Source organism: Pseudomonas sp. FW300-N1A1, assembly GCF_058789115.1.
This window is the reverse complement of sequence record NZ_JBYTBK010000005.1, coordinates 1-56662: the sequence shown is the minus strand read 5'-3', so window position 1 is coordinate 56662 and position 56662 is coordinate 1. Positions and strand designations below refer to the sequence as shown.

Annotated in this window: 50 protein-coding genes and 4 pseudogenes (1 of these 54 cut by a window edge); 24 read left to right on the top strand and 30 right to left on the bottom strand. The window is 61.0% G+C overall.

Features of this window, described 5'->3' with window-relative positions:
* The 7 genes from AC3WQN_RS06020 to AC3WQN_RS05990 form a co-directional block, all read left to right on the top strand.
* Window positions 1–490, top strand: the end of a protein-coding gene (locus AC3WQN_RS06020; protein ID WP_178081900.1) for a DMT family transporter. The gene continues 545 nt to the left of window position 1, outside the view; 490 of the gene's 1035 nt are visible here — the last part of the coding sequence; its start codon lies off the left edge, out of view; it ends in the stop codon at window positions 488–490.
* A gap of 256 nt (window positions 491–746) precedes the next feature.
* Window positions 747–3665: a monovalent cation/H+ antiporter subunit A gene (locus AC3WQN_RS06015; protein WP_103400145.1), complete on the top strand. Its 2919-nt coding sequence runs from the start codon at window positions 747–749 to the stop codon at window positions 3663–3665.
* The gene (locus AC3WQN_RS06010) at window positions 3665–4009 is read left to right on the top strand and encodes a Na+/H+ antiporter subunit C (protein ID WP_005789164.1); all 345 of its coding nucleotides are present in this window, start codon (window positions 3665–3667) and stop codon (window positions 4007–4009) included. Before AC3WQN_RS06015 ends, AC3WQN_RS06010 begins: the two co-directional genes overlap by 1 nt.
* Window positions 4006–5691, top strand: coding sequence for a monovalent cation/H+ antiporter subunit D (locus AC3WQN_RS06005; RefSeq protein ID WP_103400146.1), 1686 nt, complete (start codon window positions 4006–4008; stop codon window positions 5689–5691). The genes AC3WQN_RS06010 and AC3WQN_RS06005 overlap by 4 nt, the downstream gene beginning before the upstream one ends.
* A complete protein-coding gene (locus AC3WQN_RS06000) occupies window positions 5688–6176 on the top strand; it encodes a Na+/H+ antiporter subunit E (RefSeq protein WP_103400147.1) in 489 nt (162 codons plus the stop codon). The genes AC3WQN_RS06005 and AC3WQN_RS06000 overlap by 4 nt, the downstream gene beginning before the upstream one ends.
* Window positions 6173–6451 carry a K+/H+ antiporter subunit F gene (locus AC3WQN_RS05995; RefSeq protein ID WP_095083219.1) on the top strand — a complete coding sequence of 93 codons (279 nt, stop codon included), beginning with the start codon at window positions 6173–6175 and terminating at the stop codon, window positions 6449–6451. Before AC3WQN_RS06000 ends, AC3WQN_RS05995 begins: the two co-directional genes overlap by 4 nt.
* Window positions 6448–6816 (top strand): Na+/H+ antiporter subunit G, encoded by a 369-nt coding sequence (locus AC3WQN_RS05990; RefSeq protein WP_095143372.1) that lies wholly within the window; start codon window positions 6448–6450, stop codon window positions 6814–6816. The genes AC3WQN_RS05995 and AC3WQN_RS05990 overlap by 4 nt, the downstream gene beginning before the upstream one ends.
* Before the next feature lie 45 nt (window positions 6817–6861).
* On the opposite strand, the gene AC3WQN_RS05985 is transcribed toward AC3WQN_RS05990, so the two are convergent.
* From AC3WQN_RS05985 to AC3WQN_RS05970, 4 genes are all read right to left on the bottom strand, one after another.
* Entirely contained in the window at window positions 6862–7293 is a 432-nt protein-coding gene (locus AC3WQN_RS05985) for a DUF3995 domain-containing protein (protein ID WP_103400148.1), read from the bottom strand.
* A gap of 160 nt (window positions 7294–7453) precedes the next feature.
* Complete coding sequence (locus AC3WQN_RS05980; protein WP_103400149.1) at window positions 7454–8467, bottom strand: ABC transporter substrate-binding protein; 1014 nt, start codon at window positions 8465–8467, stop codon at window positions 7454–7456.
* Between the two features lie 123 nt (window positions 8468–8590).
* Window positions 8591–8794, bottom strand: a complete 204-nt coding sequence (locus AC3WQN_RS05975) for a hypothetical protein (protein WP_103400150.1) — start codon at window positions 8792–8794, stop codon at window positions 8591–8593.
* A complete protein-coding gene (locus tag AC3WQN_RS05970) occupies window positions 8794–9264 on the bottom strand; it encodes a hypothetical protein (protein ID WP_371918503.1) in 471 nt (156 codons plus the stop codon). The genes AC3WQN_RS05975 and AC3WQN_RS05970 overlap by 1 nt, the downstream gene beginning before the upstream one ends.
* A 408-nt stretch (window positions 9265–9672) precedes the next feature.
* Here AC3WQN_RS05970 and AC3WQN_RS05965 point away from each other — a divergent pair, with 408 nt between their 5' ends.
* Together AC3WQN_RS05965 and AC3WQN_RS05960 are read left to right on the top strand one after the other, a co-directional pair.
* A complete protein-coding gene (locus tag AC3WQN_RS05965; RefSeq protein ID WP_146038372.1) occupies window positions 9673–9921 on the top strand; it encodes a hypothetical protein in 249 nt (82 codons plus the stop codon).
* A gap of 159 nt (window positions 9922–10080) precedes the next feature.
* The gene (locus AC3WQN_RS05960; protein ID WP_095083229.1) at window positions 10081–10311 is read left to right on the top strand and encodes a hypothetical protein; all 231 of its coding nucleotides are present in this window, start codon (window positions 10081–10083) and stop codon (window positions 10309–10311) included.
* Window positions 10312–10350: 39 nt separating this feature from the next.
* Here the strand turns inward: AC3WQN_RS05960 and AC3WQN_RS05955 are convergent, their stop codons facing one another.
* Together AC3WQN_RS05955 and AC3WQN_RS05950 are read right to left on the bottom strand one after the other, a co-directional pair.
* Entirely contained in the window at window positions 10351–10554 is a 204-nt protein-coding gene (locus AC3WQN_RS05955) for a hypothetical protein (RefSeq protein ID WP_095083231.1), read from the bottom strand.
* 259 nt (window positions 10555–10813) lie between these two features.
* Window positions 10814–11218, bottom strand: coding sequence for a TraR/DksA family transcriptional regulator (locus AC3WQN_RS05950; RefSeq protein WP_095083233.1), 405 nt, complete (start codon window positions 11216–11218; stop codon window positions 10814–10816).
* A gap of 403 nt (window positions 11219–11621) precedes the next feature.
* Between AC3WQN_RS05950 and AC3WQN_RS05945 the strand changes: the two are divergent.
* A pseudogene (locus AC3WQN_RS05945) lies at window positions 11622–11741 on the top strand (glutathione S-transferase N-terminal domain-containing protein); the annotation flags it as partial.
* Window positions 11735–11917: pseudogene (locus tag AC3WQN_RS05940) on the top strand (AMP-binding enzyme); the annotation flags it as partial. The pseudogenes AC3WQN_RS05945 and AC3WQN_RS05940, both read left to right, overlap by 7 nt.
* Before the next feature lie 13 nt (window positions 11918–11930).
* On the opposite strand, the gene AC3WQN_RS05935 reads toward AC3WQN_RS05940, so the two are convergent.
* The gene (locus tag AC3WQN_RS05935) at window positions 11931–13004 is read right to left on the bottom strand and encodes a diguanylate cyclase (RefSeq protein ID WP_103400153.1); all 1074 of its coding nucleotides are present in this window, start codon (window positions 13002–13004) and stop codon (window positions 11931–11933) included.
* 222 nt (window positions 13005–13226) lie between these two features.
* Here AC3WQN_RS05935 and AC3WQN_RS05930 point away from each other — a divergent pair, with 222 nt between their 5' ends.
* The 3 genes from AC3WQN_RS05930 (at window position 13227) to hglS (ending at window position 17285) form a co-directional block, all read left to right on the top strand.
* Window positions 13227–14681: a flavin-containing monooxygenase gene (locus tag AC3WQN_RS05930; protein ID WP_103400154.1), complete on the top strand. Its 1455-nt coding sequence runs from the start codon at window positions 13227–13229 to the stop codon at window positions 14679–14681.
* Between the two features lie 20 nt (window positions 14682–14701).
* On the top strand, window positions 14702–15628 hold the full coding sequence (locus AC3WQN_RS05925) for an alpha/beta fold hydrolase (protein WP_103400155.1): 927 nt from the start codon (window positions 14702–14704) through the stop codon (window positions 15626–15628).
* A gap of 256 nt (window positions 15629–15884) precedes the next feature.
* Window positions 15885–17285 carry a 2-oxoadipate dioxygenase/decarboxylase HglS gene (gene hglS, locus AC3WQN_RS05920; RefSeq protein ID WP_103400156.1) on the top strand — a complete coding sequence of 467 codons (1401 nt, stop codon included), beginning with the start codon at window positions 15885–15887 and terminating at the stop codon, window positions 17283–17285.
* Between the two features lie 317 nt (window positions 17286–17602).
* Here hglS and AC3WQN_RS05915 read toward each other — a convergent pair whose 3' ends face one another.
* From AC3WQN_RS05915 to AC3WQN_RS05900, 4 genes are all read right to left on the bottom strand, one after another.
* Window positions 17603–18181: a hypothetical protein gene (locus AC3WQN_RS05915; RefSeq protein WP_095083243.1), complete on the bottom strand. Its 579-nt coding sequence runs from the start codon at window positions 18179–18181 to the stop codon at window positions 17603–17605.
* Window positions 18182–18325: 144 nt separating this feature from the next.
* Window positions 18326–19399 carry a lipocalin-like domain-containing protein gene (locus AC3WQN_RS05910; protein ID WP_103400157.1) on the bottom strand — a complete coding sequence of 358 codons (1074 nt, stop codon included), beginning with the start codon at window positions 19397–19399 and terminating at the stop codon, window positions 18326–18328.
* On the bottom strand, window positions 19389–21866 hold the full coding sequence (locus tag AC3WQN_RS05905; RefSeq protein WP_103400158.1) for an ABC transporter permease: 2478 nt from the start codon (window positions 21864–21866) through the stop codon (window positions 19389–19391). Before AC3WQN_RS05905 ends, AC3WQN_RS05910 begins: the two co-directional genes overlap by 11 nt.
* Window positions 21863–22534 carry an ABC transporter ATP-binding protein gene (locus tag AC3WQN_RS05900; RefSeq protein ID WP_103400159.1) on the bottom strand — a complete coding sequence of 224 codons (672 nt, stop codon included), beginning with the start codon at window positions 22532–22534 and terminating at the stop codon, window positions 21863–21865. The genes AC3WQN_RS05905 and AC3WQN_RS05900 overlap by 4 nt, the downstream gene beginning before the upstream one ends.
* Window positions 22535–22686: 152 nt before the next feature.
* On the opposite strand from AC3WQN_RS05900, the gene AC3WQN_RS05895 reads away from it, so the two are divergent.
* The gene (locus AC3WQN_RS05895) at window positions 22687–24660 is read left to right on the top strand and encodes an alkyl/aryl-sulfatase (RefSeq protein ID WP_103400160.1); all 1974 of its coding nucleotides are present in this window, start codon (window positions 22687–22689) and stop codon (window positions 24658–24660) included.
* A 58-nt stretch (window positions 24661–24718) separates the two neighbouring features.
* On the opposite strand, the gene AC3WQN_RS05890 is transcribed toward AC3WQN_RS05895, so the two are convergent.
* From AC3WQN_RS05890 to AC3WQN_RS05860, 7 genes are all read right to left on the bottom strand, one after another.
* A complete protein-coding gene (locus tag AC3WQN_RS05890) occupies window positions 24719–25390 on the bottom strand; it encodes a S41 family peptidase (RefSeq protein WP_256587269.1) in 672 nt (223 codons plus the stop codon).
* Entirely contained in the window at window positions 25279–26196 is a 918-nt protein-coding gene (locus AC3WQN_RS05885) for a hypothetical protein (protein ID WP_256587270.1), read from the bottom strand. The genes AC3WQN_RS05890 and AC3WQN_RS05885 overlap by 112 nt, the downstream gene beginning before the upstream one ends.
* Window positions 26197–26406: 210 nt before the next feature.
* Window positions 26407–27807: a DUF1254 domain-containing protein gene (locus AC3WQN_RS05880; protein ID WP_103400161.1), complete on the bottom strand. Its 1401-nt coding sequence runs from the start codon at window positions 27805–27807 to the stop codon at window positions 26407–26409.
* Between the two features lie 3 nt (window positions 27808–27810).
* Window positions 27811–29166 (bottom strand): DUF1254 domain-containing protein, encoded by a 1356-nt coding sequence (locus AC3WQN_RS05875; protein ID WP_103400162.1) that lies wholly within the window; start codon window positions 29164–29166, stop codon window positions 27811–27813.
* Between the two features lie 180 nt (window positions 29167–29346).
* Window positions 29347–30684 (bottom strand): DUF1329 domain-containing protein, encoded by a 1338-nt coding sequence (locus AC3WQN_RS05870; RefSeq protein ID WP_095143351.1) that lies wholly within the window; start codon window positions 30682–30684, stop codon window positions 29347–29349.
* A 12-nt stretch (window positions 30685–30696) separates the two neighbouring features.
* Window positions 30697–32523: a DUF1302 domain-containing protein gene (locus AC3WQN_RS05865; RefSeq protein ID WP_103400163.1), complete on the bottom strand. Its 1827-nt coding sequence runs from the start codon at window positions 32521–32523 to the stop codon at window positions 30697–30699.
* Window positions 32524–32620: 97 nt separating this feature from the next.
* On the bottom strand, window positions 32621–33484 hold the full coding sequence (locus AC3WQN_RS05860) for an AraC family transcriptional regulator (protein ID WP_103400164.1): 864 nt from the start codon (window positions 33482–33484) through the stop codon (window positions 32621–32623).
* A gap of 98 nt (window positions 33485–33582) precedes the next feature.
* Between AC3WQN_RS05860 and AC3WQN_RS05855 the strand changes: the two genes are divergently transcribed.
* Both AC3WQN_RS05855 and AC3WQN_RS05850 read left to right on the top strand, forming a co-directional pair.
* The gene (locus AC3WQN_RS05855; RefSeq protein ID WP_103400165.1) at window positions 33583–34545 is read left to right on the top strand and encodes a LysR family transcriptional regulator; all 963 of its coding nucleotides are present in this window, start codon (window positions 33583–33585) and stop codon (window positions 34543–34545) included.
* A gap of 37 nt (window positions 34546–34582) precedes the next feature.
* Window positions 34583–34801 (top strand): DUF2970 domain-containing protein, encoded by a 219-nt coding sequence (locus AC3WQN_RS05850; RefSeq protein ID WP_095083263.1) that lies wholly within the window; start codon window positions 34583–34585, stop codon window positions 34799–34801.
* 8 nt (window positions 34802–34809) lie between these two features.
* Here the strand turns inward: AC3WQN_RS05850 and AC3WQN_RS05845 are convergent, their stop codons facing one another.
* Window positions 34810–35895, bottom strand: a complete 1086-nt coding sequence (locus tag AC3WQN_RS05845) for an ABC transporter substrate-binding protein (protein ID WP_103400166.1) — start codon at window positions 35893–35895, stop codon at window positions 34810–34812.
* 522 nt (window positions 35896–36417) lie between these two features.
* Between AC3WQN_RS05845 and AC3WQN_RS05840 the strand changes: the two genes are divergently transcribed.
* Both AC3WQN_RS05840 and AC3WQN_RS05835 read left to right on the top strand, forming a co-directional pair.
* On the top strand, window positions 36418–38076 hold the full coding sequence (locus AC3WQN_RS05840; RefSeq protein WP_103400167.1) for a nitrite/sulfite reductase: 1659 nt from the start codon (window positions 36418–36420) through the stop codon (window positions 38074–38076).
* Entirely contained in the window at window positions 38060–38554 is a 495-nt protein-coding gene (locus AC3WQN_RS05835; protein ID WP_095083269.1) for a DUF934 domain-containing protein, read from the top strand. The genes AC3WQN_RS05840 and AC3WQN_RS05835 overlap by 17 nt, the downstream gene beginning before the upstream one ends.
* A 49-nt stretch (window positions 38555–38603) precedes the next feature.
* Here AC3WQN_RS05835 and AC3WQN_RS05830 read toward each other — a convergent pair whose 3' ends face one another.
* The 3 genes from AC3WQN_RS05830 to sohB all read right to left on the bottom strand — a co-directional run bounded on the left by AC3WQN_RS05830 (window position 38604) and on the right by sohB (window position 44356).
* Complete coding sequence (locus AC3WQN_RS05830; protein WP_103400168.1) at window positions 38604–42551, bottom strand: dermonecrotic toxin domain-containing protein; 3948 nt, start codon at window positions 42549–42551, stop codon at window positions 38604–38606.
* A gap of 209 nt (window positions 42552–42760) precedes the next feature.
* Complete coding sequence (locus tag AC3WQN_RS05825) at window positions 42761–43078, bottom strand: hypothetical protein (protein ID WP_103400169.1); 318 nt, start codon at window positions 43076–43078, stop codon at window positions 42761–42763.
* A 255-nt stretch (window positions 43079–43333) separates the two neighbouring features.
* Complete coding sequence (gene sohB, locus AC3WQN_RS05820; RefSeq protein WP_095143344.1) at window positions 43334–44356, bottom strand: protease SohB; 1023 nt, start codon at window positions 44354–44356, stop codon at window positions 43334–43336.
* A gap of 205 nt (window positions 44357–44561) precedes the next feature.
* Here sohB and AC3WQN_RS05815 point away from each other — a divergent pair, with 205 nt between their 5' ends.
* The 3 genes from AC3WQN_RS05815 to AC3WQN_RS05805 all read left to right on the top strand — a co-directional run bounded on the left by AC3WQN_RS05815 (window position 44562) and on the right by AC3WQN_RS05805 (window position 46644).
* Entirely contained in the window at window positions 44562–45272 is a 711-nt protein-coding gene (locus AC3WQN_RS05815; protein WP_103400170.1) for a histidine phosphatase family protein, read from the top strand.
* Window positions 45273–45321: 49 nt separating this feature from the next.
* Window positions 45322–45636: an SCP2 sterol-binding domain-containing protein gene (locus AC3WQN_RS05810; RefSeq protein ID WP_095083277.1), complete on the top strand. Its 315-nt coding sequence runs from the start codon at window positions 45322–45324 to the stop codon at window positions 45634–45636.
* A gap of 144 nt (window positions 45637–45780) precedes the next feature.
* Window positions 45781–46644 (top strand): LysR family transcriptional regulator, encoded by an 864-nt coding sequence (locus AC3WQN_RS05805; RefSeq protein WP_103400171.1) that lies wholly within the window; start codon window positions 45781–45783, stop codon window positions 46642–46644.
* A 17-nt stretch (window positions 46645–46661) separates the two neighbouring features.
* On the opposite strand, the gene AC3WQN_RS05800 is transcribed toward AC3WQN_RS05805, so the two are convergent.
* Window positions 46662–47066: a DUF488 domain-containing protein gene (locus AC3WQN_RS05800; protein WP_103400172.1), complete on the bottom strand. Its 405-nt coding sequence runs from the start codon at window positions 47064–47066 to the stop codon at window positions 46662–46664.
* A gap of 155 nt (window positions 47067–47221) precedes the next feature.
* On the opposite strand from AC3WQN_RS05800, the gene AC3WQN_RS05795 reads away from it, so the two are divergent.
* Together AC3WQN_RS05795 and AC3WQN_RS05790 are read left to right on the top strand one after the other, a co-directional pair.
* Window positions 47222–48376, top strand: a complete 1155-nt coding sequence (locus AC3WQN_RS05795) for a sterol desaturase/SRPBCC family protein (protein WP_103400181.1) — start codon at window positions 47222–47224, stop codon at window positions 48374–48376.
* The gene (locus AC3WQN_RS05790; RefSeq protein WP_103400173.1) at window positions 48376–49482 is read left to right on the top strand and encodes an SMP-30/gluconolactonase/LRE family protein; all 1107 of its coding nucleotides are present in this window, start codon (window positions 48376–48378) and stop codon (window positions 49480–49482) included. Before AC3WQN_RS05795 ends, AC3WQN_RS05790 begins: the two co-directional genes overlap by 1 nt.
* Before the next feature lie 285 nt (window positions 49483–49767).
* Here the strand turns inward: AC3WQN_RS05790 and AC3WQN_RS05785 are convergent, their stop codons facing one another.
* The 7 genes and pseudogenes from AC3WQN_RS05785 to AC3WQN_RS05755 form a co-directional block, all read right to left on the bottom strand.
* Entirely contained in the window at window positions 49768–50007 is a 240-nt protein-coding gene (locus tag AC3WQN_RS05785; protein WP_103400174.1) for an HP1242/YdcH family protein, read from the bottom strand.
* A gap of 158 nt (window positions 50008–50165) precedes the next feature.
* A complete protein-coding gene (locus AC3WQN_RS05780; protein WP_103400175.1) occupies window positions 50166–52277 on the bottom strand; it encodes a hybrid sensor histidine kinase/response regulator in 2112 nt (703 codons plus the stop codon).
* Between the two features lie 320 nt (window positions 52278–52597).
* Window positions 52598–52887, bottom strand: a pseudogene (locus tag AC3WQN_RS05775) (hypothetical protein); the annotation flags it as partial.
* 107 nt (window positions 52888–52994) lie between these two features.
* Window positions 52995–53438, bottom strand: a complete 444-nt coding sequence (locus AC3WQN_RS05770) for a DUF6386 family protein (RefSeq protein ID WP_103400177.1) — start codon at window positions 53436–53438, stop codon at window positions 52995–52997.
* Between the two features lie 421 nt (window positions 53439–53859).
* A pseudogene (locus tag AC3WQN_RS05765) lies at window positions 53860–54678 on the bottom strand (RHS repeat domain-containing protein); the annotation flags it as partial.
* Window positions 54679–54724: 46 nt separating this feature from the next.
* Window positions 54725–55270: a hypothetical protein gene (locus tag AC3WQN_RS05760; protein ID WP_103400178.1), complete on the bottom strand. Its 546-nt coding sequence runs from the start codon at window positions 55268–55270 to the stop codon at window positions 54725–54727.
* Window positions 55255–56662 (bottom strand): RHS repeat domain-containing protein (locus tag AC3WQN_RS05755; RefSeq protein ID WP_178081899.1); only part of this gene is annotated, 1408 nt, incomplete at its 5' end. The genes AC3WQN_RS05755 and AC3WQN_RS05760, both read right to left, overlap by 16 nt.

Genomic DNA, 56662 nt, shown 5'->3' with positions numbered 1-56662 from the left:
CGGTGAGATCGCCACCCTGATCAGTGCGGTAGCGATTGCCGCGGAGATCATCCTGATCAGCAGCTACGCCGGCAGGGTCGATGTACGACGGGTCACGGTGGTGCAACTGGCCGTCACCTCGGTGCTGGCGTTCCTGATGATTGCACCGACCCGGGAAGCGCTTCCGTCGTTTTCCTGGCTCCTGCTGGCCAGCGCCCTGGGCCTGGGTGCCGCCAGTGCCGCGATTCAGGTGGCGATGAACTGGGCACAGAAAAGCGTGTCCCCCACCCGCGCGACGCTGATCTATGCCGGCGAGCCGGTCTGGGCCGGGATTGCCGGGCGCCTGGCGGGTGAACGGTTGCCGGGGCTGGCGCTGTTCGGCGCGGCATTGATTGTCGCGGCGGTGATCGTCAGCGAGCTGAAAACCAAAGGTAAGGCTGTCGTGCCTGAAGCAGAACCTGAACAGGAAACACAAGGTCAAGACGTGAACGCTGCGGCGCCTGAACAATAGCCATCGCGAGCAAGCTCGCTCCCACAGGGTCCGGATGCAGGCCCGCGATCACGACACAACAGATGCCCAGTGTGGGAAAGAACCGGGCGGCGCTACGCTTGCTCGCGATAGCGCCCGGCCGGTCGATCAAGCACTTCATAACAATGTGAATCAGGCTTTTTCTGCCTACCTTGTAGGATCCTGCCACAGCTTGGCAGTTGGTGATCCGGGGCGCGGCACGTATGATCCTTCACAAACTTCCGCAGATTAGAAGCCTATGTCCCTGATAGTTCTACTGCTTCTGCCATTTATTGGCAGCTGTCTGGCGGCATTGCTGCCACACAACGCACGTAATGCTGAATCGATTCTCTCCGGATTGATCGCCTTGGTCGGCACCCTCCAGGTGGCCTTGTTGTACCCGCAGATCGCCGACGGCGGTGTGATACGCGAAGAGTACTTCTGGCTGCCCAGCCTGGGCTTGAACTTCGTCCTGCGCCTGGACGGTTTCGCCTGGCTGTTCTCCCTGCTGGTGTTGGGCATCGGTACCCTGGTATCGCTCTATGCGCGTTACTACATGTCGCCGGAAGACCCGGTGCCGCGCTTTTTTGCCTTCTTCCTGGCATTCATGGGCGCCATGCTCGGATTAGTGATCTCCGGCAACCTGATTCAAATGGTGTTTTTCTGGGAGCTGACCAGCCTCTTTTCGTTCCTGCTGATCGGCTACTGGCACCACCGCGCCGATGCCCGTCGGGGCGCCTACATGGCCCTGATGGTGACCGGTGCCGGCGGTTTGTGCCTGCTGGCGGGGGTCATGCTCCTCGGCCATGTCGTCGGCAGCTATGACCTGGACAAGGTCCTGGCCGCCGGCGATCTGATTCGTGCCCATGCGCTGTACCCCATCCTGCTTCCCTTGATCCTGATCGGCGCCTTGAGCAAAAGCGCCCAGTTCCCCTTCCACTTCTGGCTCCCCCACGCCATGGCCGCACCGACACCGGTCTCGGCCTATCTGCACTCGGCCACCATGGTCAAGGCCGGGGTGTTTCTCCTGGCCCGCCTGTGGCCGTCCCTGTCGGGCAGCGAAGAGTGGTTCTACATCGTCAGCGGGGCCGGCGCCTGTACGTTGCTGCTGGGCGCCTACTGCGCGATGTTCCAGAACGACCTCAAGGGCCTGCTGGCCTATTCGACCATCAGCCACCTGGGCCTGATCACCCTGCTGCTGGGCCTGAACAGCCCCCTGGCAGCGGTCGCGGCGGTGTTCCACATCCTCAACCACGCGACCTTCAAGGCGTCGTTGTTCATGGCCGCCGGGATCATCGACCACGAAAGTGGCACCCGCGACATCCGCAAGCTCAATGGCCTGATCCGCCTGATCCCGTTCACCGCCACCCTGGCGATGGTGGCCAGTGCCTCGATGGCCGGCGTGCCGCTGCTCAACGGCTTCCTGTCCAAGGAGATGTTCTTCGCCGAAACCGTGTTCATCAATGCGACCGCCTGGATCGAGACCAGCCTGCCGATCATCGCCACCATCGCTGGCACCTTCAGCGTCGCCTACTCCCTGCGCTTTACCGTGGACGTGTTCTTCGGCCCGACGGCCACCGACCTGCCCCACACGCCTCACGAGCCGCCGCGCTGGATGCGTGCGCCGGTCGAGTTGCTGGTCTTTACCTGCCTGGTGGTGGGGATCTTCCCGGCCCAAGTGGTCGGCCCGCTGCTCGCCGCCGCCGCCCTGCCGGTGGTCGGCGGGACGCTGCCCGAGTACAGCCTGGCGATCTGGCACGGCTTGAACGCGCCAATGATCATGAGCCTGATCGCCATGTCCTGCGGCATCGTGTTGTACTTGCTGCTGCGCAATCAATTCAAGCACGGGCGCTTCAAGTACCCGCCGCTGATTGGCCGGCTCAATGGCAAGCGCCTGTTCGAACGCAGCCTGGTGATCATGATGCGCCTAGCGCGCCGACTGGAGCGGCAGATCAGCACCAAGCGCCTGCAGACCCAGCTGTTCCTGCTGGTACTGGCAGCCGTGCTGGCCGGCCTGATTCCCATGCTGTACAGCGGCATCAGCTGGGGCGATCGGCCGAAAATCCCGGGCTCGATCGTCTTCGTCACCCTGTGGCTACTGGCAATCGCCTGCGCCCTGGGTGCCGCCTGGCAAGCCAAGTATCACCGACTCGCCGCCCTGACCATGGTCAGCGTTTGCGGCCTGATGACCTGCGTCACCTTCGTCTGGTTCTCGGCGCCGGACCTGGCCTTGACCCAACTGGTGGTCGAGGTGGTGACCACGGTACTTATCCTGTTGGGTCTGCGCTGGTTGCCGCGACGGATCGAAGACGTCTCGCCGCTGCCCGGTAGCGTGTCGAAGGCCCGGGTTCGTCGCCTGCGCGACCTGCTGCTGTCGATTGCGGTGGGCGTGGGCATGGCCCTGCTCTCCTATGCCATGCTGACCCGCCAGACGCCCAACGACATCTCCTCGTTCTACCTCAGCCGCGCCCTGCCCGAAGGCGGTGGCAGCAACGTGGTGAACGTGATGCTGGTGGACTTCAGGGGCTTTGACACCCTCGGCGAAATCACTGTACTGGCGGCGGTGGCACTGGCGGTCTTTGCCCTGCTGCGACGCTTCCGCCCGCCCAAGGAAAGTATGCAACTGCCGGCGCAACAGCGCCTGCTGGCACCGGACGTGGTCACCGACCTGGTCAACCCGCGCCATGCCAGCGACACCGCCCTGGGCTTCATGATGGTGCCGGCGGTGCTGGTACGCCTGTTGCTGCCGATTGCCCTGGTGGTGTCGTTCTACCTGTTCATGCGCGGGCACAACCTGCCCGGTGGCGGCTTCGTCGCGGGGCTGGTGATGTCGGTGGCGTTCATCCTGCAATACATGGTGGCCGGCACCCAGTGGGTCGAGGCGCAGATGAGCCTGCGACCGGTGCGCTGGATGGGCACCGGGCTGCTGTTTGCCACCGTCACCGGCCTGGGGGCAATGGCGGCGGGCTATCCGTTCCTGACCACCCACACCTGGCATTTCTCGCTGCCGCTGCTGGGCGACATTCACATCGCCAGCGCGCTGTTCTTCGACATCGGCGTGTACGCCGTCGTCGTCGGTTCGACCTTGCTGATCCTGACCGCCCTGGCGCACCAGTCGGTGCGGGGACACAAGCCCGGCGCCCAAGCCAAACCCATTGCCAAGCCAGGAGCGGCCTGATGGAAGAAGTCATCGCAATTGCCATCGGCGTACTGGCGGCCTCCGGCGTCTGGCTGGTCCTGCGCCCTCGAACCTTCCAGGTGGTGATGGGCCTGTGCCTGCTGTCCTACGGGGTCAACCTGTTCATCTTCAGCATGGGCAGCCTGTTCATCGGCAAGGAGCCGATCATCAAGGACGGCGTGCCCCAGGATTTGTTGAACTACACCGACCCGCTGCCCCAGGCGCTGGTGCTCACGGCGATCGTCATCAGCTTCGCCATGACCGCGCTGTTCCTGGTGGTGTTGCTGGCGTCACGGGGCCTGACAGGCACCGACCATGTCGATGGCCGGGAGCCTAAAGAATGAACTGGATGCAACATCTGATCGCCGCGCCCATCCTGCTGCCGCTGCTGACCGCCGCGCTGATGCTGCTGCTGGGCGAAAAACATCGCCCGCTCAAGGCTCGGCTCAACCTGTTCTCCAGCCTGATCGGCCTGGGCATTTCGGTGATGTTGTTGCTGTGGACCCAGCAACAGGGCGAACCCGGCTCCATCGGCGTGTACCTGCCGGCCAACTGGCAAGTGCCGTTCGGCATCGTGCTGGTGGTCGATCGCCTGTCTGCATTGATGCTGGTCCTGACCGGGATCATCGGCGTCAGCGCCCTGCTGTTCGCCATGGCCCGCTGGGACGGTGCCGGCGCCAGCTTCCACGCCCTGTTCCAGATCCAACTGATGGGCCTCTACGGGGCCTTCCTGACGGCCGACCTGTTCAACCTGTTCGTGTTCTTCGAAGTGCTGCTGGCCGCCTCCTATGGCTTGATGCTCCACGGTTCCGGCCGGGCGCGGGTGTCATCGGGGCTGCACTACATCTCGATCAACCTGCTGGCCTCGTCGCTGTTCCTGATTGGTGCGGCATTGATCTACGGCGTCACCGGCACCCTGAACATGGCCGACCTGGCACAGAAGATCCCGCTGATCCCGGAAGCCGACCGAGGCTTGCTGCACGCCGGCGCGGGCATTCTGGCAGTGGCGTTCCTGGCCAAGGCCGGGATGTGGCCGCTGAACTTCTGGCTGGTACCGGCCTATTCCGCGGCCAGCGCCCCGGTGGCGGCCATGTTCGCGATCATGACCAAGGTCGGCGTCTATACCCTGCTACGCCTGTGGACGCTGCTGTTCTCGGGGCAGGCCGGCGCATCGGCGTATTTTGGCGGCGACTGGCTGGTGTACGGCGGCATGGCGACCATCGTCTGCGCCGCGCTGGCGATCCTTTCCGCGCAGCGCCTGGAACGCATGGCCAGCCTCAGCATCCTGGTGTCGGCGGGGATCCTGCTGTCAGCCATCGGTTTCGGCCAGCCCAACCTGGTGGCGGCGGCGCTGTTCTATCTGGTCAGCTCCACACTGGCCCTGAGCGCCCTGTTCCTGCTGGCCGAACTGATCGAACGCTCACGCACCGCCGTCGAAGTCCCGCTGGACGATGAAATCGAAGCCTTGCCGCGCCCACTGGAGTCCAGCCAGCCGACCAAGGGCATCAACCTCGACGACGACCAGCAAGCCGTGGTCGGCCAGGTGATTCCCTGGACCATGGCCTTCCTTGGCTTGAGCTTCATCGCTTGCGCCCTGCTGATCATCGGCATGCCGCCGCTCTCCGGGTTCATTGGCAAGCTCAGCCTGCTCAGCGCCCTGCTCAACCCGCTGGGTCTCGGCGCGTCTGCCGGACACCCGGTATCGACCGCGGCCTGGAGCCTGCTGGCCCTGCTGATTCTGTCCGGGCTGGCCTCGCTGATCGCCTTTGCGCGCCTGGGCATCCAGCGCTTCTGGACCCCGGAAGAACGCCCGTCACCGGTCCTGCGCCGGCTGGAATGCGTGCCGATCTTCGCCCTGCTGGCGTTGAGCATTGCGCTGACCTTCAAGGCCGAACCGCTGATGCGTTTCACCCAGGCGGCAGCCGACACGTTGAATGACCCGCAGCAATACGTGATGGCGGTCCTCGGCACCCGCGCTCTTCCAGGCCCCGCAACCCCTGCGACGCTCCAGGAGGTACAACCATGAAGCGCCTGTTTCCTGCCCCCTGGTTGTCGCTGGCACTGTGGGTGCTGTGGCTGGTGCTGAACCTGTCCGTCAGCCCCGGCAACCTGTTGCTCGGCGCGTTGATGGGGTTCTGCGCGCCGCTGATGATGCGCAAGCTGCGTCCGCTGCCGATCCGTATCCGCCGCCCCGGGGTGATCCTGCGCCTGTTCCTGTTGGTGGGCCGTGACGTGCTGGCGTCCAACCTGGCCGTGGCCTGGGGCGTCCTGAACGCCGGCCGGCGGGCGCCGCGCTCGGCGTTCATCAAGGTACCGCTGGACTTGCGCGATGCCAACGGCCTGGCGGCGCTGTCGATGATCACCACGGTGGTGCCGGGCACGGTCTGGTCGGAACTGGCGCTGGATCGCAGCATCCTGCTGCTGCATGTGTTCGATCTGGATGACGAAGCGCACTTTATCCAGCACTTCAAGGCGACTTACGAGCGCCCCTTGATGGAGATTTTCGAATGAGTGCCCTGCTCTCGAACGCGATTGTGTTCAGCCTGTTCCTGTTCTCGCTGGCGATGGTGCTGACCCTGGTCCGCCTGTTCAAGGGCCCATCGGCCCAGGACCGGGTACTGGCCCTGGACTACCTGTACGTCATTGCCATGCTGATGATGCTGGTGCTGGGCATCCGCTACGCCAGCGATACTTATTTCGAAGCAGCGCTGCTGATCGCGCTGTTCGGCTTCGTCGGCTCGTTTGCCCTGGCGAAATTCCTGCTGCGTGGCGAGGTGATCGAATGAACGGGATGGACCAACTGCCGCTGTGGGTCGAGATTCTGGTGGCGGTTCTGCTGCTGGCCAGCAGCCTGTGCACCTTGATCGGCGCCATCGGCCTGGTGCGACTCAAGGACTACTTCCAGCGCATGCACCCGCCGGCGCTGGCCTCGACACTGGGTGCCTGGTGCGTGGCGCTGGCGTCGATCCTGTACTTCTCGGTGCTCACATCCCGCCCGGTGCTGCACGCCTGGCTGATTCCGGTGCTGCTGGCGATCACCATGCCGGTGACCACCTTGCTACTGGCCCGGGCGGCCTTGTTCCGCAAGCGGATGGCCGGGGACGATGTACCTGCCGAGGTCAGCAGCCGACGCAATGAAAGCGGGAGCTGAGGCGCTCTGGCCGAGGTCCGGCGCCTGAGTTCGGCGTTCGCCGATTCAGGCCCAGGCGACGGCCAACAGCCCTGCCCCCAGCACCACGCACAAGGGTGAAAAGGCCCAGGTGTCGAGACGCGCAAACTTCGACTCGGCGTGCTCCTTGAAAAACCCCATCGACTCCGAATCGCCGATAGCCCGGGCGAACATCATCAAGGCAATCGCGCTGATCAGCCACTGCAGCGACCAATGATCGATTGCCGGGACAATCAGGCCAACCCGCAAGCTCACCATCAAGGCAATCATCAATAGTCCGGCCGCCACCACCAGGGTGACCAGGGCAGAAGGCTTGAACGCTGGCCGTGGCCCCTGATCCCCTTGCACCAGCGGCACGACGGCATCGCTGGCCCATTGGCCGCCGAGCGCCCAATACACATGGATCAGGCTGATCAACACCAAGGCGGCGGCGATCCACTGGGCTAGCACAAACGTCATGATCGAGATTCCTGAATTCAGTGACAGGGAAACAGATTAGACCAGTGCTTTTGTCAGCGTATTGCGTTTTATCAATGCAAGGCAGGATCAATGGGCTGTACGCCCTATTCAGCGATAAACGGCCATCCCCGCGCGCGGAAATGGCTGGCGACCGTCTTCGCTACAGGCCGGCGGCAACCTTGTCGGCCACGTCGCTGGGCAACCAGGCCTTCCAGACCTGCGGATGGTCCTTCATGAAGGCTTCGGCGGCCTGGCGCGGGGTGCTGTGCTGCTCGCTCATCCGCGCCAGGGCCTGGTTCAACGGCTCGATGGGAAAATCGACTTTGCTGAAGAACGCCACCAACTGGGGGTACTGCTTCTGGAATGGCGCGGACACGCCGATCGACAGTTTCGACGGCAACGAGCGCGTCGGCTGTGGATCGGGATGAGTGGCATCGGTCAGGGTTTTCCAGGCCTGCGCATCAAACGGCGGCTCTTCCAGTTGAACCAGCTTGAAGCGTCCAAGCAGCGGCGTCGGCGACCAGTAGTAAAACAGCACAGGTTTACCGCGACGAATCGATGAGCTGATTTCCGCGTCCAGCGCAGCGCCCGAGCCGCTGCGGAAATTTACATAGCTGTCGGTCAGGCCGTAGGCCTTGAGCTTCTGCTGGTTGACCACTTCCGAAGTCCAGCCAATCGGGCTATTGAGAAAGCGCCCCTTGCCCGGGGTTTCCGGATCGCGGAAGACGTCCTTGTAACGGGGCAGGTCCGAGACACTGCGCAGGCCCGGCGCCATGGGCTTGATACCCCGGGCAGGATCGCCCTTGATCACGTACTCAGGCACCCACCAGCCTTCGGTGGCGCCCTTGACCGTATCCCCCAGGCTCACCACCTTGCCTTCGGCCTCGGCCTTGACCCACACCGGACTGCGCCCGGCCCACTCCTCACCGATGACCTGAATGTCATTGTTGGCCAGCGCGGTTTCCAGGGTGATGGTGGTGCCCGGCAAGGTATCCGTCGGCAGGCCGTAGCCCTTCTCGACGATGATGCGCAAGATGTCGGTGATCAGGCTGCCGCTTTCCCAGTTCAGGTCAGCAAAGTGGATGGGCGTCTCGGCCGCTGTTGCGGATGGGGGGGAAGCCAGCAAACCGATGCTGGTCAATGCACTCGCCAGCAACAAGCGAAATCCTTTCATGCCTTGCACCTCGTACTGTTCAGCAATAGCGGGACGGGACGGCCATGCGCGCGCAAGCGGCAAGCCTCTGGTCACTCGGTTCATAGACTGTAGTAGAGGTTCCTGCCTTTGAAGGGACGAGGTTCAGTGTTCGACAGCCTCCTGCAAGCGCTGCAACTCTCTGCGCACCATGCTGGCGTACTCCGCCGGGCGCATCTGGTAAATCTGCGAAGCCACCCAACTCAGCCAGGCGCCCTGCCGGACGGTCTTCTGGGCAAACAAACGCTGTGCCTCGGCTTGCACGCTGAACAGGTGCTGCTCATGGAAATCGGCGCGGGACAGGCTCATTACTCACTGGCCTTGAACGTCACGAGTTCGCCTTTACGCCATTTGGCCACTTTGCCGGTCACCGCCTTCAGGGTTTTGGTCAGGCCTTCCTGCAGCGGCTCATGAGCGGCGAATACCGTCAGCACGTTGTGACCTTCCTTGAACACAACAGCGTGACCTTCTGTCGTGGTCACGAACGCGTAATCGCCCAGGCCGTAGACCGTCAGTTTGATCTCGCGAAACCTGATTTCGAACTTGCCGCCTTCACGACTGGGTAATACGGATGCGCGAAAATGATCGCCGACCTTGAGTTCAAGACGCGGTTTGTCGTCCACGACCATGGTCGACTCGGTGTCGATCTCGGCGACGTATATACCTTCAGGCGTCTGTTCGGTGATGTAGACGAAACGTGATTGAAACTGTTTGACCAGCTTTGCACGCAGATCACCCAATACAAACAACGCATGCATATCGAGATTACTTACTGCCAAGGAAACATCCCCACATCTGTAAATGACACTGCCCGAAAAAAAGGACAGCAAAAAAATGGCCCTACCGAAAATGTTGCAACAAGGGTCCTGGCTGAAGCCGTGAAGTCAGCAGAAAAGCGCTTCATCGCATGGCGGGAGCAGACTACTGGATCGCCGCGCCCACCGTCTTGCCTGTCGGTCGTCAGAGGCTGAGGGAAAAATCCCTTCTAACAACCAGAGGCTACTGGACTATCAACTTTAGGGAGAAAACTCTTTGAAAAAAGCATTTTTCCGACATATTGCCCGAAGAAAATTGCTTTAGATGAGCACCTGCCTTCCGCCAGTGAAGGCAATTCTAGAGCAGCGATGCGCTGCTAGACTAGCCAAAGCGACGTACAACCGCCTGCAAACCCGAGAAAAGGAATTCTTATGAGCACGCATTCTCCTTCATCCATGAACACCAAAAACCGCGTTTACAACCTGCACGCCGCACATTCCGGGACCTGCGCAGAGATGAGTGCGGATTTTGAACAGCACATACACCTTCGTTATCAGGTGGTTCTCGCTGGGAATAGTTTCTTCCATATTACGGAAACTGCAACTGGTCGTGTAAGAGGTTTCCGTATCAATCACAACGATGCCTGCGCCCTTGCACGCAACCTCGAGGTCAGTCACTGAGAAATGCACCCTGCGTGACAGGCGCAGTCATTTCGTCACACCGATGACATAACTGCGCCCCCTCCCCGCAACAACTGCCATACTGCCCGCCCATTGAAACCCAGGCCCTCCAGCGGACTGGGTTGGACACGACACAATAATGAACAAGGGAAGGCGCACGTGACGGAATTTGATATCGGCGAATTTTTTATCCGGGGCGAAGCCAGAGAAGTCGACGGCGAATTCCAGGCGGTCATTGTGATGCGCGCCAAACCGCCGCTGACCACCGTGACCTGCCACCAGGTCGAAAAGGACCGCTGGTTCAAAACCTCCGACAGTGCGGCAGTGGCGGCCATGGAGTCGGCCAGGGCATTGAAGCTTGCCGTCGATCAAGGCGCCTTGAAGGCCTGATCAACCTGTCGTGACATCCAGCACTGCGACCCAACCCGTTCAATGCACGTGATCGACGTTACTCACGCCCAACTGTGCCAGCCAGGCGGCTTGGCACTCCTGCGCTTCGCTTCGGCTGGAAAATGCGGTGCCCCGTTGCTCACCATTGAGCAGGACCACCCAGCAAACGCGCTGCCCCATCGCCCGTAATCCGGCAGGGACACCACTGCCGATCATTACCGCGACATCGACCTTGCATTGCATGAGAGCACCTCGAGCACTTCATTAGCTACCTAACAATGTAGGTAGATTAATGAATTCCCGGCGCGGGAAATAGCCAAGTGCCTGCACTATTGACTTGCGCAAACGGTAACAATCACCGGTTGCGTTGAAGAACCGCTGACCGTTCGGGCACACAAATGCAAAGATCACAGCCTGCGACAACGTCAAGGGGTGTCCCCATAAGCGTTGTGCAGGCTGCGATCTTTCAAGGACCGCCCGTGGTCCGGGCGGTCACACCGAATCAGGCCTGACGCTGGTGCTTGTCGATCTGCTCGTGACGCTCTTGAGCTTCGATGCAGTACTTGGTGGTCGGGCTGATCAGCAGGCGCTTGAGGCCAATCGGCTCGCCGCTGTCATCGCACCAGCCGAAGGTGTCGTCGCCGATGCGCTCCAGCGCGCGTTCCAGCTGAGGCAGCATGCGCTGGTCACGATCAATGGCGTTCACCAGCCAGGTACGCTCTTCTTCGACCGACGCCGCATCAGCCGGGTCCGCCGGGGTGTCCAGGCTTTCAATGGCGATTCGGTTCTGTTCGATGCGCTCGTGGGTTTCCACTTTCATGGCTTGCAGCAGCTCAGTGAAATAAGCCTGTTGCTCGGCATTCATGTAGTCATCCGCCGGCATGGCCAGCAACTTTTCCTTTGTCATTGATTTCTCTATAAAAAATACGTGCATTAAGGCGAATCAGGGAGCGTTCCGGTCGACCTGCAAGGTCTCGGAAAGGCGCCATACATTCCAAGCGCCACCCGGCACTCAATTTACGAGGGGCGGCAGTCTAAGGCCGACTTGAAGCCTCAGCAACTGAAAAGACAGGGAATTTGTCTGACAAAGCCCATAAATTGCTCTCTGGCAAGCTTTGGGCCGTTATCGGAGTGCGTTTATAGCAAGAAATTCAATCCAGCGGATGTATATAGAAGACAAACGGCTACCGGCCACCGCCGATGTCGTCCGGCAAGTCCATCCAGGCCGTATTCAAGACCCCCGGGTTTACCGCTAGATTCAAGATGCAGGTCCCGCACCTGTTCCCCTCCCATCACTCAAGGAGCTGTACATGAAAGTGATCGGAATGCTTGATTCACCTTACGTAAGACGTGTTGCCATCAGCCCGCAAATACTGGACATCCCATTCGAGCATGCCTCGATTTCGGTGTTCCGGGGCTTTGAGGTGTTTTGCGCATCACCGACCGCCTCAAGGACATGTTCATCACTGGCGGCTTCAACGTGTGCCCGGCGGAAATCGAACAGCACCTGTTGACCTATCCCGGTGTCGCCCAGGCGGCCGTCATCGGCATCCCCGACGAGCGCATGGGGGAACTGGCCATGGCGTTCCTGTTGCCGGCACCGGGCCACACCCCAAACCTCACACTGAGCCCAGCGCCACCCGCTGCACCAGGCCGTCGGCATGGCAGATCACCCGGTTGCGGCCGGTGGTCTTGGCGGCGTACAGCGCCAGGTCCGCATCGTTGAGCCATTGTGTGGCATCGGCGTGCATCGGGTTGAACGCCGCCAGGCCGATGCTCAGGCTGACTTCAAGGGCCGGGTTCTGCTCGTAGCCCAGCCCGGAAAAGCGATCACGCAAGGCGTCCATCGCCTGCACGGCACGTGCCAGCGGGACATCGGGCAGGATCACGCAGAACTCGTCACCGCCATAACGTCCGGCCACGTCACTGGCACGCAGGTTCTGCTTGAGGATCTTGCTCAATTGCCGCAGGACGATATCGCCGGCCACATGGCCGTAGGTGTCATTGATGGCCTTGAAGTGGTCGATGTCGATCAGGGCGATGGCTCCGCCGCGTTGCTGGCGCTGGCATCGCTGGAATTCGACTTCCAGGGCGTCCTTCCAGGCACCGTGGTTCAGCAGCCCGGTGAGGCTGTCGGTGCGGCTCAGGGCCAACAGTTCGCGCTTGCTCTTGCCCAGGGCGAAGGTCTGCCGAAAGCAGATCCAGCCCAGCGCCAACGGGTACAAGGTCAGCAACGGCAAGCAGGCGTACATCTGCAACTGGCTGGTCTGGGGAATCAGCACGGGAACAAACAGCAGCCAGCCAACCCCCATGCCCAACACCTGGGCCGCGATGCCCGTCAGCAGAAAGCGCACGCCACCGATGGCCACATTGTTCATGGCCATCATCGACAGCGTCACCGCAGTGGGTAACGGATTGAAGTGCATGGCCACGACCCAGAAACCACCGGTCAACGAGTCGATCAGCAAGTTGCGGTGTTCGGCACGATAGGGCAAGGGCGAACGACGCGCCCACTGGTACGCCAGGTGCGGCCACAGCACGCCATTGAACAGCATCAGCAACAACAACCACGCAGGCGGCTCCAGTGGCAGGACCGCCGGTGCCACGCACAACAGCCCCAACGCCAGGCCCAGGGTGCGTGATGTGTAGAGCCTCCTGGCCAGTGAAAGTCCCTTTCCTCCAATTGGTTGCATAGGGGCCAAAGCTCCTCTTTGCGGCTGATCGCCACTGCAGACGGCAAATAAATCCAGACCGGAATGCCTGGAGTCTAACAGGGCGACAGCAAATCGCCATCACCACCCGGCGACCAGAAAAAACCGCTCTGGAGCGCTCGGTGTCGAAAGATTGACTATAAATGAGAGGGACTTCAGTCGACGTCTGAACGTGCATCCCACACCCAACAAGAGAGGAGGCCCATGCAGACCTATCAAGTGCTGATCATCGGTAGCGGTTTCGGCGGCCAGTGCGCGGCCATCAACTTGCTCAAGGCGGGCATCACGGATTTTCGCCTGCTGGAACGCCGTGATTTTTTCGGCGGCACCTGGTGTCAGAATACCTACCCCGGTGCTGCCGTCGACGTACCCTCCCCACTGTATTCGTTGTCGTTCGCTTCCTGGCGCTGGACGCAAATGTTCGCCGAACAGCCAGAGTTGCATCGTTACACCCAGTACGTTGTCGACTATTACCAGTTACGCGACAGGGTCGAACTGCAGGCCGATGTCGAACGGGTCCAATGGGACGAAACGGCCCGTCAGTGGCAGGTGCATACCCGAGAAAAAGGCACGTTCGGCGCACAGTTCCTGATCAACGCATCCGGGCCATTGAGCCAGCCAGTGATTCCGCCGTTCGAGGGTCTGCAGCGCTTTGCGGGCAAGAGCTTTCACAGCAATGCCTGGGATCATGCCTACGACTATCGCCACAAACGGGTCGCCATCGTCGGCAGCGGCGCCAGCGCGGCGCAGATCATTCCCACCCTCGCGCCGGACGTCGAACACTTGCACGTGTTCCAGCGCACGCCCCATTGGGTACTGCCCCGCGCCGACCGCAGCTTCGGTCGTTTCCAGCGCTGGCTGCTGGGCTTCAAGCCGGCCTACAAACTGCTGCGCTGGATGATTTACTGGCAATTCGAAACCCGGGTGATTGCCTTCAAGTACTCAAGGACCGCGCTGCGTCTGGTGCAGCAGCAGGCACTCAAGCACCTCGAGCGACAGGTGCCAGACGCCGAACTGCGACGCCAACTCACCCCGGACTACACCATTGGCTGCAAGCGGGTGATTCTGTCCAGCACCCTGTACCCGGCGTTGTGCCGCCCCAACGTGACCCTGCACGGGCGTGAACAAGGCATCGGCGCACTGGATGAACGCGGCATTCTTACCCAGGATGGCCAGCACATCGACCTGGACCTGATCGTCTGGGCCACCGGCTACGACGCCACCGACGGAGTGATTTCCTACCCCGTGCAAGGCAGGCACGGCACGTCATTGAGTGCGTTCTGGGCCCAGTACCCGCGAGCCTACCTGGGAACCAGCCTGCCGGACTTCCCCAACCTGTTCATCGTCACCGGCCCCAACACCGGCATCGGCCATACCTCGGCGCTGTTCATCATCGAATCGCAGATGAACTACATCCTCGACTGCATTCGTACCCTCAAGGACCAGGGGCTGCGCAGCATTGAAGTGCGCAAGGAAGCCGAAAACGCCTATACCCAAATGATTCACCGTGAAATGCAACGCACTGTGTGGCAGTCCGGTGGTTGCCACAGTTGGTATCAAAGCAAGAGCGGTCATGTGATCGCCATGTTTCCCGGCTTCAGCTTCAGCTATCACCAACTGACGCGACGACTGAAAACCGCGGACCACATTCTGTCCTGACCTGTTTTGGGGAGTGCGCGATGTTTGTTGTATGGATTGTTCTCGGGCTGTTGATCATCTGGACCTGGCGCACCTGGCCGCGCATCGGCCACGTGTTGTATGACGCCAGCATGGCGCTGGAGGCGCGATTGTATGGCCTGCAGAAAGTCGCGGTACCGATTGCCGAGATGGAGATGGTCACCTACCAGGGCGGACCGGAGACGCCGGAACGCACCATTCTGATGCTGCACGGCTACAGCGCCGACAAAACCATCTGGCTGCGCTTCGCCCGGCATTTTACCGACGATTGCCGAGTGATCATTCCCGACCAGGCCGGCCACGGCGAAACCGGGTTCAAGGCCGGCGGTGGCTATGACATCCCGACCCAGGCCGAACGGATGATCCAGTTGATCGATGCCTGCGGGATCGGCAAGGTCCACGTGATCGGCAACTCCATGGGGGGCTACGTCGCCGCCTGGCTGGCCGCCGCCCACCCGGGGCGAGTCGCGTCGCTGATGCTGATCGACCCGGCCGGCCTCAGCTCGCCCGAGCCCAGCGACATGGAGCGATTGCTGGCCCAGGGCAGCAACCCGTTCCTGATTCACTCGCGGGCCGACTTCAATCAGTTCTACGCCATGACCATGGCCTCCCCGCCCTGGATACCTGGGGTGGTGCGGGCGGCGCTGGCCGAGCGTTATCAAGCCCGGCGCGACGAACTGGCGGAGATTTTCGAGGACTTTCACACCAGCCAGCCCGTCGGCGCCAGGCTGCACGATATCCAGGCCCCTGCCCTGTTGCTGTGGGGTCGCGAAGACCGCCTGATTCACGTCAGCAGCGCGCAAATCTGGGCCAAGGGCATTCCCGGAATGCGCGTGGAAATCTGGGACGGCGTCGGCCATATGCCAATGGTGGAACAGCCAACGAAAACCGCGACGTTGTACCGCCAGTTCCTGGAGAGGCCGCAATGAAGGGCGTCAGTCCTTATGGCAAAACACACGGGCATGACGCGCCATAGCAGTCGAAGAACGACTGACCCGCCCTGGCTTCCACCTCCTCCTGTAGCGGACAGCGCCTTGTGTAGCGGTTCTGGCGGGTGAGCCAGGCGCAGCACTGAACGCAGCAGTCGTTTGCAGAATGAAGTTCGGAAGAAACTTCGTTTGTCAGTCATGCCGGCGCCGAACAGAATCGGCCTACTCCACTGTCACTGCGCCGGGATTCGAGTTTATGAGCAACCAGAACGTCGTCAGCCCTGACCTGATCCGCCAACGCTTCTCGCGGGCGATGTCGGACATGTACCGCGAAGAAGTGCCGCTGTACGGCGCCTTGATGGAACTGGTGGCGAGCACCAATGCCCGTGTGTTGGCCAGCGACCCGGCGATGGCCTCGCAGTTGCGCGCTACCGGCGAAATCCAGCGCCTGGACCTGGAGCGCCACGGCGCGATCCGCGTCGGCACCGCCGAGGAACTGGCGACGCTGTGCCGCCTGTTCGCGGTGATGGGCATGGAACCGGTCGGCTACTACGACCTGACACCCGCCGGCGTGCCGGTGCACTCCACGGCCTTTCGCGCCGTGCATGAGGCGTCCCTGCAGGTCAGCCCGTTCCGCGTGTTCACTTCGCTGCTGCGCCTGGAGCTGATCGACAACCCCGAGCTGCGCGCCTTTGCCGAATCGGTGCTGGCCAAACGCTCAATTTTCACCGCCAAGGCCCTGGAACTGATCGCCCACGCCGAACACAACGGCGGTCTAGACGAACAGCAGGCCGAGATATTTGTCGAGCAGGCGCTGGAGACATTTCGCTGGCACCACAGCGCTACTGTCACCGCCGCGCAGTACCGACAGTTGAGCGCCCAGCACCGGCTGATCGCCGACGTGGTGGCCTTCAAGGGCCCGCACATCAATCACCTGACCCCGCGCACCCTGGACATCGACATCGTGCAGGCCAGCATGCCCGGCCACGGCATCACCCCCAAGGCAGTGATCGAGGGACCGCCGCGCCGCCAGTGCCCGATCCTCCTGCGCCAGACCAGCTTCAAGGCGCTGGACGAAGCCATTGCGTTCACTGACCAACAGCAGGCCACCGGCAGCCACAGCGCCCGCTTTGGTGAAATCGAGCAGCGTGGCGCAGCGTTGACGCCTCAAGGGCGGGCGCTCTACGACCGCTTGCTCAACGCCGCCCGCGATGAACTCGAGGACTTCCCCAGCGAAGCCAACGCAGCGCGCTACGACAGCCTGATGACGCAACACTTCCAGGAATTTCCCGACGCCTACGCCGACATGCGCGAGCAAGGCCTGGCCTACTTCCGCTATTTCGTCAGCGACAAGGGCCTGGCCGCCGAGCGCGACGCACTCACGGGCATGACCTTGGCCGGGTTGCTCAACGCAGGTTATGTGCGCGCAGAACCGCTGGTGTACGAGGACTTCCTGCCGGTCAGCGCCGCGGGGATTTTCCAGTCGAACCTGGGCGATGCCGCACAGACCCGCTACGACGCGCATTCGAACCGGCAAGCGTTTGAAGCCGCGCTGGGACGTTCGACCATTGATGAGCTGGCGTTGTACGCGCAAACGCAGCAGCGTTCGATTGACGAATGTGGCCGTGTGCTGAATCTGCAAGGGTTGGTGTGCTGAGCAAGAAGGAGGCAATGCGGGACCGTGCGTACTCAGAGGCGATGTACCGCTGAATGTTGTTTGTCGAACGGTCTGGAAGACGTTCGCCCAGTGCTATGGCCTGGCAATCCTTGCACTGGTAAAGAGCCCTGACACTGGGCGAACCGGGGCGATTTTAATACATTGGATCCGATCTGTCCGGTGGGAAATTCTGAATAAATCTGGACACAATATTTCAATGGCACAAACGAAAAAAAGCGAAACCCGGCGTTTCAGGTTGCGCCCCGTATCAGGGCGCACCAGCGTCGAGTATCGCTTTTCAGGTGTCGCGTTGAAGCTTAGCGCTGGGTCGTGACTTTCAGCACGTCGGTGTAGACCACCACCACACTCTGGCCGACCTTGAGGTCTTTGAGCTTGGCCTGGACTTCCGGTTTTTCGACCTTGATGGTCTTGGTCAGGCCTGCTGGATTCTGCAGCGTCACTTCGTTTTTCTTGACGTCGATCGCGGTAATCTTCAGCTCGACCTTGACTTGGCGATAGGCTTCGCCGCCCGGGTTCGGGTTGTTCTCGCTGGCGCGCATTTCCCCAACGCGTTCAACGGTGCCCGGCAGGCCCTTGTCGATATCAGTGTCGAGCGAGGCGGCGACCGAACGGATGACATCGATCTGCACCTTGTCGCCGGCCTTGAGGTTGCCCAGGTCCTTGGCCTTTTCGGTCATCTGGATCTGGACCGGCTGGCCGTCGGCGCCCTTGAGCACAACCAGGCGCTTGGCCGCATCGACGGAAATAACCTCGGTCACCACCTGGTTCGCTTCAACCACGGCCGACAACGGGATATCGGCGGCGTAGGCACTGAGGCTACCGGCAGACAGCAGCGTTGCAAGTGTAATGGCTTTGGTCAGTGTGTGAAGCTTCATAGCGGTACGTTCCCTGAGAGAGTAAAGAGTGCAAGCAAAGGCTTTCAACAGCAGTCTGAAGCCTGCGCGCCGAGTGAGCATAGACATAGATCAGCGGTTTTACTAAAACTTTGCCGCGCAACGCTCAGGGCTGCGATCCGCCTCTCAATAGCCGGTCATTTCCAGGTACCCCACCCCCGTATCACTGCCACTGACCTGCACCGGCCCTTCCCAATAGGCAATGCGCAAGTCCATCCAGGCCTTGGGATTGAGCGCCGCGACCGTGATGTCCAGCCCCTGGCCCGGCACCTTGACCGACCAGCGTGTCGGCAGGCTGCGCCCTGCCACCTCGGAACTCGTCAACGGCGTGAGGCTGAACTCATCCCGGGACAATGTGCGGGTGCTGCCGTCCGGGTTGATCCAGGTGCCGGTGACGTAGGGAGCGCCGACCTGCTGGCGAATCCGGAACAGCATCAACTGCGCACCACTATCCAGATGCAGGGAAAACCAGTCCCAGCCGCTCTGCCCGGCCATCAATGGCTGGCTGCTCCACTCCCGGTCCAGCCAGGCCGGGCCGCTGACCTGATAGGTCGTGCCGTCGATCTCCAGGCTGCCGCTGGCCGCAAAGAACGGCTGGCTGTAGTAATACGACGCCTGGCCCTGCTCGGACTTGCGACTGAAACCCTGCTCCCCATGCAGCACCACTGGCCGGCTGGAGGTCAGGCGCAATTGGTAGCTGAAGCCTTTGCCGCTGGCCTGCAAGCGCATGTCGGCCAACGGGTTTTCGCGGTCGGCCTGCGAATCCAGGCGCCAGTCATCGATCCAGGCGGCAAACGGTGGCTGGTGCACACCGGCCTGCCCCACGCCACCCCGGGCATAACGTTCGGCGGCGTGGTGCACGGTCGCCGACGTCACCGCCGCATGGCCCAGCCAGATCACCTGGCTGGCCCATCCGGGCTGCTCCGGGCCGGCTTGCAGGGCATTGCGAAACAGCGTCCATTGCACACCGAACGCCCGGCCCTGCGGGTCCTTGAGGTTGGCGGTGAGGTACCACCACTCCACACGATATCCATCGTGGGCCGCGTGATCGGCCGGGAACCCGAAGACCCGGCCCGGCGTCACCTGCTGGAACGCGTTGGCGTCAACGCCCAGCCCGGCGAACCCCTCCTGGCGCTCGGAGGTATCGTCGCAACCGGCCAAGACCAGCAACACCACCGCGCACGCCCGGTCAATCCTCATGGGCAAAGCACCTGAGCAAGTCCACCGGTTGCGTGCGGTAGAGCGTGAAGAGCGGCCAGGCCGAGGCCAGCAAGGTGGCCAACAGCGCCAGCCCCATCAACTGCGCCAATTGCCATGGGAAGACCCGCAGTGGCAGGCGCCAGCCGAACGCCTGCACGTTGATCACAGTGTCCAGGCACCAGGCCAGGGCAATGCCCAACGGCAGCGCCAGCACCAGGGTGAGCAACGCCAACAGCCAGGTCTGCCCGAGGTTGAGCAGCATCAATTGCCGGCGGGTCACCCCCAGCGCCCACAACGGCGCCAATTGGCCGAGACGGCTCTGGCTTTGCGTCAGCAAGCTGATGAACAACGCCACCCCGGCCACCCCCAGGGTCAGGCTGTTGAGGGCGGCCGTCGCCGCGAAGGTGCGCTCGAACACCTGCTCCGACCAGCCCTTGAGCCGGGCCTGGTCGACGATGCGAGTGTCGTCCAGGGCAAAGCGCGCTTGCAGCGCCGTGAGCAAGGCCGGAATCCGCGCAGGCTCGATGCGCAGGTTGAAACGACTCGGCGTCAGCTGTGGCCAGAAGTGCAACAGGTGTCGGTCGTTGACCAGCAGATGCCCTTTGGGATTGCCATAGTCGGCATAGATACCGATCAGCTGTGGCGCCCAGTCGCCTTGGGGGGTGGGGATGCTCAATCGGTCGCCCAACTGAAGCTTGAGTCGGCGCGCCAGTTGCTCGCTGAGCATCACCGTGTCGTGGCTCGCCAACTGTTCCCAGACTGTATCGCCCTGAGCCGCGAGCAACGGCCAGTGCTGGCGATAGGTCGCGTGATCGATCACCCCATAGAGGTCTGCCGGCCAGCCCTGCAAGGTCACCGCGACCTGCCAGCTGGGCAGCACCGCAGCGAGATTCTGCTGCATCAGCCACGGCTGCAGTTCGCGGGCCTGCGCTGGATTGCGAGGGGTGATGTACAGTTCGGCGATCAACCGTTGCTCCAGCCAGTCGCTGAAGGTCTGGCGAAAGCCGGCGGTCATGCTGCCCGCCCCGATATTGGCGGCCAGCGCCAGCAGCAGAGCCATCAAGGCCAGGCTCAGGGCCGGCAACTGCTGACGGCAATCGGCAACAAACCATTGGCCGAGCACCGAATGGCTACGGCCCAGGGCCAGATTCAGCGCCCCATCGAGCAGTGCCGGCAAACTCAACGCGGCCCCCAGCATCAAGGCCGCCATCAGCACAAAACCACTGGTCAAGCTGTCCCCCCACGCCCACGCGAGTACGCCGATCAGCGCCATGACAACGGCCACCCATCCTTGGCGTCGCAGCCAGCGCCCATAGGCCTGATGCCAGGCTTGCGGGGTCGCCAGCGCCAGCAACGGCAGGCGTGCGGCACGCAACAAGCTGTTGACGCCGGCCAACCCGGCGCCCAACAGGCTCAGGCCGATGCCACTCAACCACCACCCGGGGCTGAGGCTCAACTGCCCCGCCACTTCGGCGCCGTACAATCCCCGCAGGCTGGCGGCGACGTCCGGCAGCAGGACACTGGCCAGCAGGTAGCCGCTGACCACTCCGACCAGCCCGCCGAGCAGGGCCAACCCACCCAGTTCAAGGCTCAGGCCCAAGATCAGCATCCGGGCGCTGACCCCACAGGCGCGCAGGGTCCTGAACAGGCCGCGGCGCTGCTCCAGTGCCAGGCCAATCGCCGCATGGACAATGAACAAACCGACAACGAATGACAGGAATCCCAGGGCGTCGAGGTTCAGGTGAAAGCTCTCGGTGAGCCGCGCGAGGGTGTTCTCTTCACCGCCGGGTTGCAGTTGCAACTGACCGGCCAGGTCGGCGGGCAGCCGTGGGTGGGTGGCGACGAACGCCTTCGGCACCAGCAAGCGTGACAGCTGCTGCGCCAGACCCAGTACCTGCTGGGCGACGCCGATGTCCATCAACAGCACACCGGGCGCCATGTCGGCTTGGGCATGCATCGGCGGCAAACTGGCCCCCGTCGTGGTCTGCGCTCGATCACCCTCACGCAATCCCAGCGCCTGCAGGGTTTGCGGGGCAATCCAGGTGCGGCCCGGCGGGCTGACGAACTCGGCCATCCGTGCCAGGTCCAGGGTTTGTCCGGCCAGGGCCGTGCCCGTCGGCAGTGACAGGGGCTCGATGCCCATCAGCTGCAGGCGCTGCGTTTCCTGCCCCTTGAGCATCACCCGCCCCTGCACTACCGGCGACACCGGCCAGCCCGCCAGGCGCAGCTCGAGAAACAGGGCTTGGGCGAAGGGCGCGCCATTGGGGGCGCTGAAGCTGGGCTGGGGTTCGCCGCCGATCAATTGACTGGCACGGGCGTAGCTGTCCCGTGCCTGACTGTTCAGAGCCTGGACCCCGGTCAGCAAACCGGTGGCCAGCCATAGCCCGGTCAGCACACTGAAGAACTGCACCGGATGCTGGCGCCAATGGCTGAGCAGCGCGCGCAGGGTCTGGGTCAGAACGCTCATTGCGGCGCGCCGGCGTCGACCAGGCGCCCATGCTGCAACAGCACCTTGCGCGCCAGACGCGCGGCGACCCTGGGGCTATGGGTGACCATCAACAAACTGGTAGGACTGTCCTCGAGCAGTTCCAGCAACAAGTCCAGCACCTGCTCACTGGCGTGCTCATCGAGACTGCCGGTCGGTTCATCGGCCAACAGCAACCGTGGCCGCGACGCCAGCGCCCGCCCCAGCGCCACCCGTTGCTGCTGGCCGCCGGACAACTGCTCCGGATAGCGCCCCAGCACATCCCCAAGCCCCAGGCGTTCCACCAGTTGCCCGTGCCAGGCCGGGTCATGGCGACCGGCCAGTCGCGCCTGAAACGCCAGGTTGTCCTCGACCCGCAAACTGCCGATCAGGTTGAACTGCTGGAACACCAGGCCGATCTCCGTGCGCCGCCAGCGCGCCCGTTGGCCTTCACTCATGTGTTCCAGGCGCTGCTCGCCGAGGCGAATGCTGCCCTGGTCGACCTTGTCCAGCCCGGCAATCAGGTGCAGCAAGGTGCTTTTGCCACTGCCCGACTCGCCCATCAGCGCCAGGCTGCTGCCGGGTGCCAACTGCAAGTCGACACCCTGCAACACCGCCAGCGGACCTTGCGCGGTGGCGTAGCGTTTGAAGACGCCTTGAACCTCGAGCATGGGCAGCGCTCGCTACACAGACAGTGAATCCAAGCATAGCGGACAGCCTTGCACGCCCTGCATGGTTTTTGTCGTTTGACGATTGTCGAGGTCTCTGGCCTGGCGTTTAGGCTCCAGGCTGGTCTAGCCATAATGATAAAAACGGAGACTTTATGCCTCGATTCACCCTGTCCCATCGTGGCCTGCTGGCCGGTCTGATCGCTGCCTGCCTGGCGCAATCGGTCGCCGCCGCCCAAGCCCCCGTCGCCGCCAGCCCCATGACCGCCGCCAGCAATGCGGCGGTGCTCAAGCAACTGCCCTTCAGTGACCGCACCGACTACGAGTCGGTCAACCGTGGCCTGATCGCCCCTTTCACGGATCCGATCAAGACCGCCGACGGCAAGGTGATCTGGAACATGCAGAGCTACGCCTTCCTCGACAAGGACCAGGCCCCCGACACTGTCAACCCGAGCCTGTGGCGCCTGGCCCAGCTCAGCGCCCACGCCGGTTTGTTCGAAGTCAGCCCCCGGCTCTATCAGGTGCGCGGCCTGGACCTGGCCAACATGACCATCATCGAGGGTGACGACGGGCTGATCATCATCGATCCGCTGACCATGGCTGAAACCGCCAAGGCGGCGCTGGACCTGTACTACCGCAACCGTCCGCGCAAACCGGTGGTGGCGGTGATCTACAGCCACACCCACGTCGACCACTTCGGCGGCGTGCGCGGGGTGATCGACGAGGCCGACGTCAAGGCCGGCAAGGTCAAGGTGTTCGCGCCGGCAGGCTTCATGGAACACGTCATGAGCGAGAACGTTTACGCCGGCAACGCCATGAGCCGCCGCGCCCAGTTCCAGTTCGGCAGCCTGTTGCCACGGGGCGACAAGGGTCAGGTGGACGCCGGCATGGGCAAGAACACACCATCGGGCGGCACCATCACCCTGATCCCGCCGACCGACCTGATCAGCCAGGAACTGGACACCCGCACCATCGCCGGCATCGAGGTGCAGTTCCAGCTGACCCCGGGCACCGAAGCACCGTCGGAGATGAACCTGTACCTGCCGCAGTTGCGGGCCTTGTGCATGGCGGAAAACGCCACGCAGATGATGCACAACATCCTCACTCCGCGCGGCGCCCCGGTGCGCGATGCCAAGGCCTGGTCGCAATACCTGGACAGCAGCCTGACGCGTTACGGCGACAAGTCCGACGTACTCTTTGCCCAGCACAACTGGCCGACCTGGGGTGGCGAGCGCATCCGTACCTTCCTCGCCGATCAGCGTGACATGTATGCCTTCCTCAACGACCGTACCCTGCACCTGTTGAACCAGGGCCTGACGCCGATGGAGATCGCGCAGAACATGCAGAAACTCCCGGGGGAGCTGGAGAACAAGTGGTACACCCGCAGCTACTACGGCTCGCTGAGCCACAACTCGCGAGCGGTGTACCAGCGCTACATGGGTTTCTATGACGGTAACCCGTCGAACCTCAACCCGCTGCCGCCGGTGGAAACCGCCAAGCATTATGTCGAGGCCATCGGCGGTGGCGCGGCCGTGATCGGCAAGATGCGCGAGGCCATGACCAAGGGCGATTACCGCTGGGCCACGCAACTGGGCAACCAGTTGATGTTCGCCGAGCCGGACAACAGTGAAGGCCGCGAAACCCAGGCCCAGGCGCTGGAGCAACTGGGTTACCAGAGCGAGAACGCCACCTGGCGCAACATGTACCTGACCGCCGCCATGGAACTGCGCAACGGTGTGCCACCGACTGCCGGCAGTTCGGTGTCGGCGGACATGGTGCGGGCGCTGACCCCGGACATGTTCTTCGACTTCCTGGCCATTCGCTTGAACAGCGAAAAAGCCGTCGGCCATGACCTGACGTTGAACTGGACCTTCGACGACCCGAACCAGGCCTACAACCTGACCTTGCGCAACGGTGTGCTGACCCATCGCGGCGGTAGCAATCCCCAGGCCGACGCGAGCATCAGCATGAACAAGGCGACGCTGGAGCAGATCGCCCTCAAGCAACTGGACTTCCCGACGGCCATCCAGAAAGGCCTGGTCAAGTTGCAGGGCGACGGCAAGAAACTGGGCCAACTGCTGGGCAGCCTGGACACCTTCAGCCCGCAGTTCAATGTCGTCACCCCCTGATTATCGAGGGTGAAAAAGCCGCCAGGCCGGGTTCGGTCTGGCGGCTTTTCAGTGACCTTCACAAGCGCTCAAGCACCCACTTTTGCACGGCCGACGTATCAGCAATGTCCCCTTCAAAGATAAAGGGCGGATCGTAACTTTGATTATTCCCGCGCGCGCGGTCTCGCCATACTTTTAATGGCAACCAGAACTGGCCGCCACTGGGCAGTGTTTGAGCACCAATATCAATGTAAAGCGTATCCGCGCTCGTAGGTAACCCCAGATGGACAACCCCCGGGATCGCGAGAACAACGTCCGCGAAATCCAGGCAGGCACTCGCGCAAAAAGAGTCGGTCACCAGCGCCAACTGGCCTTTGAAGCCATGAGCCTTTGATCCGTCAAAACGCTCTTGATTGATCGAAGAACTGCTCGGTTGTCGCAGCCAGTCTTGCCTCTCGCGAAGCGCCAGTACCATCGAATGGGTTAAACCGGAAACAAAAGTGTAAGCCTCGTTGTTTTTCCCGTAGTCATTTTCCATAGAGTCCAGAACATGCCTGAGCGTTGAGACGGCAAAGGGAGAAACACGCCACATCGCATAGGCGCGAGACTGTTTGTCCACGCTATTGACCACTTGCGAACCTAACAGTGCAGAGAGTATTTCAACACCCACCAGACTGTTACCCCCGCGATTACCACGCGTATCGAGCACCACCAACCTGGCGTCATCGAGGTGACTGATGGCATCGAGCATTTTTTGAGGGCCGCATTATCCGCAGCAGATGGCGTGAAGTTCGATACGTGTATCCAATAGCGCCCACCTCCCAGATCTTGCAGGGCCTGAGGTGGTCGAGACTGGAGCAGGAAGGACTCCAGTTCCCCGCGATCCTCCTGCCACAGCAACCTGAAGTCCTGTCGCCCCCCATCCGGGAGCATCACTGAGCAGCTTTTTGGCAAGACTCTGCCCAGTACGGGATAGCGGGCATCATCCACCGTCAACTGCGTAGCCAGGTGCAACCGTGTCGACGCCAGACCCAGCCTGCGATCGATGTAGGGTGACAGGTCATTTTCCAGTGTCTCGCGGACCGGTTTGTCATCACAGGCCACCACTTCGGAGCCAACGGGTGGTAAAGGCACTGGCCAGTTTCTGGAAGTAGCCTTTACAACAAAGCGCTGTCCTTGCATGCCCAAAACGAAACCTGCCCAGGAGGACTTACCCTGATCAGACGGGCTCAACCCTACGTGGCCATCCTGAAAACCGGCAATATAAAAGTTGAGGACCGCCAGTGAGTCCTTCTTTGACTTGACCTGTTTTGACAGCTGACCGGCTTTTAAATAGCCCTGCTCCACCCAGCCCGTAAAAACTTTATTGTCACCGTCTAAAACACCTGGGTGAGCGGTGACTATCAGCTGATGAATTGCAGAAAGATCATTGCTCGTCAGATCCTGCCAATGTTCTGCGTGGGTTTCTTTAGCCAGAGCGAAAGACGGCACAAAAAACACCGAGCACAGGATTAACCTTGCGCTTGTGAAAAGACACGAGCCGGAGGTAAACGTCATTGCGGGAAAATCATAAGCCAATCCTTAGCTAATTGATGGCCTGTCCAACAGGCGAGTGACGGCGGCGCATCATAGTTTTGCCCCAGGACGAAGACAACCCGGATACCGCGGTCAAGTCCCCCTCCTACAGACCACCCTGTACGTGTAAGAGGGAACCACCCAGCACTTGCCTGCCGTCAACGATAACGCAGCCTGATGATGAAACCGGATTTAAACCGCCTCCACCGGCGGCATCTGCCAACGCTGCTCGATCACCTGCCGCTCGGGCCCGTACAGGCGCAGGATCAGGGTGAACGCACCGTATTGCGGTGCGGGCAGCCAGTTGCTGCTGCCGTCGGTGGGCGCTGAACTCTGCACAAGCAAGGTCAACCCACCGTCGGCATCCGCCTGCAGCTGATCGCGGCTGCTCAGGCAGTAACGGTCGATGGGGTTGTCGACCAGTTGGCGGTCCGGCAAGTCGTACAGCGTCAGCGACCAGAACTCGCTGGCCGGTGGCAATTGCCCGGGTGCGAAGCGCAGGCGGTAGCCGCGTCCCCCCAGCAAAGGCTGACCCTGGCTGTCCTGTCTGGCGCCGGTGTAGAACGCCTCCTCGACGCTGTTGCCATAGATGCCCATGGCCGCGCCCAGCGCACGGTTGAGGTAGTTGCCCTGTAACACCTCCCGCGTCCCGAACAGGCCCAGGGTGGTGCGCACCTTGGCCCCGGCGGCCTGCATCTGCGCCTGAGCCTCCTGGATACCGGCGATCAACGCCTGGCGCTGTTCGGCGGACATGGCCGCCAGGTCGAATGCCTGCCCAGGCACGATGCCGATCCGCGCAAACCGCTCACGCAACGCTTGCTCGCTCGGTTGGACCGGGCACAGCGTGAGGATCTGGTTCAACTGATTGATGAACCCCGGCCCCAACCCGGTCTTGCTGTCCCACGGTTGCCACGCGATGGCGGGGGCCGCTGCGGGTGCCGGGGTGCCGGCATACTCGTGCAGCGAGCGCAGGCGATACTGCTGCTGCAAGGCACGCACCGCTGGCATGTCCTCGGCGTTCTTCAGCGCGGTGCGGCCCAGCACCATGACGATCTCGGTCTCACTGCGCAGCACGGCCTTGATCCCGGCCGGGGTTGCGCCCGTCCAGCCAGGCCCGGCGATCAGGTAGTCCCCCGCCTCGCGCCCGGTGCTCAGCACCCCGACATAGGCAAAGTTGTGGGTGTATTGGTCCACCAACTGGTGCACGTAGTAACGGTCCTCGGCCACCGCCGGCACGCTCAAGACCTGGGGCTCACTGCGCAGGTCCAGCCAGGCCCAGGAGTACGGTGTGTCATTGTTCGGCGTGACAATTTCGCGGTTCTTCGGTGTGTACAGGTTGCTGTAGTGGCGAAAGCGGTTGAAGCCGCCGACGTACTCGGCAGCACCGGGGTCAAGCACCTGCTTTTCCAGGGTCTGGTAATGCATCAGCATCGGGTAGGCGTAGATCCACGCGTCCCGGGTGATGGCCTGGATATCCTCGGGAGAGGTTGGGTTGACCTGGCTGGCGGCCAGCAACCAACCCGGACACGCCAGTGCGGCACCGGCCACACTCATGCCGGCGAGCAGACGACGACGGCTGAAAGGAGCATTCATGGTTCAGCCCTCGCCCTTGATGGCTTCGATGGTCGGTAACGGGTAGCGGCCATCCAGTGCCTGCTGTTTCGGTAGGTACAAACGCAGCATCAGGTTGAACGGCCCTTGCGGCGTCGGCAGCCAGTTGCTCTGGGCGTCCTGCGCCGGAGTCGCGTGCGCCAGGGTCAGGGTCAGGCCACCATCGGTGTCGTATCGCAGGTCGGGGCTGCGATCACCCAGGGAGTAACGCGCCAGCGGGTTGGCCACCAGCAATTGGCGCTTGCCGTCGTACAGGGTCAGGGACCAGAAGGCGTCCACCGGTGGCAACTGCCCGGCGGCGAAATGCAGGCGATAGGTTTTATTGCCATCGAGCAACTGGCCCTGGGCGTCATGCAGTGCCAAGGGGTACAGCGCCTCGGCAGGATCGTTGGCGTAGATGTAGCGCCAGGCCACGGCAGCGCGGGTCAGGTCATCGTCACCGAACTTGCCGACGTTGGACGGCGAGCGAAACCAGCCTTGCTGCTCCACGGACAGCTTGCTGGAGGCGACTCGCACCTGTTCGCGGCCGGCTTCGGCGCCTTCGGCCACCGCGTCCCTGAGGTCTTGCGGCGGCGCGAATCCGACGCCTGGCTGGAGGCCGATTTCGGCATAGCGCGCCAGTTTCTGCTGCTCGGCCGGGGTCCACTGGTGCAGCGCGGCGAGGCGGTTGAAGCGCTCGAACAACGCCACCGCCGGCCCCTGCTTGCTGTCCTGATAGGCCGGCAACTGCAGGGTGGGCAGCGCCGCGAGTGCCGGGGTCCCCAGCACCCTGGACAGGGGCTGCAAGGCGTAGCCCTTGAGCACGTGCGCTGCCTGCTCAAGGTCGTCGGCACCCTTGACCTCGGTGCGCCCGATCAGGAACACCACGCGGCTCGGCGAGCGAATGACCCCGTTGAAACCGGCCGGTACCTCACCCTGCCAGTCCGGACCGGCGATCAGGTAGCGCCCGGCCTTGCTGCCGGTCGCGCGGGTGCCGATGTAGTCGAGGTTGTCGGTGCGCAGGTCCACCAGTTGGAAGTTGTAGTAACGCCCCTCGACCTCAGGGACTTGCAGCACCTGCGGCTCGCCGCGCAGGTCGAGCAAGGCGCGGGAGTAGAAGGTGTCGTTGTTCGGCGACACCACTTTGTCGTCCTGCGGCCCCAGCAACCGTGGCTCGCTGTACAGCACATTGAACGGCAGTCTGGCGGCGATGGCGCTGAGTACTTTGTTGTGCTCGCCGGTGGCGAAGGCAAATACATAGGCTTCCTGGGCCAGGGCCCGGGCCTGCTGTTGATCGAGGCTGGCAGCCTGTACGGCGCTCGCGCCGAGCCCCAAGGCTAATGCGGAAATCCAGTGGCGCATGGCAATGTCTCCTGACAGCAATGAATGCGGCGCCCAGTGCCCGCTTTGTAGGAGCGAGCGAGCTCGCGATGGGCGTTAACGATGACGCGTGTTTTCTGATTAAACGCGTCGCTCTTGAGTTCATCGCGAGCAAGCTCGCTCCTACAAGGGGGCGGCAGTGGGCGCCATGCAAGGGACGACTTACTTGGCCCAGCGCCGCAGGTCCGACGGGGTGTAGTCGTCGGTCTTGGCGGCGAAGCCGACACGCATCGGCTCGACCTCTTCGTTGGCCAGGCCACCGGCGTAGTAACGCCCAGCGATCAGGTCATAGGAGGTTTCCAGCACGTTGTAGGTGAAGCCGTGGTCGTAATGCTGGATCGCATGCAGTTCACCGCTGCGCCACAGTTCGCCGCGGCTGTCGTACTGGTCTGCTTGCGCGATCTGCCAGCTGTCCTCGTCCACATAGAAACGGCGCTTGGCATAGATGTGCCGGGCGTTGGGCTTGAGCGTCGCCTCCACCACCCAGACCCGGTGTTTCTCGTAACGGGCCAGGTCCTGGTTGACGTGATTGGGCTTGATCACCGCGTCGTACTTGAGTTCGTGGCTGCCGATCTTGTAGCTGTTGTAGGGGATGTACAGCTCTTGCTTGCCCACCAGCTTCCAGTCGAAGCGGTCCGGCGCACCGTTGTAGCCGTCGATGTTGTCGGCGGTGATCAGGCCGTTGCTGTAACGGGCGCTGTTGTCGTAGGCGATCATCGGCGCACGACGCACCCGACGCTGCCCCGGCAGGTATTGCCAGGCCGAACGCGGCTCGGCCACCTGGTCGATCGGCTCGTGCACCAGCACCGCTTCACCGGACAGGCGCGCCGGCTCCAGCACACGGCTCTTGAACATGAACAGGGTGTTGGACGCCGGTTCAAGGCCGCTGATGGTGTCGGCGAAGTTGATCAGCGACTGGTTGCGCACGTAGCTGGTGGCACCGTTTTCACGGACCAGCGCCGAGCTGCTGATGCGCTCGTAGCTGCCGCCACGATAGCGGGTCATGTGGTTCCACATCACCTCGAGACCTTCAGTGGGCAGCGGGAACGGAATACCGTGAACATAGTCATGCAGCCCGTTGCCGCCGTCGGCCATGCTGGTCTTGGCGACGTTTTCGCGACTCTGATCGAGCACCGTTTTAGGCAAGTTGGCGCTGCGATGGGTCGGGTAGATGTTCATCTTGTAGGTGTCGGGAAAACGCTTGAACAGCGCCACTTGCCCGGGGCTGAGGAACTTCTGGTACTGCGCCACGTTCTGCGCGGTGATGGTGAACAGCGGCTTTTCATTGGCATAGGGGTCGCTGTAGCCGCCCTTGCTGTCGACCTTGCCGGCGGAACTGGTCAGGCCGCCGGTCCAGGCCGGGATGCTGCCGTCGGCATTGGCCGCGATTTCCGAGCCCATGGGCGTCAGGGTCTTGCCCAGGGCGGCTGAATCGGTACCTTTGGCGTGCGCCAGGCTCGCCGCGCAGGCCAGGGCCAGCACACAAATTTGCATACGCATCACTGATACTCCTTAGAAGTCGACCTTGAAGCTGACCGAGGCAAAATCGCGATCGTCCAGGGTGCTGTAGTCGTTGGAACCGAAGAAGGCGTTGTAGGCCAGTTCCACGCTGTAATCGTTGAGGTAGTTGGTGGTCAGGCTCAGGCCCAGTGCCTGCTGGCCTTCCTGGAACGGCCCTTGCGGGTCATAGGAGTAACCCGACACGTCATGGCGCCAGTTGACCGCCGGGATCAGGTTGACCCCCGGCAAGACGTCGCTGTACTCGAGGCTGACGCGCAGGCGATACCCCCAGGACCAGTCGGTGGCAAAACCATCGTCCGTGCAGTACTGGTTGGTAACGCCCGAGGCCACGGTGTTGCACGGCATGCCGTTTTTCGGACTGCTGCGACCGAAGGCGGCATTACGCCCCAGGCGTTCGTCGCCCAGGTCCTCGATGTGCACCACGCCGAGCTCACCGAACAGGCTCAAGCGCGTGGCGCCGAGGATGTTGTCGTAGGCCTGGGTCGCCGACCCGGTCATCTGCCAGACGCCCTTGCGCACCCAGCCGTCATAACGGTCGCCCTGAGTGGTGCTGAAGCCGGCCGGCAGGTCGACCCAGGAACTGCCGCCCGGCCCGGAAATCACCGCCACGTTGATGTCCGGTGCGTTGATCGCCAGCGGCATGTTCGGCCGGTAGCTGATTTCACCCGCCAGGGAAATTCCCGAGTTGGGCTCGACGCCGTTGAGACTGAAGCCGTACAGGCGAATGTCCTCCGGGAACGCGGCGGCGTAGCTCGGATTCTGCACACCGCCAGGGAAGGTCCCGGGCTGGGTGACATCCCGCGCGTTCAGGGTGAAATACGGCAGGCGCGAGTGATAGTTGATGAAGTAAATCGCCGCTTCCGCGTCGTTCAGCGCCGGGATCATGTTGCGCAGGGCAAAGCCGAACTGACCATTGTCGGAAGGCGATTCATTGCCCCGGGAGGTGGCGTACAAACCGGCATTCTGCATTTGCTGGTCGGTCTGCACCTGGCTCAGGTACAACGGTCCACAGCCCTTCTGGATCGCATCACTGCTGGCGAAGAAGGTGCCGCAGCCGTCAAGCACGCTTTCGCGCCAGTTGTATTGATAGAAGCCCTCCAGGTTCAGGCTGTCGGTCAGGCCGAGGCTGAAGGACAGCATCTCCACCGGCAACTGGCCTTCCTTGATTTCCACGCCGGGGCGGTTGAATGCCGAGATATCCAGTGGGTTGATCACGTTGATGCCGTTCTGGATCAGCAGTGCCTCACCCCAGGACAACACCTGGTTGCCGACCTTGACGTTCAGCGGCCGGTCGGCGACCAAGAAGTCTTTCCAGACATAGGTGTCCAGTGCCTTGAAGCCCTTGAATTTGGACAGGTCGTCCCAGCCCGAGTCATCGAAGTCCTTGAACCGGCCGTCACGGGTTTCGTAGGCATGGTCGTACCAGTACTTGAAGCGGACGAAGGCCCCCTGCCCCTGACCGTCGAGGCTGAAGTCCGTCAGACCCTTGAAGTTCTGCGAGATCGGGTCGCCGCGCTCGAAGTTCAGCCGGTTGTCGTCGGCGCTGACGCTGCTGCCGTTGGCCTGCTTGCCTTGCGCCTGCAGGGCGTTGGCGCGGGTCATCATGCTCTTTTCCGGGTTCTGGGTGGACCAACTGCTGCCCAGGGTCAGGGTGGTCTTGGTCGACAGGCTCCAGTCTTCATTGAGGTCCAGCGTGGTCGCTTGGGAGGGCGCGACCATGATGGCCAGTATCGCCAGTGCGAGAGGATGCGGTCGGGTGTGGCCAAGCCGTTTACGTCGCGCAAGGACGCAGGCGTTGGCCGAGCATGTTCTTATCATTATTAGGCTCCGGTCAGATTTACTCAGCCCGGTCAAAATGCCCAACAATCAAACAATAGGCGCAAGCGCGGCGCGACAAAAAATGATCATCCGGGTTTCACGCCAGATCGCCGCACGCCTGGAAATGGCCCAGACGAAACTGCTTGGGGGTGATTCCGAACTGCTTGCGGAAGGCGCGGATAAAGTTGCTGGGCTGGCGATACCCCAGGCGTTCGGCAATCCGCTCGATCGGCTGGTCGCCCGCCGTCAGCCAGTGCCGTGCCAGCTCCAGGCTGTCGCTGCGGGTTTCGCTGGGGGCCGCCACCTGCCAATGGCGCAGCATGCTCTGGTGCAGGAACGGATTGGCGCTGAGCAGCGGCAAATCCAGGGCGTGCAGCGGCAGGACCAGGCACGGGTGCTCGCCTGCTTCGACACGCACCCCCTGCCCGCCGAGCCAGTCTCCAGCGGCTTGTCCGGGCGCCAGCCGAACATGACAGAACAGCTCGCCCGGCGCGGTGCCGACCCGCCGGGAGATATTGCGCACCAGGCTGAGCGTGGCCGCGTCCAGGCCAAAGAAATGTGGCAGCGCCTGGGCCGGGCGCAGGTGCAGGCGAGCCTCGTCGTCCACCTCTTCGAGTTCGGCCAGCACGTGGTTGGTGACCCGTGGCAGGTAGTCGGTAAAGCAGCCCAGGCTGACCCGCAGGGTCGCGGCCGAATCCAGCAGGATGTTCATGCCTTGCAGGCAACTGGTGGCCATGCCGTTGACCAGCTCGCAACCGAAGTGGCGCCCGACACCGGCGATTTCACATTCACGCCACAGCTGTTCCACCAAGCGTGCCGGGATGTGCTGCTGTTGATCATCGAGCCACGACAGACTGATGCCCGCACGCTGCAACAGCTCCTCCTCACACAGGCCGATCTGCCGGGCATGACTGAGAATGGTGCGGGTGAAGGCACTGGAGGCGAAGGTTTGATCGGACATGAGCGACCGCTGAATGTAGACGAGGGTTGTACTTATGCCAGCCCCTGTGCTATCGATCAAATGCATTAAAGGTATCTAATGAATGCAGGAGACGCATAGTGGACCTTCGTCAGCTTCGCCACCTGGTTGCCCTGGCCGACTACCGCAGTTTTGTGCGGGCCGCCGAGGCGATCAATCTCAGCCAGCCGGCCTTCAGCCGCAGTATCCAGACCCTGGAGCGCGACCTCGATTGCGCGCTGGTGGAACGCAGCAGTCGCGAGTTCCGCCTGACGGGCCAGGGACAACTGGTGCTGCAGCATGCAAGGCGGTTGTTGGCCGGTAGCCAGGCCCTGCACAACGAACTGATGCAATTCAACGGCCTGACCGGCGGTGAGCTGCATTTCGGCTGCGGCCCCTACCCGGCGCAATTGCTGGTACCGGAAGCGCTGGCCGAATTCATCAGCGCCCACCCGGCGATCCGCACCCGCTTCGATCAGGGCGACTGGGAGCAACTGGCGGTCTGGCTCAAGGAACAACAGATCGAGTTCCTGGTGGCCGACGCACGCTACTTCACGGGCGACCCGCAGTACCAGGTGCAACTGTTGAGCCCCCGGCGCGGGCGGTTCTTCTGCCGGGCCGGGCACCCGCTGGCCCGCGCCGGGGACCTGCCATTGCGCGCCTTGCTCGACTACCCGGTGGTGGGCACGCGGATTCCGCCGATGATCCGCAAGATCCTTGCCGACGTGATGGGCGAAGCCGACTTCGAGACTCGCGTGGAATGCGCCCAGTTCGATGCGATCCGCCGCGTGGTGATGCGCTCCGATGCTGTCGGCATCGCGACCATGGAGGCCTTGAGCGAATTGGCCAGGAAGGGCGAGATCAGTTTGCTGACCTTCACCGACATCCCCAGGGACGACCCGGGCCTGCAGTTGCACTACGGCGTGGTCAGCCGCGCCGGCCATACTCTGACGCCGGCGGCACAGGCGATGGTGCAGGCCATTGTCACGGTGGATCGACGGTTGCTGGCGATGGAAGTCCTGTCGCGGGCACCGGTGTGTTGGCCCACTCCCCCGCAGATTTGACTATGCTTGCCTCACACCCACCGGTGACGAGGGATTTATGGACGATCCAGTCGACAACAAGCCACCCAGCTTCTGGCAGATGCTGCACAGCGTCCTGGCGGCGGCCTTCGGCGTGCAGAGCGGGAAAAATCGCGCCCGCGACTTCACCCACGGCAAGCCGAGTCATTTCGTGGTGTTGGGAATTGTGTTCACCGCCGTGTTTGCGTTGACGTTGTTCGGCATCGTGAAACTGGTGGTGCATCTGGCCGGAATTTGATCGGCGTCTCAGTGCATCAGGGTTTGCAAGCTGAACGGGTAGCGATAGCTCAACGGACGATGCCTGGCCGACAGGCTGCGAAAGTTCACCCCGTAGTCCTGGGTGTCTTGCTGCACCAGCATGCGCCTGGCTTGCGCCCGGTCAATCAGTTGCAACAGCGGAATCTGTCGGTCACGACCGCCATATTGGTCGACCGGGACGCCCTGTTCATAGTCATGCAGTTGCACCAGCGCCCAGCCACCCAGGCTGAAGTGTCCACCCAGCAACACGCTCAGGCGTCGGTCCAGCAGGGCCTGCAAGGCGACCGGTGACGTATTGACCGCACTGAACAGCGCGCCCTCGCCCGGTATGCCACCGGATTCTTCGTAAGCCTGCATCGCGCCGAACGCCATCTCGTCGTTGGCGGACCAGATCAGCGACACATTGGGGTAGCGTTTGAAGAGCAACGTCGCCTGTTCATAGGCCCGTTCACGACTCCAGGCACCGGACACCAACTGGTGCAGCACGACCTCGGGATGCTCGCGCAACGCACGCCTCATGCCTTTCTCGCGCAACTGTGCGGCGGGGGTGATTTTCAACCCGGAAAATGCCAGCAGCTCAAGCTTCTGGCCGGGGGCGGCAGCAGGATGCAAGCGGATCAACTCCTTGAGCATCAGGTAGCCACCCTCCTCGTCATTGGTGACCAGGCTACCGAGCCACTCGGGGTACTTTTCCCGAGGATCGCCCAGCAGCGCCAGTTGGTCGTCGGTCAGGCTGTTATTGACGATAAACAGCTTCACCCCGCTGCCCCGGGACAGGCGCAGGATCTCCGGTGCCACGTACTGCTCGTTGACGAACACCAGATAGTCCGGACGCCGCGGCCCCAACAAGGCGTCGCGTGCCTGCTTGATCGTGGTTTCGGCCACGCGCTCGGAATATTGCACCTCAAGGTCAATGCCCAGGTCCCGGGCGGCGGCCTCCATGAACCGGGTATAGCTGACCCAGAACACTTCGCTGGAGTTACCGGGATTGAGGAATAGCACCGACTCGGCTTGCGCACCGGGTCCGTAGACCGCGCAAACCGTCAGCACCACTCCATAAAGAAACTTGAACATTGAACATCCGGGCCCCGGTCACCAGCCGCGCATTATAGCCAGCGAAATACTGGCAAATCGCGATTAATTAGCGTTTTGTCCGACAATCGTCGGATCGGGGCCCGGTTTGACGGACTTATTGATGGCTGACCCAGTACACCGCAGTGCCCACTACCAGGAGGATCAGGAACAGGATTGCCCACGCATCGACGCTGCTGTCGCTCTTCTGTGCTTTGGTCGGGTTGCTCATTGCATCGCCTCTTGTCGGTTTTATCGGTGATTGCATAAAGACTCGATCACAGTTAAGTCGATGATTGCCCGCACGACAACTTGAGGGTCGTATAGCAATCAGTCTCATTAGTCGATTTGGTTCTTTATATATACTAAAACATCACTTTTGCGCATAAACGCAAACTGATATCTTGCCCCGGCTCCGTGGGGAGTGCGCGGCCGTGCGCGCAGAACTGCCAAGGCGTTTTCACAATCAAGCGAGCGAGAAACGCAGCGGATTGCGAGTAGCCCAAGCCTGAGAACAGGACTTATATGTACGTATACGACGAGTACGATCAGCGGATCATCGAGGACCGCGTCAAGCAGTTCCGTGATCAGACCCGACGCTATCTGGCAGGCGAGCTGAGCGAAGAAGAATTCCGCCCCCTGCGCCTGCAAAATGGCCTTTATATCCAGCGCTTCGCCCCGATGCTGCGGGTTGCCGTGCCTTACGGCCAACTGACTTCGCGCCAGACGCGAATGATGGCCAGGATCGCTCGCGACTACGACAAGGGCTACGCCCACATCAGTACCCGGCAGAACGTGCAGTTCAACTGGCCGGCACTGGAAGACATCCCGGACATCCTGGCTGAGCTGGCCACCGTGCAGATGCACGCCATCCAGACCAGCGGCAACTGCCTGCGCAACGTCACCACCGACCAGTTCGCCGGTGTCGCCGCCGACGAGTTGATCGACCCGCGCCCCTGGTGCGAGATCGTGCGCCAGTGGACCACGTTCCACCCGGAATTCGCCTACCTGCCGCGCAAGTTCAAGATCGCAATCAACGGTTCGACCTCCGACCGCGCCGCGATTGAAGTCCATGACATCGGCCTTGAGCCGGTGCACAACGCCGCTGGCGAACTGGGCTTTCGCGTGTTGGTCGGTGGCGGTCTGGGCCGTACCCCCGTGGTCGGCGCGTTCATCAATGAATTCCTGCCGTGGCAAGACCTGTTGAGCTACCTCGATGCCATCCTGCGGGTGTACAACCGCTATGGCCGTCGCGACAACAAGTACAAGGCGCGGATCAAGATCCTGGTCAAGGCCCTGACGCCCGAGGTCTTCGCCCAGAAAGTCGACGCGGAAATGGAACACCTGCGCGGTGGCCAGACCACCTTGACCGAAGCCGAAGTGCATCGCGTCGCCAAACACTTTGTCGACCCGGACTACAAGGCCCTGAGCAATCAGACCGCCGAGCTTGCCGAGCTCGACAAGCAGCATCCGGGCTTCGCTCGCTGGCGCACCCGCAACACCCTGGCCCACAAGAAGCCGGGCTATGTGGCCGTGACCCTGTCGCTCAAGCCGACCGGCGTTGCTCCGGGCGACCTGACCGACAAGCAGCTCGACGGCGTTGCCGACCTGGCCGACCGCTACAGCTTCGGCCAACTGCGCACCTCCCACGAGCAGAACATCATTCTGGCTGACGTTGAGCAGGGCCAGCTGTTCACCCTGTGGGGCGAGTTGCGCGAGCAAGGCTTTGCCACCCCGAACATCGGCCTGTTGACCGACATCATCTGCTGCCCCGGTGGTGACTTCTGCTCCCTGGCCAACGCCAAGTCGATTCCGATCGCCGAAGCCATCCAGCGCCGTTTCGACGACCTGGACTACCTGTTCGACATCGGTGAACTGGACCTGAACATTTCCGGTTGCATGAACGCCTGCGGTCACCACCACGTCGGCCACATCGGCATCCTGGGCGTGGACAAGAAAGGTGAAGAGTTCTACCAGGTGTCCCTGGGTGGCAGCGCCAGCCGCGACGCCAGCCTGGGCAAGATCCTCGGCCCTTCGTTCGCACAGGACGACATGCCGGACGTGATCTCGAAGCTCATCGACGTGTACGTGGAACAACGTACCGAAGACGAACGCTTCATCGACACCTATCAACGTATCGGCATCGACCTCTTCAAGGAACGCGTCTATGCAGCGAATCATTAAGAACAACGAGGTCGTCGACGAAACCTGGCACTTGCTGCCCAAGGACGCGACTCTCGACGGCATCTCCAACTGCGACGACCTGATCGTGCCGCTGGCCCTGTGGCGTGAACATGCTCACGCCCTCAAGGCCCGCGATGGCGGTCTGGGTGTGTGGCTGGATGCCGAAGAAGAAGCCGAGGAGATCGGTGACGACGTCGATCAGTTCCAGGTGATCGCCTTGAACTTCCCGGCGTTCACCGACGGGCGCAACTACTCCAACGCGCGCCTGTTGCGTGACCGTTATGGCTTCAAGGGTGAGCTGCGGGCGATCGGCGATGTGCTGCGCGACCAGCTGTTCTACCTGCGTCGCTGCGGTTTCGACGCTTACGCGTTGCGCGCCGACAAGGACCCGTATGAAGCCCTGGAAAGCCTCAAGGACTTCTCGGTGACCTACCAGGCCGCCACCGACGAGCCGCTGCCGCTGTTCCGTCGCCGTTAACGGGCCAAGGCCTTGAACCCCGCCCGGGGTTCAAGGCTTGCTGCCCTCATCAGTCCCCCAGCAGATCCTCGATCGGAATCGGCCGGCCAGTGTGGACCCAGTCCCTGTACAACCTGACCCAGTTCTCCAGACGCGTGAAACCTGCGAAGGGGTTCTCGGCATCCAGCGCCGACAGCGCAACGTCCCTGCTCAACACCCCCCACAACTCATCCGAGGCATCGGCCTCACTCAACACATGCCAGACCCTCGCCTGAATCACTGAATAGCTCACCCGAAAATCAGCGGTGCGGCTCAGGCTCTCTATCGTTCGCAAAAAACGCGCTCCCCGGGGCTTGGCGACCAACCGTTGCCATAGCAAACGCTTGAGCTCGACATCAGCCTCAGGCAGGCGCTGCAACCACACCGCCGGTTGAGTGACACTCGGGTCGAGGGTGCTCAACCAAAGATTCAGGCCGGTGTGTTCTCGATGGGTAATGATGCGCCGCAGGCTGTCCTCGTCCGTCAGTGGATTGCCCCACAGCTGGACACGGTCCCTGGCCACGGCCTGGACCAGGACGGCAGGGGGAAACCGGGAAATCCGGTTGTTGCTGAGGTCCAGCAGTTCCATGGAGGGTTGATCAGGAATACCAACGGGACAATGGGTAATGCCGGTATTACTGACATCCAACCTGCGCAAGTCCGTCATGCCAAACACCAGCGGCGGAACGCCCAGCGGGTTATCGCTCAAGTCCAACGCATGCAGATGCACCAGCTGAGACAACTGTCCCGCCGATTGCTCGGTCAGCTCCAGCCAAGTCGACTTGAGGTTCAGTGTGGTGAGGTGGGGCATGCGAGTAATCGCGGGCGGCAAGCGCCCCTCAAGTACACCTTGGGGATTGACCTTTCGCAGGTCGACGCTCTCCATGTTCAAGGTGCGCAGATTGGGAAAGCACTCCAGGAAACCTTCCAGCCCCTCTGGTCGCGCCAGCTGGAAACCTTTCATGGACAACTCGACGACGTCATTGAACTTTGCCGTCAGAAAGGGCAGTGAATGGAAGTACTCGAAGTCCAGGTCCAGTTTGTAGCCCAGCAGTTGCTCCCCCAAATAGACATGAGTGTCGACATGCCCGCGTTTTTGCCAGAAGCTCATCAAGTCGGACACCAGCTCAATCCGCGCCTCTCGCTCAAGGTCAAACGCCTCTTCGACACGCTCCACGTTTTCCTGCTCAATCTGGGCCGCATCCAACCCCTGCGCCGCCTCTTCGCCCTCGATCAGAAAGTCTATATCCATGTCCTCGACTTCCTGCAGGACCTGGCCGACCCATTGGCGTAAATCGAGATCGAGTTGGCTCAGCTGTATTTCCAGTCGCGCCAGTTGCTCCATCACCCCGGCGCCCAGACTCTGTAGAAATTCAGCAGCCTGCGCAGTGGTAAAACCGGTGTAGATCGACCTGATGTGAAGAATCTCGATGTCCCGAGTCAACGCCGCCCCCTGCGAGGTCGCCGGGTACCCCCCACCTCGCAGCCCTGGCGCCTCAAAAGGCAGCCCGGAGTCCATTCGCGAAAGCCCGGTGATGAGTTCGGAACGCGGCAGTGTTCGCTCGCCGATTTTCTGCCTCAGGCCGCGCGCGGCATCCAGCGGTTGCAACTGCAACACATCACGTTCGGACTCTGACAGCAGGTCGAGAACAGCCTGATAGACATCGTGGGCGTCCGGCCGATAGACACCCTGCGCATCGTGCCCGCTATATCGGCGACCCACTTTTATCAGGTGCCTGCAGTCATGGGACGCGAACGGCCCGACCTGATCCAGCAGGCGTCCCGCCGCTGACTCCTCATGCACCTCGATACGAAGCGCCTTCGGCCATCCGGGCAACGCTTGCAGAGAGTGCAGCGCCAGTGCGTCAGTCTCCGGGTTTTGTATGGATTGAAGGTAAAGCCCTTCATAGGCACGATTGAGCCGAACGTGTTGCTGATACTGGCTGGCCTTGCCATCCAGCCGCCGGAGCAGGCGCCGGCTTTCGGCCACCGTCGGCGGCGCCTGAATATCCACGCCAGACCGGTCGAGCAGTTGTTCTATGGTGCCTTTGGGCAAGCCCGGGTACTGACGTTGAAACAGCCTGACCCATTGATTGTCAGAGTGCTGGAGGCTGTCATATCGCGCCTGAAAGCGCATCGCCAGGGCAGTGGCGTCCGGTTCCCCGGGGGTCGCCTGCAGGGTTTCGCGCTGAAGATCCTGATCGATCCTGAAACGGCTGATGGTATCAGCCAACAGCGGCGTCGGCGGACGGCGCCCCGCCTGCATCAACCGCAGCATATCGTCGTCGACCGCACTGACATTACCGATCTGGCGCAGTACCTCATCGTTGAATGACGCCACCGGCGCGCCGATACCGCGCATCAACTCCAGGCGCGTGGTGGTGCCTGACGGTGCGGTTGTCACAGGCCCCACCTCGGGTATTTCGGGCCTGATGACGGGTTCTCCTGGGGGTTCCACAGGCCGCTCCACCTGCCCTGGCAGCGGCTCTAGGGCCCCCTCGCCCTTGAGTGCCGCACCCGCGCCCAACAGCGGCAGTGCATTGAGCAAACCAAACACCACGCGCGTCACGCCCGCGGATGTGTCATCTGGCTGCTTGCCATTTATTGCCTGGTCCAGCCCATACCCGGCATCGATGATTCCGGCCAACACCAACAAGCCCTCACCCCCCGGCACGAACAGGGCCAAAGGTCCGAACCTGTTGACCCATTGCACAATGGGTTCGACCACCGCACTCAGGTTATCCCGATTGACTTGCGCATCATCGCGAATGGTTTCAATGCTGGCATTGGCCGCCTGCTTCATGCTCAGGACTAACTGGGCGAAAGGATCGGTGCCTGGAGACGCCACTTCAAGATGAACATAATCGGCTGGGGCCCAGTACCCGTCGTCGTTGAAGAGTCCGTGCCCCTTTTTCAGATGGTGTTGGCGCGGGTATATCGCCATGCCATCCAGTGCGGTCAACACACCGGCATGAAAGGTACCGTCATGGCGGTCGTCTTCGGCAAAGTGGGCCGCCAGCGCCAGCTTTCGCTCCCCATCCTTGCCCTGCTCCACTATCCAGCGGTGCAAGGCCCCGGCGTCGACGAAGTCATGGATCGGTGAGGAGTTACCCGGGATGTACAGAATGATTCTTGGGCTGGAACGGTGGCGGAAACTCCAGATATCGCTGGCGGTATAACGATAAAGTACCAATCGTGCGACTTCGACCGGGCTGGGAACGCGCATGGGCGCCTGCAACGGCTCGATCGACAGTTGGTTCCACGGCTGATCCGGCGCCAAACCCGCGGCTCGCAAAGCCAGTTCGAGCCCCTGCTGTGTGAGGGTGTTTTCCTGCCTTTGCAGGTACGCGGCCATGACAAAGGCCGCTTTCACCGAAGTCCTCGGTGCGCAGGCTCCAGGCGCAACGATCACCTCATCCGAAGGCCAGGCCCGATCCACATAGTCACGGTATTGCTCCTTGAGCTCCAGTTCCCATACCCATGTCTTGAAGTCGGCGGGTCGCAGGCTTAGCTGCGTCAAAGGACCATAGGTTTGCGGGTCTGTGTGGCGATAGATGCCTTCATAGGTGTCATGGTTACCATTGCCTACGTAGGCAAACTCATCGACGTTGTCGACTAACCGTACCTGCGGGCCGATATCGGAAGGCGTGTACAAACCGAACGCGGTTTCCCCGAAACGCCCGTCACCCACCGTTTGATAGTTGCAGAGCGCCACCTGTGTGAGACTTTGGGCATTCGCCACTCGTCCTTGCTCAACGCCCTGTTGTGCGGGATGTCCGTGATAGTTGTAGTTGAGCGTGACCAGCCGGGTAGTCAGGGGATCAATATCCTGACCCCATTTCGCTTGAATGAGGTGAGCAACAAACTGCGCGGGTGACATGGGCAAAGCAGTATCAACCACCGCCTTGAGGTCTTCGCGCATCGGTATCGCGGGGAATGTGTGCAGGGGTGAAACTTCGTGTTCTTGAGACGTGGTCATTGTGCAATTCCTTTGCAGTGGGATCTGAACGTGTCCAGCCTAAGCTATTCACCTCTCCACTTACCGCCGGAAAACTCGCCAACAACTATTGAAAAAACTACATGAAGGGTCGGAATCCAGACATTACGAAAAAGCCCCGGGACAAGAGCTGACTCTTGAACCCGGGGCTCGAACAAGCGGAATCTTAGCCGTTAGGCCAGACCCTCCCACTAGGAAAAATCAAACTCAACATACTGCAAGCCCCTTTTACGCAGCGCCGCGACCAAGTCAGGCAGTTCATCAAATAGGCGCCCATTCAAATCCCCCCAGCGCGCCCCTTCTATAAAAATCTTGAAATCCGGTTTCCACTGACTCTTTCTATGCATTCGGATCAGGGTGAGTTCGATGTCGTCATCCCGCGAACGAGAGACCACTTTAAGATCCCTGTTCGGAACATCATCGATTAGAAACAGTCCCTGTTTGGGTAACGCCTTTTCGAAGGCCGCCAGAAGATAGGGATCGATTTGATACGTGTTTGGTTGAGTCATGGTGCAACGTCCTTGCTGCTGTTTTGTGAAAGTCCAGCATAACTAAAACAACAAACAATAAACCCAAACAACAGCGACACACTCTGTAGGAAACACCGACATGCACAGATCAAAAAAAATGAATACCCAGCGTTCACTCACTCCAGAGGTCGACAAGTGCCTGTCCCTGCACTCACCACGTATCGCTACGCAACAGATTCAACATCCATTGGCAGGCTGAACTTCATCAAGGGACTTATCAGCCTGCCAACATCCTTACCAGAATCGCTGCTGGGTCAAACGGCTCCACCAGGTCAGCAGCAACCGATCAACCGAACCGCTGGCCGCCAGGCCGACACGCTCCTGCAGAGTCTTGCGCTCGGCATAGTGCAGGTGGAACAGCTCTGCGCCCTTGGCCCGCTCGGCGAGGTATTCGTCGCTGGTTTTCAGTTCATCGACCAGTTGTTTATCCAGTGCTGCAATCCCCAGCCAGACTTCACCGGTCGCCACTTCGTCGATAGCCAGTTGCGGGCGATAGCGGGCAACGAAGTTCTTGAACAGCGCGTGGGTGACGTCCAGGTCTTCCTGGAACTTCTCCCGGCCCTTTTCGGTGTTTTCGCCAAACACGGTCAGGGTGCGCTTGTACTCGCCAGCGGTCAGCACTTCAAAGTCGATGTCGTGTTTTTTCAGCAGGCGGTTGACGTTGGGCAACTGCGCCACCACCCCGATCGAGCCCAGGATGGCAAAGGGTGCGCTGATGATCTTCTCGCCGATGCAGGCCATCATGTAGCCGCCACTGGCCGCGACCTTGTCGATGCAGACCGTCAACGGCACGCCGGCCTGGCGAATACGCGCCAACTGCGAGGAGGCCAGGCCGTAGCTGTGCACCATGCCGCCGCCACTCTCAAGGCGCAGCACCACTTCATCCTTGGGCGTGGCCAAGGACAGCAGCGCGGTGATTTCGTGGCGCAGGCTCTCGGTGGCCGAGGCCTTGATGTCGCCGTCGAAATCCAGCACGAACACCCGGGGTTTGGCTTCGGGCTTTTTCTTGTGTTTTTTCTCAGCCTTGGCCTCGGACTTGCGCAAGGCCTTGAGCTGGTCCTTGTCGAGCAGTGTCTGTTCCAGACGCTCGCGCAGGCCCTTGTAGAAATCGTTGAGCTTGCTGACTTGCAACTGGCCCGCGGACTTGCGCCGACCTTTGCTACGCAGCGAAGCAAAGCTGACCAGCACCACCAGGATGGCGACGACCAGGGTTACGGTTTTAGCCAGAAAACTTGCGTACTCGGACAAAAACTCCACATTGACTCCTTAACGACTGTGCCCCGCTCAACACGCGGGCGCGGATGCTTGCAGCATACCCATGCGACTGCGTTGCGGCCAGTCGTGAAACCTTCTGTTACCGGCCCCCAACGAGCATTTCAAACAAGCGTATGTTTTTTCATTGACAGCTCACCGGCATCCTCATAACCTCGCAAAACCTTCAACGTACCGGGATGACGCGGACGTGGGCAGCATCTATCTGATTCGACATGGCCAAGCCTCCTTCGGTGCAGACGACTACGACGTGCTGTCGTCGACCGGTGTGCGCCAGGCGGAAATCCTCGGCAGCCACCTGGCCGAACTGGGCTTGAGTTTCGACCGCTGCCTGTCGGGTGACCTGCGCCGCCAGCAACACACCGCCAACAGCGCCCTGGCACAATTTAGCGCGGTCGGGCTGCCGGTACCGCCTCTGGAAATCGACTCGGCCTTCAATGAATTCGATGCCGATGCCGTCATCCGCGCCCTGTTGCCAGACCTGCTACCCGAAGAACCCGAAGCGCTGCACATTTTGCGTAACGCGGCGCAGAATCGGGGTGAATTCCAGCGAATCTTCGCCCTGATCATCGAGCGCTGGCTGGCCGGCACCTACGACCCTCCAGGCCTGGAAAGCTGGCTCGGCTTCGTCGAGCGGGTCCAGGCCGGCTTGCAGCGCATTCTCGAACAGGCCGACAACACCCAGAAAATCGCCGTGTTCACTTCCGGCGGCACCATTACCGCCCTGCTCCACCTGATCACTCAAATACCGGCCAGGCAGGCCTTCGAGCTGAACTGGCAAATCGTCAACACCTCGCTCAACCACCTGAAGTTCCGTGGGCACGAGGTGGCACTGGCTTCCTTCAACAGTCATGCGCACCTGCAACTGCTGAAGGCCCCGGACCTCATCACTTTTCGTTGAGTCCGGATTACTGTGACCCTTGCTGTAACACACCTAAAAGGATCGAACCATGACCTCCGTAGCTGACGCCGTACAAGCAATGAAAGCCAAGTTCAACCCAGCCGCTGCTGCCGGCCTGGACCTGGTTTTCGGTTTCCGTATCGACGAAGACAAGAACTTCTCGCTGGTCGTCAAGGACAGCACTTGCGAACTGCAAGAAGGCGTGAACCCGGACGCTCAAGTGACCCTGGTCATGGACGGCGAAACCCTGGAAGGCATCGTCAGCGGTGAAACCGATGGCATGCAAGCGTTCATGGGCGGCAAACTGCGCGCTGAAGGCGACATGATGCTGGCCATGAAACTGTCCGAGCTGTTCCCGGCCTGAGACAGCGGCTTCCCCCCACGGGAAGCCCTGCCTTGCCCCACACGAATCCCGCCCTTGTGGCGGGATTCGTCGTTTCTGCCCCCGGAGCAGCCTTTGCCGGCGCCTTGCTCTACACTGCCGGGCTCTCCCCATCAGCGACCCGCCATGGACATCGACCTCGCCCGTACCTTCCTGGAAATCGTTCGTTGCGGCAGCCTCGCCGCCGCCGCGGACAAACTGCACGTGACCCAGACCGCGATCACCGCGCGGGTGCAAAAGCTCGAAAGCCAGTTGGCCAGTACCTTGTTCGTCCGTAACCGTGCCGGTGCCCGCCTGACGGCCGATGGCGAGGCCTTCGTGGTGTACGCCAATCAACTCGTGCAGACCTGGGAAGCCGCCCGCCGCGACCTGCCGCTGCCAGAGGGTTACCGCAATGTGCTGCACATCGGTGGCGAGGTCAGCCTGTGCAACCCGCTGATGCTCAGTTGGGCCCGTGAGATCCGTGAACATATCCCGGCCTATGCCCTGCGCACGGAAATCCGCGACGGCGACAACCTGCTCAGGCAACTGGAAATGGGTGTACTGGATGCAGCGCTGGTGTTCCAGCCCGAATACTGGCCACGGCTGCAAGTCGAACAACTCCTGGAAGAGAAGTTGATTCAGGTGCGACTGCCATCGCGACCCGAACCCTACGTGTACATCGACTGGGGACAGGATTTTCGCCGCCAGCACGACGCGGCGCTACCGGACAAGGCCAGGGCCGCACTGAGCTTCAACCTCGGCCCACTGGCGTTGCAGTATCTCCTGCAAAACGGTGGCACCGGGTACTTCCGCACCCGGGTGGTCCAGTCCTACCTCGACAGCGGCGTGCTGGAACGCGTACCCAAGGCCCCCGAATTCAGCTACCCGACCTACCTGGTGTATTCCCGTGATCGCGATTCGGCCGCGCTGCAGCAGGCGTTCGACCTGCTGCGTGAGCTGGTCAAGAGCGACAGTGACTGGTCCCAGCGCTGGGACCCGCTGACCTGAACCCGCGGCGCACGCGATCAGGGCGTCTTGAACCCGTCGGCATAACACACCGGTGAACTGGCATCGGCACGCCGGTCCAGTTCCTCTTCAAGCCACTGGGCCAACACCTGTGCATTATTCTGCGTCTCGTCGCGCGCGCCATAAATCAACGTCAGCGTGCCGTTTTCGGCGATGTCCAGGAGCTTCCACCAATGACCGGGCCGGGCCGCCAGTTCCTGACGATACCCCGCCCGGAAGGCTGTAAAATCCAGCTCGCCGGCCTTGAATGCCCGTCGCAACGCCGTGGAGGGCGCCACCTCACGCAACCATTCATTCAGCGGCAGCTGCTGCTTGCGGCAATTGCGGGGCCACAGTCGGTCGACCAGCACCCGATAGCCGTCGCTCTCACTGGCGGGCGCATAAGCGCGCTTGCACTCGATCATCGGCTTGCCTCCTGCTCGGGATGCTGAAGGGACCACGCCGGAGTCTCCCCCAGCCCATTCAGCGGTTTGATGAACAGCTATCACAAACATCCATTGGCCGGATAATTTGGCCACGACTAATCTTCTATCAATAACAAGGATAAAAGGTGATCGCAGTGAGGCAAACCACGCAGGCGTTTCGTACCCGTTACCGGGCGGATGTTCATCGGCTCTACAACCCGTGGCTGCACGCAGGTTTCGTCCTGGTGTTCGGGATCACGGCCATCAGCCTGTTCTGGGGCACGGTCCATCAGGTGCAACCGCTGGAGTGGTTGGCGGTACCGTTGACCCTGCTGTTTTTCAACTTCGCGGTCTACGGGGTCCACCGGCACCTGGGGCATCACAAGAAGGCCTTTACGCGGCTGTTCTATGCCCGCCATGCCGGCGATCATCACAGCTTTTTCGCGCCCGGCCACATGACCTACGACACCGCGCGCGACTGGAGGGTGATCCTGTTCCCCGCCTGGCTGATCGTGCTGCACAGCCTGGTGGTCACCCTGCCCGCCTGGTGGCTGCTCAAACAGCTCAATGGTAACGTGGCGGGCCTGTTCGCAGGCTGCATGATCCTTGGCTACCTGACCTACGAAGTGTTCCATGCCTGCGAGCATCTGCCACCCGGCAACCCCGTCACCCGCCTGCCATGGATTCGCCAGATGCGTCGCCTGCATGAACTGCATCACCGTCGCGAGCTGATGCAGGCCCGCAATTTCAATATCGTTTTCCCACTGATGGACTACCTGTTTGGCACGCTGTATTGGGAAGCCGAACCGGACCACGCTCACCGTCACGCCACGAGCCGCCCCATGACCCGACTGCAACACCATATCGACATCGAACGCGACCCGGTCGACGTGCTCGCCTATGCCGGCAGCCCGACCCTCTGGCCGCAATGGCACCCCTCGTCGTTGAAGGTCGAGGGCCCGCAAGGGCCACTGCACGCGGGTGCGCTGTTTGAAGAGGACATTCACGCCGGCGGTCGCGCCGGGCATTTGAGCTGGGAGGTCAACGAATACCTGCCGGGACGCCGCTGGTGCGCCCGCGCCCAGGGCGATCATGGCCTGGAATTACTGCTCACCTATGAATGCATCAGCGAAGGCGCTGGCACGCGCTTCGTTCGCACCCTGGAATACCGCTTCAGTGGCCTGCTGATGCGCCTGGCCAATCAGTTGCTGCTCAAGCGGCGCATCGAACACGAGTCCGCCGCGTCGATGCTGGCCTTGCGTGACCAGGCGCAACTGAATATCCCCACCCGGACCGGAGCAGTCGCCTGATGAGTCGTGTATCCCGTGGAGTCAGCGTTAGCGGGTTTCTCATCGTCCTGCTGGTGCTGGTCGGCCTGTTCCTGCTGCTGGCACCGACCCAGGTGCAACCGGTGGCCTGGAAACCGCAGCCCGCGCCTTCCCTGCAATCGGGGGTATTTGCCGAGAACCGGATACTCAAGGGCGTGGAGCACATCGGCGCGGCGAACATCAACGGCCCCGAGGCCCTGCTGCTGGAGGACGACTTCCTGATCACCGGTCTGCACGACGGCCGCGTGATCCGCACCAGCCTGGACGGCAAGACACTCACGGTGTTGACCGACACCGGTGGCCGACCGCTGGGCCTGGCCCGTCACCCGGATGGCCGGCTGATCATTGCCGACGGCATCAAGGGACTGCTGGCCCTCGACTCGCTGGGCCAGTTGATTCCCTTGAGCACCGAAGCCGGTGGCGTGCGGTTCGGCTTCACCGACGATGTCACGATCGACAAGACCGGGCACTACGCCTACTTCAGCGACGCGTCCAGCCGGTGGGGTTATGGCCATGATGGCGAGGCGATCATCGAGCACGGTGGTGACGGCCGCCTGTTGCGCTACGACTTTCAGACGGGCAAGACCGAGCTGCTGCTGGACCGTCTGGAGTTCGCCAATGGCGTTGCGCTCGGGCCCGATGACGCCTTTGTGCTGGTCAACGAGACCGGTGCCTACCGCATCACCCGCTATTGGCTCAGCGGCCCCAAGGCAGGCTCGCACGAGGTGTTCGTCGACAACCTGCCAGGCTTGCCGGACAACCTCAGCTTCAATGGTCATGAGCGTTTCTGGGTGGCGCTGTACGCGCCGCGCAATGCCCTGCTGGACAGCACGGCGGAGTATCCCTTCGTGCGCAAGATGATCGTGCGGGCACTGAAGGTGCTGCCCAAGCCGGTGGAGCGGCGTGCGCTTGCACTGGGTGTGGACCTGGACGGCAAAATCATTGCCAATCTGCAGGACGCCAGCAGCGGTAATTACGCCCCCATCACCACTGTTCGTGAGTACGGCCCATGGCTGTATTTCGGTTCGCTGAAGTCCAGCCACATGGTGCGTCTGCCCCTGGCCAAGGCCCTGCAACCCTCCCATTAGGTGCAACACGAGGGTAATGCCGTTCAGTTCAGAAAAGTTTCTGGAGCGTAAGGCACCCGTGGCGAGGGAGCTTGCTCCCGCTGGGTTGCGCAGCAACCCCAAGAACGAGCGTCGAGTTCATTCTGAAAGACCGTAGTCGCTTTGTTTGGGGGCGCTTTGCGCTGGAGCGCCAGCCCGGCCCAGCGGGAGCAAGCTCCCTCGCCCCAGGAAGAGGTATTGAGCGACCCTGGCCTTGGCTGAACAGCATTGCAACACGGGGGGCCGTTTGCGCCCCCCGTGCTCGGGTCACGTTCTGGCAGAACCGTTCAGGTTTTGGGATATTTCGTCTTTGATCGAAAGGCGTTTTTCCTTGAGCTTCCTCACATCGTCATCGCCCTGGGCCGAGGCCTCCGCCTTCAGTACCTGATTGTCGATATCCGAGTATTTATCCAGCAACGCATTCAAATGTGGATCATTGGCGCGCTTTTGCTGAACGACTTCCCTGCTGCAGCTCAAGTCCTGATACAGGTCATGTTTCACCGGCATGGAACACCTCCGTTGGATGATCGATGGCGAACACCATGATACGCGCTCGCCAGTTGTCAGAATGGCCTTGCCCGATGGTGGCTGTCGACCGTCAATCAGACCAGCGGTTACCGATGATCCGATTGGTGGTGATCGGCCCTGTGCCCTGGGAGCCGTCGTCAACCGGCCAGCACACTGCGGATCATGCTCATCAGCGCATCCGGACTGTAGGGTTTGCTCAGCAAATGGGTGTCCGGGCTGAGCTGATGGTTGTTGGAGATAATGTCCCGAGTGTGCCCCGAAGTGAACAGTACCGCCACCGCAGGCGTCTGGACCTTGGCCCAGGCGGCCAGGTCCGAGCTCTTGATCAACCCGGGCATGACCACATCGGTGAAGATCAGGTCAACCTCCACACCGTCCAGCAACATCTGCATCGCGCCGTCGCCATTGGCGGCTACCAACACCTGATAGCCCGACTGTTGCAAAAATTCGACGGTCGCACTGCGCACTTCTTCGTTGTCCTCTACCACCAGAATAGTCTCGTGACCGCCTCTGTGCTGGACACTGCGCATGGGCGACTCGCGGCTCTGCGCGCGCGCGCTGCGGGGGAAGTACAGGTGCACCTGCGTGCCCTGCCCCACCTCGCTGGTCATATCGATATGGCCCCCGCTCTGCTTGACGAAACCGAACACCATGCTCAACCCCAGGCCCGTGCCCTGGCCATCGGCCTTGGTGGTGAAAAACGGCTCGAACGCCTGTTTCAGCGTCGCCGCATCCATCCCGTCGCCAGTGTCGACCACCGACAGGCGCACGTAGTCCCCGGTGCTGATGCCCTTGCCCGCGCAAAACCGCTGATCGAGCTCCACGTTCTTGCCACTGATGGCAATGGTGCCCTCGCCATGCATCGCATCGCGGGCATTGAGCGCCAGGTTCAACAAGGCGTTTTCCAGCTGATTGCGGTCGACGTGAATGCACCAGGACTCGTCCGGCAATTGCACATCGATCTGTATGGTTTCTCCCAGCGCCCGCTGCAGCAATTCGCCCAGGCCTTCGTAAATCTGCCGCAGGCTGTAGACCGCCGGCGACAAGGGTTGCCGACGGGCGAAGGCAAGCAATTGTGACGACAGCATGGCGCCGCGCTCAACCGCCGCAATCGCGGCATTCACCCGGCGCTGCACATTCTCGTTGTCCGGTTCGTGGCGTGCCAACAGGTGCAGATTGCCAGCGATGACCTGCAACAGGTTATTGAAGTCATGGGCCACCCCTCCGGTCAGCCCGCCAATGGCCTCAAGCTTCTGTGACTGACGCAGCTGTTCTTCAGCGGCCAGCCGCCCTTCGACTTCATCGGCGACGCGCTGCTCCAGGTTGCGGGTGAACTTGAGCAACGACTCTTCGGCGATTTTCCGCTCGTGGATATCGATCAGCACACCGGGAAAGCGAAAGGGCTGGCCTTGTTCATTGAACTCACAGCAGCCACTGGCCAACACCCATCCATAGCTACCATCAGGCCGCCGGATGCGGTACTCGGCATTGAACGGACCACCGCTTTTAAGGGCTTGCTCGACCTGTTGACTGAGCGGGATCAGGTCATCAGGATGGATTTTCTCGCTCGCGGCCTCGGGAGACAGGAACGCCAGCGATTGTTCGGCGGGATAGGAAAACGTCCGGGCAAATCGCTCGTCCCCGGACAACAGGTTGGCCTGGATGTCCCAGACGAAAGAACCCAACAGGGCCCCGGCGTTGTGTGCCAGGCGTACCCGCTCGTTATCGGCGCGGTAGGCCGACTCGGTTTGCTCGCGCAACCGCTCGGACGCCATGTGGGCCGTGGTCTCCACGACCACCGCCAGCACCCCGGCCGGCACCCCGTCGTCATCGGCCACCGGGCTGTAATAGAGGTCCATGAACACCGCTTCGGGCTGGCCGTTGCGCAGCAGTTCCAGCTCCTTGTTGCGGAAGGACAGCGTGCCACCGGCCAGACAGGTGTCGAGCACCTGGCGATTGAACTCGGCGACTTCAGGCCAGCCGAGCTCCACCGGAGAACCGAGCAGGTACGGATGCCGGCCACCGGCAAACACCGAATAGGCGTCGTTGTAGATCATGTAGCCGGGCTTGCCCCAGAGCAGCACCAGGGGAACGGGTGAGGCCAGCAGCAACTGCACCGAACTGCGCAGGCTCGTCGACCAGGTATCGACGCTACCCAGTTCCGTGAGGGTCCAGTCGAACGCACGAATACGCCCGGCCATTTCACCGTTCCAGCCACTGCACCCATGACTTTGCATCAGAAACGGCATCGGCTGACTCTGTGCGCACGGCGCAAAAATGAAACAACGGATCGACGCAGGACGGCCCCCCCGCTCATTGGCCCGGGGCGCGACCGACATTGTGGTTCCAATTGAGGTTAGCTCATTGAAGAGGTCGGCAACGGGCAGCCGACGGGCTTGCACCTCGAACAGGTGCTTGAGCGGGCGATAAACGCCCTTCAGGTGCGCGGCGACATCGAGAATGGCCTGCGCGATCCCGTTCAGTGGTATTGATGCCGGGGTTGTGGGCCTGCGACAGCTTGTCGGCGGGCAGGGTCGAGGCGAACTGCCAACTCTTGCGGCCCATGGCGTCGTAGCCGAAGCTGCTGGTGAGCTGGCCCTGAGAGGCCGGCTATGTTGCCGCTGTCGTCGATGGCGATGCGGTAGTGCTCGCCTCCGAAGTCGCGGCTTGACGTGACGCGATGATCGCCGTTGTAGTGAATCTCGGCTTCGCGCCCGAGCACGTCGGTGACCCAGGTGGTGCGTGCTTGAGGTCATAGCGGAAAAGAAAGTGCTCGCCATCGCTGGTCCAGTGTTCAACCACGCGAGACTGGCCGTCGATGCCTTCCCAGCGGTAATGGCAGCTCAGGCCCAGGGCGCTAAAACACTTCATTTTACACGAGCACTTTGCACGCCCATCCAACAAGATTATTACAATCACTTCAATATATCATTAAAACAATAAACGCCTAATACATCAATAAAAAACTACAACCTTATCGAGTCCATAAAATTATTGAATTTCTCCACCGCCGACTCAAACGCCAACTCCAAAACATTCCCAGTTTTTTTATATTTCATCATGTAGTTCCCCGACTCAAACTCAACTACAACCCCTTGTATAGAGTCAGAACCATCAGGCTCAAGATCTCCACCAGTTGTATCTTCCCCTGCGCCGATAAATACTTGACCAGAAGGAAATCCAAGACGCAAAACTCCAAAGCCCTCAACTATATCATCGACAATTACTACTTTATAACTACCGTCTTGCCCAACCCCCAAAAAAGCAACATTACCTTCATTAACCTCCTGAACTTCATCCTTCACAACACTCCACCAATCAGGTGTATCCGAGATCCTATGCCTTATTGCTGCAAGGTCAAACACTGCTACAGTTGCGGTGTCAGTATAGATAGAGAAGTCTTGAGCCATAAGCCACCTCAATTAAAAACTATTGAACTAATTTTATCGCCAGGCTGTAGACCTGCTTTCCTACCAGCGTTTTTTTCAAAGAACTGCCAACGCTTTTGTTTATCGTCTCGTTGAGCATTTGTAGCCTCTGCGTAGCTGATCCACCAACTATTAGATCTACGGGGTGATCTGCATTGAGTTTGCTCAGGTCGGGGGCTTGCCCGAACATTCGCTCAAAGCGAGAAGCTACCGCTTTCCGATAAGAAGCTTGTACTGACGATATTCTCACATCATGAGTTCCTGGAGACCACACAAGCTCGCCTCGCCTAGCTGCTCGATTCAACGCATTTTGCTTTTCCATGAACTGCTTTTCAAGAAAACCACGTTCTGCACTTGAAAGCTCAGAACTGCTCAATACCTTCGGTTTATTCACGGTCAAGGTGGTCGAGCATGTCCACCCCAAAGGGTCAACCCAACCCGTAGAGTTGGGCGCATAATTGTAAAGATTGAAACTTCCGCCCAACCCAATCGGATCCTGCGTAACAAACCGCCCCACCTCCGGATCGTAATACCGAAACGTGTTGTAGTGCAGCCCCGTCTCATCATCGAAATACTGCCCCTGAAACCGCAGGTGCTGCTCGACCTCGTTGACCTCAAGCGTTTCAACCGAGCCCCACGCCTTGTACCTCGCCTGCCAGACGATCTTCCCCTCACGGTCCGTCATCTCCAGCGGCGTGCCGATCTGGTCGGTGTGGAAGTAATAGAGCTTCTGCTCCTCACCCTCTTTCTGGTCCAGCCGGGCCAGCGGCGCATAACTGCCCGGCTCGTAAACATACAGACTGCTCTGCCCCGGACTTTCCTCGCGCAGCATCCGCAAACCTTGCCAGAGGAAATTCTTCTGTTCGGTTACACCGTTGACCTCTGAAACCTTGCCAACGCGACGCCCCAGGCTGTCGTACTGATAAACCCCGGTACTTTCCAGCTTGCCATCAACCCGCGTTTCAGCCCTGACCAAGCGATTCTCGCAGTCATAACTAAACGTCTGCAGCTTGCAGATGCCACTGCGTTTTTCGATCAGGTTACCCCACGCATCGTAGGCATATTCCTGATCCCGCCACTGCTTGATCCGGTTGTCCTTGACCTGGTCGAACTGGCTGGTGTTGAAGTTCAAGCGGTTGGCCGCGGCGGCGTAGCGGATTTCTTCGCTGCCCACCAGCCGGCCGGTGTCGCGGCTGTGCAACTGGCCGTTGGCTTCGTATTCGTTAGCATCTAACTAAAATCATCTAAGCCTAACTTTAGCATAACCACTAAAGCATATATTTACGAGAAAGCTCCTGAACGCTCCGAATATCGGAATACAACCCTTGAGGAATTTTAGAAACCATTTTTATGATACTCAAAACAACTAAAACCTCCTGCTCAACAACTTTTTTCTCGTCGTACCCCTCATCCATTTCATAGTATAGAAGATCGATATTCTGAAGAGCCATATCCACACTACGCTGCATATCAGAAATATCCCCGCCCAACATGTAAAGCAAAAAATAATCCAACGCGATCATTATGTTTTGTGCATACGCCCCTTCCTGCTCAGCAAACTCGTCTGTATCCGGTATACTGCCTAACACCTCGTCCTTAACATGTCTAATTACATCCTTCCCATCAAGAACTGCCGAAGTCAAGGCCTTAACTAGCAAGTCTGAAAGACGCTCACCATAGCAGCGATCAAAGTCTTTGATCAGCCGAATCTGCCTATAAATATAAGCAGCTAAAACTAACACCTTCTGTTTGCCGTCAAGCCTTTGGAAAAGTGGCACTACAGCTGCGTCTTCAAAAATCAAACCCCATTGCATGTTGCACCTCCAATTCGCTTTCGACTTTTCTTACCTGTTGTATGTGTATCAGTCTTAATCCCATGCTCCTTCATCAGATGCTCACAATCGAGACATACCCCTCTGGAGGCGTCAATATTGGCAGCCCCTTTCCCTGCTTTTATTATTGTCTCTTCTGCGTGACCTTGTCCGTTAACTACAGCAATCCCTTTTGATTGCGCCCACTCCCGCTGAATTTTAGGGACGAGCTTATCACTTGACGCAATGAAGAGTTCGCCATCTTTACTCATCCCCAATGCCGTAGTTTTAAATTTTTGGGCTGTTGGGTCTAGCAAGCTATGAGCCTCACTAACAAGACCAAGCAACTCTGAGAGCCCCCAAGGGTCCACCCAGCGCAATGGGTTATTTGTATATCTATAAAGATTATCTCCCCCATCCAACCCAATCGGATCCTGCGTAACAAACCGCCCCACCTGCGGATCGTAATACCGAAACGTGTTGTAGTGCAGCCCCGTCTCATCGTCGAAGTACTGACCCTGAAACCGCAGATTCTGCTCGACCTCGTTGACCTCTAACCGCTCAACCGAACCCCACGCCTTGTACCTCGCCTGCCAGACGATCTGCCCCTCACGGTCGGTCATCTCCAGCGGCGTACCAATCTGGTCGGTGTGGAAGTAATAGAGCTTCTGCTCCTCACCCTCTTTCTGGTCCAGCCGGGCCAGCGGCGCATAACTGCCCGGCTCGTAGACATACAGGCTGCTCTGCCCTGGCGTTTCCTCGCGCAGCAGCCGCAAGCCTTGCCACAGGAAACGTTTGTGTTCGGTCTGGCCGTGGATCTCCGACTGTTTGGCAACCCGTCGTCCCAGGCTGTCGTACTGATAACTGCCTGTTCTTTCCAGCTTGCCATCAACCCGCGTTTCAGCCCTGACCAAGCGATTCTCGCAGTCATAACTAAACGTCTGCAGCTTGCTGATGCCACTGCGTTTTTCGATCAGGTTACCCCACGCATCGTAGGTATATTCCTGATCCCGCCACTGCTTGATCCGGTTGTCCTTGACCTGATCGAACTGACTGGTATTGAAATTCAGCCGGTTCGCCGCCGCGTCGTAACGAAATTCTTCGCTGTCCACCAACTTGCCAGTGTCGCGGCTGTGCAACTGGCCGTTGGCTTCGTATGCGTACTTGATCTCGCCGCGCAGCTTGTCCAGGGTGCGCACCAGTTCGCCGGCCGGGTCGTACTGATAACGGCGGTGGATCGGGTTGTAGGCGTGCTCCACCAGCAGCGAGGTGTTGATGCCGGGGTTGTGCACCTGCGACAACTTGTCGGCGGGCAGGATCGAGGCGAACTGCCAACTCTTGCGGCCCATGGCGTCGTAGCCGAAGCAACTGGTCAGTTGGCCCTGGGAACGGTAG

What these genes read in the sequence shown, in the direction of transcription:
- AC3WQN_RS05825 (WP_103400169.1), bottom strand. Translation starts at nt 43,078, where the DNA reads ATGACTCAACCAAACACGTATCAAATCGATCCCTATCTTCTGGCGGCC.
- AC3WQN_RS05780 (WP_103400175.1), bottom strand. Translation starts at nt 52,277, where the DNA reads ATGCCGTTTCTGATGCAAAGTCATGGGTGCAGTGGCTGGAACGGTGAA.
- AC3WQN_RS05770 (WP_103400177.1), bottom strand. Translation starts at nt 53,438, where the DNA reads ATGGCTCAAGACTTCTCTATCTATACTGACACCGCAACTGTAGCAGTG.
- AC3WQN_RS05845 (WP_103400166.1), bottom strand. Translation starts at nt 35,895, where the DNA reads ATGTTCAAGTTTCTTTATGGAGTGGTGCTGACGGTTTGCGCGGTCTAC.
- AC3WQN_RS05990 (WP_095143372.1), top strand. Translation starts at nt 6,448, where the DNA reads ATGAACGGGATGGACCAACTGCCGCTGTGGGTCGAGATTCTGGTGGCG.
- AC3WQN_RS05910 (WP_103400157.1), bottom strand. Translation starts at nt 19,399, where the DNA reads ATGAGGATTGACCGGGCGTGCGCGGTGGTGTTGCTGGTCTTGGCCGGT.
- AC3WQN_RS05805 (WP_103400171.1), top strand. Translation starts at nt 45,781, where the DNA reads ATGGACATCGACCTCGCCCGTACCTTCCTGGAAATCGTTCGTTGCGGC.
- AC3WQN_RS05930 (WP_103400154.1), top strand. Translation starts at nt 13,227, where the DNA reads ATGCAGACCTATCAAGTGCTGATCATCGGTAGCGGTTTCGGCGGCCAG.
- AC3WQN_RS05925 (WP_103400155.1), top strand. Translation starts at nt 14,702, where the DNA reads ATGTTTGTTGTATGGATTGTTCTCGGGCTGTTGATCATCTGGACCTGG.
- AC3WQN_RS05785 (WP_103400174.1), bottom strand. Translation starts at nt 50,007, where the DNA reads ATGCCGGTGAAACATGACCTGTATCAGGACTTGAGCTGCAGCAGGGAA.
- AC3WQN_RS05860 (WP_103400164.1), bottom strand. Translation starts at nt 33,484, where the DNA reads ATGTCCGATCAAACCTTCGCCTCCAGTGCCTTCACCCGCACCATTCTC.
- AC3WQN_RS05800 (WP_103400172.1), bottom strand. Translation starts at nt 47,066, where the DNA reads ATGATCGAGTGCAAGCGCGCTTATGCGCCCGCCAGTGAGAGCGACGGC.
- AC3WQN_RS05955 (WP_095083231.1), bottom strand. Translation starts at nt 10,554, where the DNA reads ATGCAATGCAAGGTCGATGTCGCGGTAATGATCGGCAGTGGTGTCCCT.
- AC3WQN_RS05905 (WP_103400158.1), bottom strand. Translation starts at nt 21,866, where the DNA reads ATGAGCGTTCTGACCCAGACCCTGCGCGCGCTGCTCAGCCATTGGCGC.
- AC3WQN_RS05890 (WP_256587269.1), bottom strand. Translation starts at nt 25,390, where the DNA reads ATGCTCGATGCCATCAGTCACCTCGATGACGCCAGGTTGGTGGTGCTC.
- AC3WQN_RS06010 (WP_005789164.1), top strand. Translation starts at nt 3,665, where the DNA reads ATGGAAGAAGTCATCGCAATTGCCATCGGCGTACTGGCGGCCTCCGGC.
- AC3WQN_RS05865 (WP_103400163.1), bottom strand. Translation starts at nt 32,523, where the DNA reads ATGATAAGAACATGCTCGGCCAACGCCTGCGTCCTTGCGCGACGTAAA.
- AC3WQN_RS05935 (WP_103400153.1), bottom strand. Translation starts at nt 13,004, where the DNA reads ATGCAACCAATTGGAGGAAAGGGACTTTCACTGGCCAGGAGGCTCTAC.
- AC3WQN_RS05760 (WP_103400178.1), bottom strand. Translation starts at nt 55,270, where the DNA reads ATGCAATGGGGTTTGATTTTTGAAGACGCAGCTGTAGTGCCACTTTTC.
- AC3WQN_RS05900 (WP_103400159.1), bottom strand. Translation starts at nt 22,534, where the DNA reads ATGCTCGAGGTTCAAGGCGTCTTCAAACGCTACGCCACCGCGCAAGGT.
- AC3WQN_RS05895 (WP_103400160.1), top strand. Translation starts at nt 22,687, where the DNA reads ATGCCTCGATTCACCCTGTCCCATCGTGGCCTGCTGGCCGGTCTGATC.
- AC3WQN_RS05965 (WP_146038372.1), top strand. Translation starts at nt 9,673, where the DNA reads ATGAGCACGCATTCTCCTTCATCCATGAACACCAAAAACCGCGTTTAC.
- AC3WQN_RS05870 (WP_095143351.1), bottom strand. Translation starts at nt 30,684, where the DNA reads ATGCGTATGCAAATTTGTGTGCTGGCCCTGGCCTGCGCGGCGAGCCTG.
- hglS (WP_103400156.1), top strand. Translation starts at nt 15,885, where the DNA reads ATGAGCAACCAGAACGTCGTCAGCCCTGACCTGATCCGCCAACGCTTC.
- AC3WQN_RS05985 (WP_103400148.1), bottom strand. Translation starts at nt 7,293, where the DNA reads ATGACGTTTGTGCTAGCCCAGTGGATCGCCGCCGCCTTGGTGTTGATC.
- AC3WQN_RS05950 (WP_095083233.1), bottom strand. Translation starts at nt 11,218, where the DNA reads ATGACAAAGGAAAAGTTGCTGGCCATGCCGGCGGATGACTACATGAAT.
- AC3WQN_RS05915 (WP_095083243.1), bottom strand. Translation starts at nt 18,181, where the DNA reads ATGAAGCTTCACACACTGACCAAAGCCATTACACTTGCAACGCTGCTG.
- AC3WQN_RS05830 (WP_103400168.1), bottom strand. Translation starts at nt 42,551, where the DNA reads ATGACCACGTCTCAAGAACACGAAGTTTCACCCCTGCACACATTCCCC.
- AC3WQN_RS05850 (WP_095083263.1), top strand. Translation starts at nt 34,583, where the DNA reads ATGGACGATCCAGTCGACAACAAGCCACCCAGCTTCTGGCAGATGCTG.
- AC3WQN_RS05880 (WP_103400161.1), bottom strand. Translation starts at nt 27,807, where the DNA reads ATGAATGCTCCTTTCAGCCGTCGTCGTCTGCTCGCCGGCATGAGTGTG.
- AC3WQN_RS05995 (WP_095083219.1), top strand. Translation starts at nt 6,173, where the DNA reads ATGAGTGCCCTGCTCTCGAACGCGATTGTGTTCAGCCTGTTCCTGTTC.
- AC3WQN_RS05790 (WP_103400173.1), top strand. Translation starts at nt 48,376, where the DNA reads ATGAGTCGTGTATCCCGTGGAGTCAGCGTTAGCGGGTTTCTCATCGTC.
- AC3WQN_RS06005 (WP_103400146.1), top strand. Translation starts at nt 4,006, where the DNA reads ATGAACTGGATGCAACATCTGATCGCCGCGCCCATCCTGCTGCCGCTG.
- AC3WQN_RS05975 (WP_103400150.1), bottom strand. Translation starts at nt 8,794, where the DNA reads ATGAGCCTGTCCCGCGCCGATTTCCATGAGCAGCACCTGTTCAGCGTG.
- AC3WQN_RS05885 (WP_256587270.1), bottom strand. Translation starts at nt 26,196, where the DNA reads ATGACGTTTACCTCCGGCTCGTGTCTTTTCACAAGCGCAAGGTTAATC.
- AC3WQN_RS05980 (WP_103400149.1), bottom strand. Translation starts at nt 8,467, where the DNA reads ATGAAAGGATTTCGCTTGTTGCTGGCGAGTGCATTGACCAGCATCGGT.
- AC3WQN_RS06000 (WP_103400147.1), top strand. Translation starts at nt 5,688, where the DNA reads ATGAAGCGCCTGTTTCCTGCCCCCTGGTTGTCGCTGGCACTGTGGGTG.
- AC3WQN_RS05840 (WP_103400167.1), top strand. Translation starts at nt 36,418, where the DNA reads ATGTACGTATACGACGAGTACGATCAGCGGATCATCGAGGACCGCGTC.
- AC3WQN_RS05810 (WP_095083277.1), top strand. Translation starts at nt 45,322, where the DNA reads ATGACCTCCGTAGCTGACGCCGTACAAGCAATGAAAGCCAAGTTCAAC.
- AC3WQN_RS05835 (WP_095083269.1), top strand. Translation starts at nt 38,060, where the DNA reads ATGCAGCGAATCATTAAGAACAACGAGGTCGTCGACGAAACCTGGCAC.
- AC3WQN_RS06015 (WP_103400145.1), top strand. Translation starts at nt 747, where the DNA reads ATGTCCCTGATAGTTCTACTGCTTCTGCCATTTATTGGCAGCTGTCTG.
- AC3WQN_RS05875 (WP_103400162.1), bottom strand. Translation starts at nt 29,166, where the DNA reads ATGCGCCACTGGATTTCCGCATTAGCCTTGGGGCTCGGCGCGAGCGCC.